Origin of the sequence: Cedecea sp. P7760, assembly GCF_013386425.1 — a bacterium.
GTDB classification, from domain to species: domain Bacteria; phylum Pseudomonadota; class Gammaproteobacteria; order Enterobacterales; family Enterobacteriaceae; genus Cedecea; species Cedecea selenatireducens.
This window is the reverse complement of sequence record NZ_JACARU010000025.1, coordinates 1-57,671: the sequence shown is the minus strand read 5'-3', so window position 1 is coordinate 57,671 and position 57,671 is coordinate 1. Positions and strand designations below refer to the sequence as shown.

The following is a 57,671-nucleotide window of genomic DNA, read 5'->3' as shown; positions in this document are numbered from 1 at the left end:
GCAGGACCAGAATCCCTACGCCCATCATGATGTGCTGACGAGAAGCAGGCGCTTTCTGTTTTGCTGCCTTTTTACGTCCACGCGCCGGACGAGGATCTGCGGCCATGCCGTCATCACCTTCGTACTCTTCCTCGACTTCTTCTTCACGCTCGCGGCGTGAACGAGAAGGACGACGTTCGTCCGCATCAAGATCGACGTCATCGACGTTGATCTGCGGTTCTTTGTCGAACTCGTCAGGTTTGCGGGAACGCCCAGGACGACGATCGCTTGGATCGGGTTTCAGCTCGTCTTCTGGTTTAAACTCATCCATTTAACACCCCACTCAAAGGCGCATGCTCATGTCCGCATTACGCCCGAAGTTAAATACTGTAAAAATTCTAGTTGTTAAGCCTGCTGGCAATCAGCAATGGCTGATAGAACGACATCGTGCGGTACTCCACCGCGCACTTCACTCTTCCCTATTGCCAGCGGCAGAATCAAACGCAGCTCGCCGGCTAATACTTTTTTGTCACGCATCATGTGGGGCATATACGCGTCAGGGGACATTTCCTGTGGCCCGTTAACCGGTAATCCGGCTCGTGCCAGCAGCGCGATCACACGCTGAACTTCTGCCTCACTGAATTGACCCAGGCGCTGAGCGGTTCGCGCCGCCATCACCATCCCGGCAGCCACGGCTTCACCGTGCAACCAGTTGCCATAGCCCATTTCGGCTTCAATAGCATGGCCAAACGTATGACCCAGATTCAGTAAAGCACGTAAGCCACTTTCTCGCTCGTCCGCAGCAACAACTTCGGCTTTCAACTCACAACAACGGCGGATACAGTACGCCATTGCCTGACCGTCCAGCTTCAGCAATGCGTCGATATTCTCTTCAAGCCAGTCAAAAAACTCACCGTCGAGAATAATGCCGTATTTAATGACTTCTGCCAGGCCCGAAGCCAGCTCCCGCGCAGGCAAAGTTGACAGGCAATCAAGATCAACCACCACCGAAGCGGGCTGATAGAACGCGCCAATCATGTTTTTGCCGAGGGGATGGTTGACGGCCGTTTTGCCGCCTACGGAGGAGTCCACCTGCGAAAGCAGCGTGGTGGGAACCTGGATAAAACGAACCCCGCGCTGATAGCTCGCTGCGGCAAAACCGGTCAAATCGCCCACAACACCGCCGCCTAAAGCAATCAGCGTAGTATCACGACCGTGAGGTTTTTCCAGCAGCGCCGTAAAGACGGTATCGAGCACCGCGAGGCTTTTAAACTGTTCGCCATCCGGAAGAATGACGGTATCGACCTTAACGCCTGCCTGTTCCAGAAGACCACGAACCCTGTCCAGATAGAGAGGCGCAAGAGTTTCATTGGTGACCAGCATAGTCTGGTCGCCAGCTTTCAGCGGCCAAAAGGAAGCCGGGTCATTGAATAACCCGGCGGCAATGGTAATAGGGTAACTACGTTCCCCAAGAGTGACTTTCAGCCTCTCCATTACGCGGAGCCCACCTTATGTTGCTTTGCCCGCAGGCGTTTCTTGATTAAGCCAGAATCAGTTGCTTTCCAGCATATGAATAATCTGGTTTGCAACCACTTTGGCGCTTTGATCGTCGGTGCGAATCGTTACATCAGCAATCTCTTCGTACAGCGGATTGCGTTCGTGCGCCAGCGCTTCCAGAACTTCACGAGGTGGAGTCTCAACCTGCAGCAGCGGACGTTTTTTATCGCGCTGAGTACGTGCAAGCTGTTTCTCAATGGTGGTCTCAAGATAAACCACTACGCCACGGGCGGAAAGACGATTGCGGGTTTCACGAGACTTCACAGAGCCGCCGCCGGTAGCCAGCACGATGCCCTGTTTTTCAGTGAGTTCGTTGATAATTTTTTCTTCGCGATCGCGGAAGCCTTCTTCGCCTTCAACGTCGAATACCCAGCCCACATCAGCTCCGGTACGTTTCTCAATCTCTTGATCAGAATCGAAAAATTCCATATTGAGTTGCTGAGCTAACTGACGCCCAATAGTGCTTTTGCCGGCACCCATAGGCCCAACCAGAAAGATATTGCGTTTCTCTGCCATTTTTTCGGTACTACTAAGACAATTCGTTGATAGTAAACCCGCCCGATAACAACCTGCTGCGGCGGGACATGAACTGAAACCTCATAAGCGTGAGTTCGAGAATCAGACTAAAAATTATCTCAATACTCAAGGGGGTTTGGCAACCGAATAAATCACCTGGCGCCTGGCTCGGGACGAAAAGCCTGTTCCAGCTTTCCCGGCCACAGGTTCTCAATACCCTGCCTCCCGAAACGGTACACCTTGTAAGCTAATTCCTCTCTGCCGTCAAACACCTGGGCACTGTTTGGCAGAAAAATCCGCAGGCAGAAGTGGAAATCGGCTAGGGCAATGCGATCAGCCTTGGGGTGATAAACACAACTAATTCCCGACGTTGGCGTTTTTTCCCGTCGTACCGGAACAATTGGCCGATAAGTGGAATATTTCCCAGCACAGGGACGCTATCCAGGGTTCGGTTGTTCTGCTGCTGAAAGATCCCGCCTAACGCCAGCGTCTCGCCGTCTTTCACTTCTACCTGCGTTTCAATCTCCTGCTTATCAATGGCTAATGCCTCGCCATCCGCATGTTGGATGCTGCGCCCCGGCATGTTCTGGCTAATGCGCAGCTGTAGGCGAATCGTGCCGTGGTGGCTGATTGTGGGCGTCACCTCCATGCCTAGCACGGCTTCTTTAAACTCCACCGAGGTCGCTTCATTTTTGCCGTTGGACACCTGATATGGAATTTCAGTCCCCTGCTTGATGCTGGCAGCCTGCTGATGCGCCACCAGCAGGCGTGGGCTGGCGATAATGTCCAGTTGCTGTTGCTGCTCAAGCGCACTAAGCTCCAGTTCAAGCATGCGGCCATTGATGCGGCCGATATTAAACCCCAACGTTGTGGTCGCGGCATTTACCGCGAGCTGGCTTGAAACCGTTGTTGCCTGATGCAACCTCGCTTCTGCCTCTCCCGCCGGAGCGCTCCACTTCACGCCAAGCTCTCGCAGCTTCTCCTGGTTGATAGTGACAATATGGGCAGACAGCTCAACCTGCCCCATAGAGACATCCATATCTGCAACCCATGACGCAATGCGCTTTTGCGCTTGCTTGTTATCGCGTACTACCAGGCGATTTGTGCGCTTATCCACGGTGATACTGCCCCTGGGCCCGAGCAGCTTCTCTTCATTCGCTTTTATCCCTGCGGCGAGATCGGCTACCTCAGCATAGCGTGGCGTATAGACCGCCTGAATCAAAGGTTGCTCAAGCACGCTTTGCTTACGCGCGGCCTCCCGCTGAGCGCGGAGCTTCGCCGGGTCCTGCTTCTGCCGAATTTGAAGAATGTTTCCCGTCGTTGATGAAGTCAGGCTCGACAACCTGAGCACCTGCTGAAAAGCCAGCTCCCACGGGACATTAACCAAACGCAGAGAGAGGTTTCCCGTCACCTCAGGGGCGATCATTACGTTAAAACTTTGCAGCTCGGCCAGCGTTTGCAGAACCTGCACGACCGGCGTTTCATCCAGCGTCAGAGTGACGTTGTTTTTCGGCCAGCTCGTCAGCGGTACGAGCATCAGTGCGCCTGCCACGATATGTCTTATCATCGGATCCTCCCTGTATCTTCCAGTGGTAATAGCTCCCTTCACAGTCCCCCCGAAGAGAAACCCGCATATGTTGCTCAAGCAGGGCCGCTACTTGTACATCCGGCGCAATCCATTGCCCTTCCTTTACTCTTTGCCATTGCTTACCGGAGAGTTTCATCAGCGCAATGCTGTTTTCTGGTCCTGGCCGATAAAACATACCGCGCAGCTGCCAGCCATCCAGGCGCTTCAGCAACGATTCGCAGGGCGATGGCGGTAACAGGAAGGGATTACGCGGCCCCGCCTGCAGCGGCAGGCTGAGTACAGCCAGCAGTATCCAGCTAGCGATTTTCATCGGTAAACTCCAGCGTCAGTAGCAGCCGAACTTGCTCCCCGGCACTGCTCAAAACAAAGGTCGGTATCTTCAGGCCCGAGTAGTCCGCCAGTTGCCGAAAGAACAATGGCACTTTGGGCCACGGCAACAGCATTTCCAGCACGGCACGGCGCGGGTCAGGCTGCCATTTCACAAGCCTTCCGCCACCAAGTTTTACCGCCGCCATCGCGGAAAAAATCGTCGAGGGAGTAACATCAGGCAGCGGCTCAACCTTCGGTACGGCAGCAATCTTCTGCTGCAGCGAGAGCACTTGCTGCCAGTGCTGCTGATTTTGCCGTTCTAGTTCGAGTAGCTGCTGCTGGCGAGGCTGAATCAGCAGCCACCAGCACGACCATGCCATGACAAGCAGGAAAACCGTTGCGCACAGAATACGGAACCCGACATGCACGCTCATAAGGCGCTCAATGTTATTCAGCACGCTCACCGCCTTTGGGTATTAAGGTGAAGGTAAAGACAAGCCCCTTATGTTTTTCATCACGCAGCTCGCCGGGCTTGACCTTAAAGGCTCCGGGTAAAGCACCCAACGCGGCTTCGAGCTTCCCCAGCTCGCGAGCATCTCCCGCAACGCCAGATACGCTAGCGTTTTCGTTCTGCCAGCTAACGCTTTGCAGCCAGCTGTTTTCGGGCAACTGAAAGGCAAGCTCATTCAGCACGCTTTCCCAACGTGAAATACTGGTCTTACGCGCCACTTCAGCCCGTAGAACCGCCAGCCGCTGCTGGTTGTCTTTCAGCTCAGTTTGCTTACGCAATAACAGTGCCTTCAGGACGGGCTGCTGTGCCTCGAGCGTGATAGCCTGGGCCTGCTGTAGCCGAGTTTTCATGGCCAGCGGCGTGGCCCAAAGCTGCGCCAGGGCAGCAACTAGCAGCATGCCGAACAGCACGATGCCGGCCCAGAGTTTTAGCCGATAGTGGCGCCTGGAGGCTCGCCATGGCAGGAGATTTATCAGCGGTGTCATTAGCGGTCGGGTCCCAGAGCCAGCCCCAATGCGAGGGTGTAAAGGCCCCCATGCCGCGGCAGCGGCGGCTGATGGCGAACGATGGGCTGCCAGGCATTAAGCCGTTCAGCCTCAGCGGGCACGGCACTATCTCCATCCGCGTGGCTAAACGCGATTTCACCGGCACTCGCCCCCAGCTGCAGGCAAAGCGCGGGAAAGTCGGCCACCTGCAGCTTAGCCAGCCAGCCGGAGCGCTCGCGATTGTTCACGGCAGCCCAAAGCCAGTAACCCTGTTCTTCATGAACTAAAAAGCGACAATCAGCGGAGTAACAACTCTGGGGCAAAGCGCCAAGAATTTTGTCCGTCGGCGTTATCGTCCGGGGAAAGAGTTTAACGCTGGCAAGGTTTGCCAGCAGCGCGCCGATGTCTTCCTGTTTTGCCGCCGTCACGTAAAGCGACTCCCCCTCGTCCAGGTAGTCATAGCAAAGCTGTTCCGCGGGCATCTGCAGCTGGCGGGCCGCTGCCCCAGCGATATACTTTTCCTGTGCTGACTCCTGTAGCCGGCGGGCTGGCCGGGGGACCTGGCGCTGCAAAGTGCGCTGAGCCGGAAAGCCAACCCGCAGGTGATGACGCACGGGGATTTCTTTACGCCACGCAGCAAGCGCCTCGCGCAGCGTGGCGGGTTCGGGTAACATGCCGCCCGCAAGTCCCTGCTTCGGGAAGGGTAAAAACCACCAATGCCGCAATTGCCACCCTTGCCGGTGCCACTGCACCGCAGCGGCGCGTACGCCCTCCGCCTGGATATCCAGGCCAATCCTCCAACCAGGAAACATCATGGTTTCGATCTCCTTATCCGGATGATGAACAGCCCTGATCCCGAAACAGTAACGGGTATATCAAAGCTTCTGGCTTGCCTTTATACTACCGCGCGGTTGTTTAGAAACTGCCCAATTGAAACCTAATGGGAAATTTAAGGTGAAGTTCGTAAAGTACTTATTAATCCTTGCAGTCTGTTGCGTTCTGCTGGGAGCCGGCTCGATTTACGGCTTATACAAATACATTGAGCCCCAGCTTCCGGACGTTGCGACCCTAAGAGACGTGCGGCTGCAGATTCCAATGCAGGTTTACAGCGCTGACGGCGAGCTCATTGCTCAGTACGGCGAGAAACGCCGTATTCCGCTGACCCTGAACCAAATTCCGCCGGTGATGGTAAAAGCGTTTATCGCGACCGAAGACAGCCGATTTTACGAGCACCACGGCGTTGACCCAGTGGGTATCTTCCGTGCAGCAAGCGTGGCGCTGTTCTCTGGCCATGCTTCTCAGGGTGCAAGCACCATTACACAGCAGCTGGCACGTAACTTCTTCCTGAGCCCGGAACGCACCCTGATGCGTAAAATCAAGGAGGCTTTCCTTGCCGTACGCATCGAGCAGATGCTGAGCAAAGATGAAATCCTTGAGCTTTACCTGAACAAAATCTACCTCGGCTACCGCGCCTATGGCGTCGGCGCTGCCGCCCAGGTCTATTTTGGTAAAACGGTCGATCAGCTGACCCTGAGCGAGATTGCGGTGATTGCCGGGCTGCCTAAAGCCCCGTCAACCTTTAACCCGCTCTATTCCATGGACCGTTCAACCTCACGCCGCAACGTGGTGCTGTCGCGTATGCTGAGCGAAGGCTATATCAGCCAGAGCCAGTATGACGAAGCGCGCAGTCAGCCTATCGACGCCAGCTACCACACGCCTGAAATCGCCTTCTCCGCGCCTTATCTGTCAGAGCTGGTGCGCCAGGACATGGTCAGCCGCTACGGCGACAAAGCCTACGAAGACGGCTACAAGGTCTACACCACCCTCAGCCGCAAGATTCAGCAGGGTGCGCAAGACGCCGTTCGCAATAACGTCATGGCCTACGATATGCGCCACGGCTACCGCGGCCCGTCAAACGTGCTGTGGAAAGTGGGCGAAAGTGCCTGGAATGAGAAAAAAATCGTCGACTCGCTGAAAAACCTGCCGGTTTATGGCCCGCTGCTCCCGGCAGTGGTCACTCGCGCAGCGTCTGAAGAGGCGACGGCGATGCTGGCAGACGGCAGCTCCGTTTCGCTTGGCATGCCCGGCATGCGTTGGGCTCGCCCATATCGCTCAGATACCGCCCAAGGCGCTACGCCACGCAAGGTGACCGACGTGGTTCAGGCAGGCCAGCAGATTTGGGTTCGAAAAGTGGATGATGCATGGTGGCTTGGCCAGGTGCCTGACGTGAACTCCGCGCTGGTCTCGCTCAATCCACACGACGGTGCCGTCCTGGCCTTGGTTGGTGGCTTCGACTTTAACCAAAGCAAATTTAACCGTGCCACCCAGGCGCTGCGTCAGGTAGGTTCAAACATCAAACCTTTCCTGTACACCGCGGCAATGGATAAAGGCCTGACGCTGGCAAGCATCCTTAACGACGTGCCTATTTCGCGTTGGGATGCCGGGGCAGGCTCCGACTGGCGGCCGAAAAACTCACCGGCACAATATGCCGGGCCAATTCGCCTGCGCCAGGGCCTTGGTGAGTCCAAGAACGTTGTGATGGTACGAGCGATGCGAGCGATGGGCGTGGATTACGCCGCTGAGTATCTGCAGCGCTTTGGTTTCCCGGCCGCGAACATAGTTCATACCGAATCACTGGCTTTGGGCTCCGCGTCATTTACGCCAATGCAGGTGGCGCGCGGCTACTCGGTTATGGCTAACGGCGGCTTCCTGGTCGACCCTTACTACATCACCAAAATCGTTGACGACACCGGCAACACAGTGTTCGAAGTGAAACCTAAAGTCGCCTGCGCAAGCTGCGATATTCCGGTTATCTACGGCGACACGGCGAAATCAACGGTGCTGGAAAATCAGGACGTAGAAGACGTGGCGGTCTCGCAGGCGCCACAAAACAGCAGCGTTCCAATGCCGCAGCTTGAACAGGCTAACAGCTCTCTGGTTGCTAAGGCGCAGGCTGAGGAATACGCCCCGCACGTGATCAACACGCCGCTGTCGTTCCTGATCAAAAGCGCGCTGAACAGCAACATTTACGGTGAACCGGGCTGGCAGGGAACCGGCTGGCGTGCGGGTCGGGATTTGAAACGTCGTGATATCGGCGGCAAAACCGGGACCACCAACAGTTCTAAAGACGCATGGTTCTCCGGCTATGGCCCCGGCGTCGTAACGTCAGTCTGGATTGGCTTTGACGATCACCGTCGTGACCTTGGCCGCACCACCGCATCTGGCGCAATCAAAGACCAGATCTCCGGCTACGAAGGCGGCGCGAAGAGCGCTCAGCCAGCCTGGGATGATTTCATGAAAATTGCGCTGGCAGGGGTACCGGAAGAGACATTGACGCCGCCACCGGGCATCGTCACCGTGAATATCGACCGCAGTACAGGCCAGTTGGCCAACGGCGGCAACAGTCGTGAAGAGTACTTCATTGAAGGCACGCAGCCTACACAGCAGGCTGTACATGAGGTCGGCACCACGATTATCGATAACGGGGAAACGCACGAGCTGTTCTAGTCCTGTGCAAAATAGTAAAGGGCCGCATCGCGGCCCTTTGAAACTAACGGCAAAGTCCATTGTTCTCAAAAATTTCCACTCCGGCCTAATAAAAACAATGGATTATATTCTCTGATTTACCCCAAACAGTCGAAAACCACGTTTTTCGGCTGTTTGTCATCAATATGAAAGGGCCGCATAAAGCGGCCCTTTTTAATTCTTTTGCAGTTTGGCTTACAGCCTGCCCTGCTGTCTTAACCATTCCCGAACAAGGAAGAGCGCACTGACGTTACGCGCCTCGCTGAAATCATCTTCATTCAGCAAATCCATCATCTTGTCCAGCGACCATCGCTCCTGCGGCAGCTCTTCCGGCTCGTCCCCTTCCAACGACTCGGGATACAGATCCTCTGCAATCACGATGTTCATTTTGCTGGAAAAATAGGACGGGGCCATCGTCAGTTTTTTCAAAAACGTGAGCTGGTTTGCCCCAAAGCCAACCTCTTCCTTCAGCTCGCGGTTGGCGGCCTCGAACACGGTTTCACCGGGGTCAATCAGCCCTTTGGAGAAGCCCAGTTCATAGGATTCTGTGCCGACGGCGTATTCACGGATTAGGATCAGGTGGTTATCAACAATAGGGACAATCATCACCGCCTCGCGGGAAGAAGGTTTCATCCGTTCATAGACGCGACGAACGCCATTGCTGAACTCCAGGTCCACCGTTTCGACATTAAACAACCGCGAACGCGCCACGGTTTCGACATGTAAAATCGTTGGTTTTTTTAGTGATTTGCTCATGTGGCCGGGATCAACAGTGAAAGAGGTAACTTATTGTGCGGCATGCCGCACATATCGTGCAACGAGCATTGGCTATTATTTACATTTTTGTAACGTATGTTTTTCCAAAACACGTAATGCGCCCCCCTGTCAAGACGGGTAGTATTGAATAGGAATTTACTTGTATTTCAGTCGAAGTCGCTTTGCTAACATTGTGTTACTGCAGGTTGGTCGCCCTAAAAAAAGCTCAAGTTTGTGCCTTTACCTGCCGATAATGACTTCTGATCTCTAAAATTTTTGAAAGGCCGACCTTTTGCCGAGCTTGATGAAAAAGACGATTGTTTGATGGGGAAAGCATGAGCACCTTATTATTTCTGTTAGCTGCTATGCTGGCCTGCACGCTGATTGCCGGATGGCTAATTTGGCGAAGCCTGCGGCTGCGAGCCCGGGTTTCGCACGATCGTTCATTCTCCGGTTCAACAACGCGCAAGCTGACTCCGGAAGAACGCGTAGCCGTCGAAAATTATCTCGAGCGCTATTCCCGCTCTCAGGAGCTGATCGGCCCGTCTGGCGCAAGTAATCCGCTGCCCAAGCTGACGCTGACGGCGCAAAGCAATACGGTTATTTCTCTGACCCGGTCGATAACCCGCTACGGCCTCTCTGCCGATGACGCCAATAAATGGCGCTATTACCTCGATTCTGTTGAAGTCCATCTGCCGCCGTTCTGGGAACAGTTCATCACCAACGATAACGACGTGGAGCTTATCCGCACGAGCAGCATCCCGCTGGTGATTTCGCTCAACGGCAATACCCTACAAAACGATACGCTGGACACGCAGCAGTACGCCATCGAGGGTTATTCCGGCACCCAGGCGTCGATCCGTGGTGAAGAAAGTGAACAGATAGAGCTGCTGAATATCCGCCAGGAAACGCAGGAAGAATATTCCCTGAGCCGCCCGGACGGCGTGCGCGAAGCGGCGCTTATCTGCATCGCGTTTATCATGCTCTTCCTGAGCCTGGTTACGCCTCCGGTGTTTCTGCCATGGCTTCTTGGCGGTGCCGTCCTGCTGATTGCCGCCGGGCTGTGGGGGCTTTTTGCGCCGCCGGCAAAAACGGCATTGCGCGAAATCCACTGCCTGCGCGGCACGCCTAAGCGCTGGGGGCTGTTCGGCGAATCAAACCAGGAGCAGATGAACAATATCTCGCTCGGCATTATCGACCTGATTTATCCGCCGCACTGGCAGCCGTTTGTGACCCAGGACCTGGGCCAGAAAACCGACATTGATATCTATCTCGACCGCCATGTGGTGCGTCAGGGCCGCTTCCTTTCGCTGCATGACGAAGTGCGTAACTTCCCGCTTCAGCACTGGGTGCGTAACCTGTTAATTTCCGCCGGTGCGCTGCTGGTCCTGCTGATGATGACTATTTGGGTTCCGCTGGAAATGCCCATCAAACTTAGCGCCTCGTGGCTAAAAGGGGCTCAGTCCATCGAGGCGAGCAGCGTACAGGACCTCGCAAAGTACAAGCTGCAGGTGGGCGATACTCTAAGAGTGAAGGGAACAGGGATGTGTAATATTCACACCCCCGGCAGCTATAACGCTCGCCAAAGCTTCCCGTTCACGCCGTTCGACTGCTCACAAATAATCTGGAATACCGCGCGCCCTCTGCCGCTGCCGGAGTCTGAAATCATGGACAAAGCGGTAGCCCTGACCAGGGCAGTCAGCGGGCAACTGCATCCTCAGGGGGGTGAGGGCGACAGTAAAGTGAACCCGCAGCTGGCCGATGCCATCCAGAAATCAGGCATGGTTTTGCTGGATGATTTTGCCGGGATTGTGAAAAAAACTCAGGCGCTGTGTACCGCAGAAGAAGAGTGCGTTCGCCTTAAAAATGCCCTGGTGAACCTGGGCAATACCAAAGACTGGGATTCGCTCATCAAACGTGCCGATTCAGGAAAACTGACCGGGGTAAATGTCCTGCTACGGCCGGTTAGCGCAGAGTCGCTGGATAACCTCGTGGCCACCTCCACCGCACCTTTCTTTATTCGTGAAACCGCGCGCGCTGCACAGTCGCTGAACAGCCCAGCCCCCGGCGGCTATGTCATTATCAATGATGAAGGCGGCGATCTCGTGGATCAGCCGCTGCCGCCAATGTCGCTGTATGACTTCCCGGCTCAGGAGCAGTGGACCGAATTCCAGCGGCTGGCAGAAATGCTGCTGCAAACGCCGTTCCACGCCGAAGGGATCATTACCGGTATTTATACCGACGCCAACGGAACCCAGCACGTCACGCTGCACCGAATCTCCGATACGCATAGCCTGTGGAGCTACATCAGCATTTCTCTGATGCTCATTGCGATGCTGGTCTGTGCTGCGATAAACGGCGTTCTGGCCGTCATCCGCTATCGTCGTGCCAGCACGAGGCTGGCCGAAATTCAGCGTTACTACGACAGCTGCCTCAATCCCACGCTGACCCCGCCTTCACCGCTGAGGTAGCCGTTACGGGTAAACTTTGCGTACCGGGTTGTGCTACCCTGGTACGCTATTTTTCCCTCAATCGAGACTAAAGCTATGTCTGGTGCTATCGCCTGGCAGGACGTTGACACCCTGCTGCTGGATATGGACGGGACCCTGTTGGACCTGGCCTTTGATAACCATTTCTGGAAAAAGCTGGTACCGGAAACCATTAGCCTCCAGCGCGGCATTCCGCTGCAGGAAGCACATCAACTGATTTCTCGCGAATACCACGCCGTGCAGCATACGCTAAACTGGTACTGTCTCGATTACTGGAGCGAGCGCCTCGGGCTGGATATCTGTGCGATGACCACCGAGCAGGGGCCAAAAGCCGCGCTACGTGAAGATACTGTGCCGTTTCTTGAGGCAGCAAAAGCCAGCGGCAAGCGCCGTATTCTGCTCACCAACGCGCACCCGCACAATCTGGCGGTGAAGCTTGAACATACGGGTTTGGGTAAGCACCTTGATTTATTGCTTTCTACCCACACATTTGGTTATCCGAAAGAAGATCAGCGTTTATGGCAGGCGGTAGCCGGACATACCGGGTTCAACGCGGCCAGAACGGTATTTATCGACGACAGCGAAGCGATTCTTGATGCCGCAGCGAAGTTTGGCATTCGCTACTGCTTCGGCGTCCTCAACCCGGATTCAGGCGAAGCGGAAAAAACGTTTGAGCGCCACCCTGGCCTTAGCGATTACCGCCGCCTGATCCCGTCGCTTTCCGTTTAAGGAGGCGTAATGAAAGAAAAAGCAGCCGAAGGCGTACGCCTGGATAAATGGCTGTGGGCCGCACGCTTTTACAAAACCCGGGCCATGGCGCGGGAAATGATTGAAGGCGGAAAAGTGCACTACAACGGCCAGCGTAGCAAACCCAGTAAGCTGGTTGAGCTGAACGCGGTTCTCACGCTACGTCAGGGCAATGACGAACGCACCGTTAACGTACTCGCGATTACCGGGCAGCGCAGGCCGGCCACGGAAGCCACTCAGCTTTATGAAGAAACGGCGGAAAGTATCGCCAAGCGGGAAAAAGTGGCGCTGGCACGCAAAATGAACGCGCTAACCATGCCCCACCCCGATCGCCGCCCGGATAAAAAAGAGCGGCGAGATTTGATGAAATTTAAACACGGTGGCGAAGCGTAAATCCGCCTACCAGCAAGAGAGATGACGATGACTCAACACGACCAACTACACCGCTATCTGTTTGAAAACTACGCCGTTCGCGGCGAGCTGGTGACGGTTTCTGAAACCTGGCAGCAGATCATGGAAAATCATGACTACCCGCAGCCGGTCAAAAATATCCTCGGCGAGCTGCTGGTTGCCACCAGCCTGCTGACCGCCACGCTGAAGTTTGACGGCGACATCACCGTTCAGCTTCAGGGCGATGGCCCGATGACGTTGGCCGTGATCAACGGGAACAACAAACAGCAAATGCGCGGCGTAGCTCGCGTCCAGGGTGAGATTCCGGCTGATGCGGCGTTAAAAGACCTGGTCGGCAACGGCTATCTGGTTATCACCATCAGCCCAAGCGAAGGCGAGCGCTATCAGGGCGTGGTCGGGCTGGAGGGGGATACCCTGGCCGCCTGCCTGGAAGATTACTTCATGCGTTCCGAGCAGTTGCCAACTCGCCTGTTTATTCGTACCGGTGAAGTGGAAGGTAAAGCGGCGGCAGGCGGCATGCTGCTGCAGGTTCTCCCGGCGCAAAACGCCGAGACCGACGACTTCAACCATCTGGCCACGCTGACCGAAACTATAAAGGCAGAAGAGCTGCTGACGCTGCCGGCGAACGATGTGTTATGGCGCCTTTACCACGAAGAAGAAGTCACGCTGTACGATCCGCAGGACGTAGAGTTCAAGTGCACCTGCTCCCGCGAACGCTGTGCCGATGCGCTGCGCACGCTGCCGGATGAAGAAATCGACAGCATTCTGGCGGAAGACAACGAAATCGACATGAACTGTGATTACTGCGGCAGCCACTATGTATTTGATTCAATGGACATAGCGGCAATCCGCAACAATGCCTCTCCGGCAGATCCACAGGTTCACTAATTAGCTGAAACGCCTCCTAATCGGAGGCGTTTTTTTTAGCGATAATAATCGACTTTGATCCGCTGTCCCTGAACCATCACGTCCTGCCATACCTTAGGTGCGGCCGTGAGCTTGCCTTCGGAAGCCGCCTGCTTTAACGCGGCCATCATCTGGTTTTTATCCAGATCCCGGGCTTGCCCGATATCCTTCCAGCTGTCGCCCATTTTTCCGTAAACCTTGCAGTAGTTCATTTCCGGCTGGCACAGCAGCCATTCATCCTGACCATCGCCGTTCAGATCCATCCCGACCAGCAGGCATTTATCCTCATCGTCCAGGCACTCCCGAGCCTGATAGCTTTCGTCTTTTACCATCGCCTGCCACCACGAGTTTTCCGGCACGCGATTTTTATCTGCCAGCACGATGCGCTGACGCAGCGACTCAACGGTAAGCTTCATCGTCGCAGCCCCGCCCGATTTTCTGTCACTAAGCAGCATTTCGAGCTGCTTTTTACGTTCCGGGCTGGCAACAAATGCCGGATCTTTTTGCAGTTCTCGCATCGCGTCATAGCCACGTCTACCGGACGATTGCAGCATCGTCAGACTCATCTTTTCTGGCTTCAGAACACCGCTATGATAACGCGCCATCTGGTTATTCACGCTGATGCGGTAAGGGTCTAAAAGTGGGGAATTGACGGCAACTAGCAGGATCAAAGCCAGTAAAAGCACCGCACGATTGATACATCCCGGCTGTAAAATGGCCTTCCGACGCTGACGAATTAACGTTACCGCGTAGCCGAAGGCCCAGACCAGCACCGTCAGAGTGATAAGCGCGGCATAAACACGCGATGGCGTCCAGCCGTACGACGAAACACGCAGCCACAGCGCATAGCTCGCCAGCAGGGCGTAAACAGGAGACAGCAGCAACGTCAGCTTAATCGCCCCGTCCAGCAAGGCTGGATAAGGCCGGGTTTCTCTTTCCGGATGCCAGGCCACCGCGGCGGCGACCATCACCATCAACGTGAGGGTGTTGAGCAACGCATTGCAGGACACATGCTGTGAAATAGACCCGAGGCCAACCACCGGCAGCGTCGCCAAAAACATCAGCGAGATCAGCGACAGCAGCGGCAAAAGGCCGGTCGCAAAGACGCTGAAGAAGTGTTTTACCGCGTTAATCGCCCGCGTCTGGTCACGACAAAGCGTCACGGCGAGCGCCGCCGCCGTACAGGTCGCAATCCAGGCAAAGGCCGAAGAACTAAAGAACAGCGTGTCGAAGAAGGTGATATCCACCAGCTTGAATAACCCGGCCCACAGCGCCAGCACGCCCCAGAAAAAGAGCACCAGCAGCCCGGTCAGCAGCAGCGTAATGCCGTTACGCCAGAGCTGACCGTAAAATGCCTGCCAGCCTCCCCAGCCACCGCTCGAACGCAGACGTCCCTGCAGCCACGGCAAGGCTAAAAAGAGCATCGCAGCCAGCGAGCACTGGTACCCCAGCACAATATCGTGGCGATCCCAACTCTCCAATCCCTGAGTCGTCCAGTTAACCCAGCCGCTCATCAGCGCCACCACCGGCAGCGGGATAAGCGCCAGCCCCCAGAACCGTAGGCCATTAAAACGTACAGCGATAAGCGCCAGCGTCGTTGCGAACACCACGGAGAGAGAACGAAGGTACAGGGCCTGGCTATCTCCCTGCAGCCAGATGCCGCTGCCTCGATTTCCCTCGGTGAGGTACAGCACCACGCCTAAAAGAAACCCCACCAGCAAAATGCCCCAGCGGGTTGCCTTTGGTAACGGTTCGGACACGAACATGGTAGTCATCCCTTATTAGCTGATTTTTGACTGAGTGTAACGGCAGGCTGCGACCTGCAAATGACGGTCTTGTTTCATCGCGTTGCGTATGAGAGCGCGTTCATTCACAAAGTTCTCCGTTTTTATCCTAATTGTTAACATATTCGCCATATTTTCCCCGAGAGCCCGTGAATTCCTGCCATACTCTGCCCCCGCTGCGGCATCCCCTAAGCATTTCCCCTGTAAATTTAAGCAGGCGAGTAAATTTATGATAGTGGTCGCGGTTACCCCCCCTAAACAACCCTACAATATCAGGCAGTATAAATTGGCTAAGGAGCAGTGAAATGCGAGTTAAAGGCATAACCCCGCAAGATCTCAAGGCTTATGGCATTCATGACGTCAGCGAAGTCGTCTATAACCCCGATTACGATACCCTCTACCGCGAAGAGCTCGACCCAAAACTGGAAGGTTTTGAGCGCGGCGTGGTCACCACCTTAGGTGCCGTTTCCGTTGATACCGGCATCTTCACCGGCCGCTCTCCAAAAGATAAATACATCGTTCGCGATGACACCACCCGCGACACGCTGTGGTGGTCAGACAACGGAAAAGGCAAAAACGACAATAAACCGCTTTCTGAAGAAACCTGGCACGATCTGAAAGGCCTGGTCACGCAGCAGCTTTCCGGCAAGCGCCTGTTTATCATCGACGCCTTCTGCGGCGCCAACGCTGATACTCGCCTTTCTGTACGCTTTATTACCGAAGTTGCCTGGCAGGCTCATTTCGTTAAGAACATGTTTATTCGCCCCACGGACGAAGAGTTGGAAACCTTTGAGCCTGATTTTGTGGTGATGAACGGCGCTAAATGTACCAACCCGAACTGGAAAGAACAGGGCCTGAATTCCGAAAACTTCGTGGCGTTTAACCTGACCGAACGCATGCAGCTTATCGGCGGCACCTGGTACGGCGGCGAGATGAAAAAAGGCATGTTCTCCATCATGAACTACCTGCTGCCGCTGAAAGGCATCGCTTCCATGCACTGCTCGGCAAACGTCGGTGAAAAAGGTGATGTGGCGGTGTTCTTCGGCCTGTCAGGCACCGGTAAAACAACGCTTTCCACCGACCCGAAACGCCGCCTGATTGGCGACGATGAGCACGGCTGGGACGACGACGGCGTGTTCAACTTCGAAGGCGGCTGCTATGCCAAAACCATTCGCCTGTCGGAAGAAGCAGAGCCGGATATTTATCACGCCATCCGCCGCGATGCGCTGCTGGAAAACGTCACCGTCCGTGCCGACGGCACTATCGACTTTGATGATGCGTCCAAAACGGAAAACACCCGCGTTTCCTACCCGATTTACCATATCGACAACATCGTTAAGCCGGTGTCGAAGGCGGGACACGCCACCAAAGTTATCTTCCTGACCGCCGACGCTTTCGGCGTGCTGCCGCCGGTTTCACGCCTCACCGCAAACCAGACGCAGTATCACTTCCTGTCTGGCTTTACCGCTAAACTTGCGGGCACCGAGCGCGGCGTGACCGAGCCAACGCCAACCTTCTCCGCCTGCTTTGGCGCGGCGTTCCTGTCGCTGCACCCAACGCAGTATGCAGAAGTGCTGGTGAAGCGTATGCAGGCTTCCGGGGCGCAGGCTTACCTGGTGAATACCGGCTGGAACGGCACCGGGAAACGCATCTCGATTAAAGATACTCGCGCGATCATCGACGCTATTCTCGACGGCTCGCTGGACGACGCAGAAACCTTTACCCTGCCGATGTTTAACCTCGCGATCCCAACTTCGCTCGCGGGCGTTGATCCCCAGATTCTGGATCCGCGTAACACCTACGCCTCTCCGGAGCAGTGGCAGGAAAAAGCTGAACAGCTGGCGAAGCTGTTTATGGAAAACTTCGAGAAGTACACCGACACCCCAGCAGGTGCGGCACTGGTAGCAGCCGGTCCTAAGCTGTAATCCAGAAAACTAAGGCGAAAAAAAACGAACCTCTCGGGGTTCGTTTTTTATTGAGCTGACGACAACTCAGCTTTCTCTATGGGCCACAACCCGGGCTATCGGCAACGGTAGCCAGGCTCTGATACGCAGCCCGCCGCGCTCGCTTTTCCCGAGATCGAGCATTCCGTTATGATTGTCGATGATTCGCTGCACGATAGCTAAGCCCAGCCCGGTGCCGCTCGTACTGCGGGCGCTGTCGCCACGCACAAACGGCTGGAACAGATGCTGGAGCTGATCGGGCTCAATGCCCGGGCCATCGTCCTCCACCTGGAACCAGGCGCGGTTTAGCTCACTGCCGCTGCTGACTTTGATCCAGCCATTACCGTAGCGCGCCGCGTTCACCACCATATTCGCCACCGCACGCTTGATAGAGAGCGGGTGAATATTGAGGCGGATCTCGCCGTCCTGCAGGTCAGTGTCGATTTCACGCTCGTAGCCGCTTTCGGCAGCAATCACTTCGCCGAGCACGCTGTTAAGATCTGCCATTTCCAGCGGCATCTCCTGCCCGGTGCGCAGATAGTCGATAAACTGCTCGATAATCGCATTACACTCTTCGATATCTTTGTTGATCGACTCGGCCAGATAGCCGTCTTCCTGCCCCATCATTTCGGTTGCCAGACGAATACGCGTCAGCGGCGTACGCAAGTCATGACTGACGCCCGCCATCAGCAGCGTGCGGTCGTCGGCCAGCTGTTTTACGCCCGCGGCCATGTGGTTAAACGCCCGCGTCACCGACCGCACTTCCGAAGCACCATATTCGCGCAGTGGAGGGGGAATAATTCCTTTACCGACCTGTAGCGCGGCGTGCTCCAGGTCGACCAGCGGTCGGTTTTGTATTCGAATAAAGAGCCACGCGCCGCCTATCGCCAGCAGCATTATTGCCAGCGTGTAGCGGAACAGCGGGGAGAAATCGCCCTGATGAATTTCGGTCAGCGGCACGCGCACCCAGATGTTCGGCGACAGCCAGGTCTTCAGCCACACTACCGGCGAGCTTTTATTCACCTCAACGCGCACTTCGGTCGGACCGCCGAGCTGCTGCGCCATTTGCTGGCTCAGAAACTCGTAGTGCTGTGCCCAGCGCAGACCCGCGTCTTCCGCCGCCTCGTTGGAGTAAAGCGAAATACCCAGCTCGCGGTAAATTTCGCGACGAAACGCCGGCGGCACCACAAGTTGGGTGCCGTCTTCGAGCTGCAGTTTGTCGGTCATCAGCATTCTGACTTCGTACGCCAGCACCTTATTAAACTGCTGCAGGCTCGGCAAAATCGCGAAGTTCAGAACGACAAGATAGGTCGTCACCAGGCTGACGAACAGCAAGGTGACGATCAGCAACAGCGTACGGGCAAACGAGCTTCTTGGTGAGAAGCGAACTCGCCTCATGCCTTAGAGCCGTCCGGGACAAAGACGTAGCCCAGGCCCCAAACGGTCTGGATATAACGCGGATGCGCCGGGTCCTCTTCCACCATGCGGCGCAGGCGGGAGATCTGTACGTCGATGGAACGCTCCATCGCGGAGTATTCACGGCCACGGGCCAGGTTCATCAGCTTATCGCGGGAAAGCGGCTCGCGCGGGTGGCTTACCAGCGCTTTCAGTACCGCAAACTCGCCGCTGGTTAACGGCATTGGCTCGTCTTCGCGGAACATTTCGCGGGTGCCGAGGTTCAGCTTGAACTTGCCGAACGCGATAACCGCTTCTTCCTGAGAAGGCGCACCCGGCAGTTCGTTGGCCTGGCGACGCAGTACGGCACGAATACGGGCCAGCAGCTCACGCGGGTTAAACGGCTTAGGAATATAGTCATCCGCGCCGATTTCCAGACCGACAATACGGTCAACTTCTTCACCCTTCGCGGTCACCATGATGATCGGCATTGGGTTGCTCTGGCTGCGCAGACGACGGCAAATAGAGAGACCATCCTCGCCCGGCAGCATAAGGTCCAGCACCATCAGGTGGAAGGATTCACGGGTCAGGAGACGATCCATTTGTTCGGCGTTAGCGACGCTGCGAACCTGGAAGCCCTGCTCGGTGAGATAACGCTCTAACAGCGCGCGCAGGCGCATGTCGTCATCGACCACCAGAATTTTATAGTTCTCTTGCATCGTTTGTACTCCCAAAGGCTCGAACAGTTGAGTGTGTATTCTTAAAAAACTGCGCTAATACAACCAGTCAATTCTGGTATACATTCTAGTCGAAATTGTTACAAAGCATATTAAACAGTCGGTTATCAACGTTTTAAATCAAAATTTGGTGACTTGCTTCCCAAAATGCACCGGTTGCATTCTTCATTGAGCATCGGTTTAAATCACACTCTGGTTTTACAGGCTGCAGGGCAAAAAGATGAAAACGCCGTTAATCACCCGTGAAGGCTACGAAAAGCTCAAAAAAGAGCTGGATTACCTGTGGCGTGAAGAACGCCCTGAGGTGACCAAAAAAGTGACCTGGGCCGCCAGCCTTGGCGATCGTAGCGAAAACGCCGACTACCAGTACAACAAAAAACGCCTGCGTGAAATTGACCGCCGGGTTCGCTACATCACTAAATCGCTGGAACGGCTGAAAATTGTCGATTACTCGCCGCAGCAGGAAGGCAAAGTCTTCTTTGGCGCGTGGGTCGAAATAGAAAACGACGACGGCGACCTGCTGCGTTTTCGCATCGTCGGCTACGACGAGATCTTTGGCCGCAAGGACTACATTTCTATCGACTCGCCGATGGCGCGAGCGCTGCTCAAAAAAGAGGTGGGCGATTTAGCCGTGGTGCAAACTCCAGCGGGAGAAGCACAGTGGTACGTCAATGAAATTGAGTATCCTAAACCTGAATAATTCGCACAGAACTGTCTGAAACCCAATATCCGGGGGTCGGTGGCTGGCATTTTCGTGCCCCGATCCGTATAACTGTTTGCTGAATTTTCCGTACTACACAGATGAAAAGCCATGATGAATGATTCGCTTTGCCGCATTATTGCGGGTGAGCTTCAGGCCAGAAACGAACAGGTAGAAGCTGCCGTTCGCCTGCTGGATGAAGGGAATACCGTGCCGTTTATCGCACGTTATCGTAAGGAAGTCACCGGCGGTCTGGATGACACGCAACTGCGTCAACTGGAGACTCGTCTTAGCTACCTGCGCGAGCTGGAAGAACGCCGCCAGACCATCCTCAAATCCATTGCAGACCAGGGCAAACTGAGCGACGAGCTTGCCGGTGCCATCAACGGCACGCTGAGCAAAACCGAGCTCGAAGACCTTTACCTGCCGTATAAACCCAAGCGCCGTACCCGCGGGCAAATCGCTATCGAAGCAGGCCTTGAGCCGCTGGCTGATTTGCTGTGGAACGAGCCTTCACACGACCCGGAGCAGGAAGCTGCCCGCTTCGTGGACGCCGACAAAGGCGTGGTCGACACCAAAGCCGCGCTGGACGGCGCACGCTACATCCTGATGGAGCGTTTCGCTGAAGACGCCGCGCTGCTGGCCAAAGTCCGCGATTACCTGTGGAAAAATGCGCATCTGGTCTCGGCCGTTGTCAGCGGCAAAGAGGAAGAAGGCGCGAAATTCCGCGACTATTTTGCCCACCACGAAGCGATTGCCACCATTCCTTCCCACCGCGCGCTGGCGATGTTCCGCGGGCGCAACGAAGGCATATTACAGCTGTCGCTGAATGCCGACCCGCAGTTCGATGAGCCACCGCGCGAGAGCTATTGCGAACAGCTGATTATCAACCATCTCAATCTGCGCCTGAACAACGCCCCAGCCGATAGCTGGCGCAAGGCCGTGGTGAGCTGGACCTGGCGCATCAAGGTGCTGATGCATCTTGAAACCGAGCTGATGGGCACCGTGCGCGAACGCGCGGAAGACGAAGCGATTAACGTCTTCGCCCGTAACCTTCATGACCTGCTGATGGCGGCCCCGGCCGGCCTGCGTGCCACGATGGGACTCGATCCAGGCCTGCGTACCGGCGTGAAGGTCGCGGTGGTTGACGCCACCGGCAAGCTGGTTGCCACCGATACCATTTATCCGCATACCGGCCAGGCGGCAAAAGCCGCCGTCGCCGTGGCTGCACTTTGCGAGAAGCACAACGTCGAGCTGGTCGCTATCGGTAACGGTACCGCATCCCGCGAAACCGAGCGCTTCTTCCTGGATGTGCAAAAACAGTTCCCGAAAGTCACCGCACAGAAAGTTATCGTCAGCGAGGCGGGCGCGTCCGTCTACTCTGCTTCCGAACTGGCAGCGCTGGAGTTCCCTGACCTGGACGTTTCTATCCGCGGGGCCGTCTCCATCGCCCGCCGCCTGCAGGATCCGCTGGCCGAGCTGGTGAAAATCGACCCGAAATCTATCGGCGTGGGCCAGTATCAGCACGACGTCAGCCAGACTCAGCTGGCCAGGAAACTGGACGCCGTAGTCGAAGACTGCGTAAACGCCGTTGGCGTGGATCTGAACACGGCTTCCGTGCCGCTGCTAACCCGCGTTGCCGGCCTGACCCGCATGATGGCGCAGAATATCGTCACCTGGCGCGACGAAAACGGCCGCTTCCAGAACCGCCAGCAGCTGCTGAAAGTTAGCCGCCTGGGGCCAAAAGCCTTCGAGCAGTGCGCGGGCTTCCTGCGTATTAACCACGGCGATAACCCTCTGGATGCCTCTACCGTTCACCCGGAAGCCTATCCGGTAGTCGAACGCATCCTGGCCGCAACCCAGCAGGCGCTGCAGAATCTAATGGGCAACAGCAGCGAGCTGCGCGACCTCAAAGCCAGCCAGTTCACCGATGAGCGTTTCGGGCTTCCTACCGTGACGGACATTATTAAAGAGCTGGAAAAGCCGGGCCGCGACCCGCGCCCTGAGTTTAAAACCGCACAGTTTGCCGAAGGCGTGGAAACCATGAACGACCTGACGCCGGGCATGGTGCTGGAAGGCGCAGTGACCAACGTCACCAACTTCGGTGCGTTTGTGGATATTGGCGTTCATCAGGACGGGCTGGTTCACATCTCGTCGCTGTCCGACAAGTTCATCGACGATCCGCACAAAGTGGTGAAAGCGGGCGATATCGTGAAGGTCAAAGTGCTCGAGGTTGACCTGCAGCGCAAACGCATCGCCTTAACCATGCGCCTCGACGAACAGCCGGGCGAGAGCGGCAGCCGTCGCGGTAACGGCGGTAACGCCCCTCGCGAGCAAAAAGGCAGACCGGCAGCGCAGCAAAAACCACGCGGGCGTGACAACGCCAGCGGTGGAAATAGCGCCATGATGGATGCCCTGGCTGCGGCAATGGGCAAAAAGCGTTAATTGTCTTTCCTCTCCCTTCGGGGAGAGGATTTATTTTTCACCGCCCCGCCAGAAGCAGAAAAATAACTTAATTTTGATTTAAATCAATTTTCAATATTTATCCTACTAAGAAACCAGTAATTATCACTCCTGTAACATCGTTAATAGTAAAATAACACTCTCGCTTCTTCACGATTAAATTATCACTATAATTTTCAGTCAATTAATCAAAACATCTCGCAACCCCATAAATAATCCACGCGCCCTAAATGCCCCTTAAATAATAATTTCAGTAAAATTTTGAAAGAAAAATAAATATTGTCGACGTTAACCATTCTCATTATCATTGTGTTGAACGATATTTCTTCTCTTTCTTCCGATGCCGTAATCAGCTTTTATCGTGCGCATAGCTCGCGGATAAAGCCTTCATTCAGTCAGCGTCAATGCAGAGCCCAGCTCTAAGTAGGTCCTATGCAATTCATACCGAATAGCGCGTGGAAAATTACCGGTTTCGCCAATGAAATCAGCCCGGCTTATCGCCAGAAATTATTGTCGCTCGGCATGCTGCCGGGATCTTCATTTAACGTAGTTCGCGTGGCGCCTCTGGGCGATCCTATTCATATCGAAACTCGCCGCGTAAGCCTGGTGCTGCGCAAAAAAGATCTCGCGCTGGTGAATATCGAAGCTGTCGTTTAACGACGGGTGAGCGTACGCGCTTTTTGCAAACTCAACGAAGTCCACGAACAAAATGAAAAACTTAACCATAGGTTTAATCGGCAACCCCAACTCGGGCAAAACCACGCTTTTTAATCAGCTGACGGGTGCCCGCCAGCGCGTGGGAAACTGGGCTGGCGTCACCGTAGAACGCAAAGAAGGTCAGTTTTCCACGCTTGAGCACCAGGTAACGCTAGTTGATTTGCCCGGCACCTATTCGCTCACCACCATTTCGTCGCAGACTTCGCTCGATGAGCAAATTGCCTGTCATTACATCCTCAGCGGCGACGCCGACCTGCTTATTAACGTGGTGGATGCTTCAAACCTTGAGCGCAACCTCTACCTGACGCTGCAGCTGCTCGAACTGGGCATTCCGTGCGTGGTCGCGCTTAATATGCTGGATATCGCCGAGAAGCAGGCCATTCGCATCGACATCGACGCGCTCGCCGCCCGTCTTGGCTGCCCGGTCGTGCCGCTGGTGTCCACCCGCGGGCGCGGCATTGAAAGCCTGAAGCTCGCCATTGACCGCAAACAGCCCAACCAAAAAAGCGAACTGGTCCACTATCCGCAGGTTTTACTGCAAGAGGCGGAAAGCCTGGCCGCGGACATGCCGCAGGAAATGCCGGTTGAACAACGCCGCTGGCTGGCGCTGCAGATGCTGGAAGGTGATATCTACAGCCTCGCTTATGCGGGCAATGCCACAGACAAACTTGACGCTGCCCGCGCGCGCCTCGCAGAAACCGTTGACGATCCTGCCCTGCTGATTGCCGATGCGCGTTACCAGAGCATCGCTTCAGTCTGCGACGCGGTCAGCAACAGCATGACCGCCGAGCCGAACCACCTGACGGTAGCGATGGATAAAATCATTCTCAACCGCTACCTCGGCCTGCCGATCTTTATGCTGGTGATGTACCTGATGTTCCTGCTGGCGATTAACATCGGCGGGGCGCTGCAGCCTATTTTTGACGCCGGCTCGGTGGCGATATTTATTCACGGCATTCAGTGGCTTGGCTATACGCTGCATTTCCCGGACTGGCTGACCATCTTCCTGGCCCAGGGCATCGGCGGCGGGATCAACACCGTGCTGCCTCTGGTGCCACAAATCGGCATGATGTACCTGTTCTTGTCGTTCCTCGAAGACTCCGGCTACATGGCTCGGGCGGCTTTCGTGATGGACCGCCTGATGCAGTCGCTGGGGCTGCCGGGTAAATCGTTTGTGCCGCTGATCGTTGGCTTCGGCTGCAACGTACCTTCGGTGATGGGCGCCCGTACCCTTGACGCTCCGCGCGAAAGGCTGATGACCATCATGATGGCGCCGTTTATGTCCTGCGGCGCACGCCTGGCAATTTTCGCGGTATTTGCCGCCGCATTTTTTGGTCAGCAAGGCGCGCTGGTGGTGTTCTCGCTCTACATCCTCGGCATCGTAATGGCCATTCTTACCGGCCTGATGCTGAAGCACACAATTATGCGCGGCGAAGCTTCACCGTTCGTGATGGAGCTGCCGGTTTACCACGTCCCTCACCTCAAAAGCCTGCTGTTACAGACCTGGCAGCGCCTGAAAGGCTTCGTGCTTCGCGCCGGTAAAGTCATCGTGATTGTGAGTATTTTCATCGGCGCACTGAACAGCTTCTCCTTTAGCGGCAAGCCGGTGGATAACATAAATGACTCCGCCCTTGCCTCCGTCAGCCGGGTGTTGACCCCCCTGCTTAAGCCGATTGGCGTCCACGACGACAACTGGCAGGCCACCGTTGGGCTGTTTACCGGCGCGATGGCAAAAGAAGTGGTCGTCGGTACGCTGAATACCCTTTATACCGCCGAAGATATCCACAACGAGGAGTTTGATGCCGCCAGCTTTAACCTGCTTGATGAGCTGGGTGCCGCCGCCGATGAAACCTGGCAGGGGCTGAAAAACACCTTTAGCCTGAGCGTGCTGGCGAACCCGATTGAGGCCAGTAAAGGCGACGGCGAAATGTCCTCCGGGCCGATGGGCGTCATGAGCAGCAAGTTTGGTAGCGAAGCCGCCGCCTACAGCTATCTCATTTTCGTCCTGCTCTATATTCCGTGCATCTCGGTGATGGGCGCGATTGCCCGCGAATCAAGCCGGGGCTGGATGACATTCTCGGTACTTTGGGGGCTGAACATCGCCTACTCGCTCTCTACGCTGTATTACCAAAGCGTCACCTTCAGCGAACATCCAAGGTTCAGCCTGATCTGTATTATAGCGGTCGTGTTGTTCAACGTCCTGCTGCTGGGCGGCCTGCGCCGGGCCCGCAGCCGCGTTGATGTCTCACTGCTGGCTACCAGAAAAACGCCGTCATCCTGCTGTCAAAGCAGCGCCGGCGACTGTCACTAAGGAGCGATTATGGCAAGCCTGATTGATATCCGTAACGCCCTGGCGCTTCAGGGCCGCCTGGAAGCGAAACAGATAAGCCAGCAGCTTGCTACGCCCCTGCCGTTGGTGGCCGCGATGCTCGATCGCCTGGAAGCCATGGGCAAAGCAATGCGCATCAGTGAAGACCCGAGCAGTTGCCTGACGGGGAGTTGTAAAAGCTGCCCTGAGGGGAAAAAGTGCGCCCGGGAACTTTGGGCTCTGAGGTAGGAGAGAAGGCGGGCCATCCCCGCCTTTTTTATCGCCCGTCTTTTATGTAAGACGCTGTTCCCACTCCAGCACCGCCTGGCAAAACTCCGCCGGATGCGAGATAAAGGGCGCGTGTGCGGCCTTGTCGAAAATAAGTGAACTGGAGTGCGGCCACAGGACATCAAGCAGGGGAACCACTTTGCGTGGAACCAGCCCGTCCAGCCGGCCATACAGCCGCAAATGAGGTACAACTGATTCTGCAAGACTCGCACGCAGGTCGGCGGTTCTCAGGATCTCAAGACCGCCGTTGAGCACATCCACATCCGGCATTGGCTGTTCCAGAACAATAGATTTAAGCAGGCGAGCATCCTGGCGCGCCGTTTCCGTGCCCAGGGTTTGCAGCGCCAAAAAGCGCTCAACGGTGCGCTGAAAGTCTTCGCTTAGCTGCCGCTGGAACCCGGCCAGCACGTCCGGTTTAATGCCCGGCCATCCTTCTGCGGCGGCAAAACACGGCGAAGAGGCTACCGTCACCAGCGCCTTTACGCGATCGGGCCTGGCAAGCGCTATCTGGCTAGCCACCAGCCCGCCAAGACTCCAGCCTAACCAGATGGCCCGCTCAGGAGCCTTAGCCAGCACAATGTCAGCCATTTGCTCTAACGTCAGTGAACCAAAACCTTTGCTCCGGCCGTATCCCGGCAGGTCGACCAGGTGCAGCCGAAAATGCGAGCCAAGTTCGGCTTCTATGTTGTGCCATACCCCGGCATTCAGCCCCCATCCGTGCAGCAGCACAAGATCGTTATTCCCTTCACCTTTTGTTTGCCACCACAGGTCGCTCATCGGTTACCGTTCTCATTTTCATCAGCAAGGAGAACGCTATGCTAACAATCCCTGGCCGCTGTTGGCTATGCCAGTTACCGCTTGCCTGCCCAGGCTGGGGGGTTTGCTCATGCTGCACCGCTTCGCTCGTTCAGCCACAGGCCTGCTGCCCACAGTGCGGTTTGCCGGCCCTGAGCGGGAGTTTGCCCTGCGGTCGCTGCCTGCAACGAATGCCCGAGTGGGACGCAATAACCTACGTGACCGACTATCTGCCGCCGCTAAGCACAGTGATTCATCACCTGAAATTTACCGGTACGCCCTCGCTCGCCCCGGCTTTGGCACGCCTGCTGCTGCTGCGCATTTTAGCATCCAGGCGAAAGGGACGTATTCAACTGCCCGATAGCGTGCTGAGCGTGCCTTTACATCACGCCAGAGCGTGGCGGCGGGGCTACAACCAAAGCGCACTTATTGCTACCCCACTGGCTCGCTGGCTGGGTTGCGATTATTTCCCTTTTGCCATCAAACGCATACGTTCTTCACCGGCGCAGCACACGCTAACGGCCAAAGAGCGAAAGAGGAATTTGAAAGGCATCTTTAGGGTTGAAATCCCGGTGGCGGGTCGCCATATGGCTATTGTGGATGATGTCGTGACGACGGGTAGTACTGTTGCGGAGATAGCGCGATTGCTGAAAAAGCAGGGCGCGGCGACTGTCCAGGTATGGTGCCTGTGTCGAACCTTGTAGACCCTCGACGATGGGCGTATTATAACCGACTAAAATAGTCAACTATTGAGCAATCGTTATGATCCGTATTTCCGATGCTGCACAATCCCACTTTGCCAAACTGCTGGCAAATCAGGAAGAAGGGACGCAAATCCGCGTATTCGTAATCAATCCTGGCACCCCGAATGCGGAGTGTGGTGTGTCTTATTGTCCGCCGGATGCGGTTGAAGCGACCGACACGGCGCTGCCGTTTGAGCAGTTAACCGCCTATGTCGATGAGCTGAGCGCCCCTTACCTCGAAGACGCCGAAATCGACTTCGTTACCGATCAGCTCGGTTCTCAGCTGACGCTGAAAGCGCCTAATGCGAAAATGCGTAAAGTGTCTGACGATGCACCGCTGATGGAGCGCGTTGAGTACATGCTGCAGGCCACCGTTAACCCACAGCTGGCTGGCCACGGCGGCCGCGTCACGCTGATGGAAATTACCGACGAAGGCTATGCCATCCTGCAGTTTGGCGGCGGCTGTAACGGCTGTTCTATGGTCGACGTAACGCTGAAAGAAGGGATCGAGAAACAGCTTCTGGCTGAGTTCCCTGAGCTGAAAGGCGTTCGTGATCTGACCGAACACCAGCGCGGTGAGCACTCTTACTATTAGTTTGACCCTCACCCTCTCCCTGGAAGGGAGAGGGGATAGATCGCGAAACTTGAGACGTACCTACGCTTTCTTACGCCGCTTATCCAAATCCTTCAGCAGCCTGTTCACTCGTTCATCGGCAAACATCGACTCCAGCGAGCGGGTTAGCTTCCGACGCCAGTTTTTATACTGATCGCTGGTCCCTGGAATATTCACCGGCTCGGCCATATCAAGCCAGTCCTCCGGCTGCAGCCCCAGTAACGCGCTATGGCTGTCGGCAATGTAACGCTGCATGCCACGGTTGAGGGTGTCGGTCATCGTCATTAATGCTGCTTTATGCCCTGCCCGCTTCGGCAAGCAGCCGTACTTATGCAACCCCTCCAGCAAGCCCTGTTTAGCTCGCTCACGGTCTTCATACAGCCCCGCCAGCACCTCTTCATCCGGATAGAGACCCAGCGTTTTACCCAGCGTTAAATCTCCGCTGTTCCAGTAACCGCGAAGCGTTGGCAGGTCGTGCGTCGTGGCGACCGCCATCGACTGCCTCGGCCATGAAGCCGGCGCCTTAAACTGCTTCTCCCCGTCGTGCTCGAAGTACAGCACTTTGTAAGAGTAAACGCCGCTGTCGCGAAGCTTGCCGACGATTTCAACCGGCACCGTGCCAAGGTCTTCACCTATCACCATGCAGCGGTGACGCTGGCTCTCAAGCGCAAGGATAGACAGCAAATCGTCGACCGGATACTGGACGTAAGCGCCCTTATCCGCCGTTTCGCCGTAAGGGATCCACCACAGCCGCAGCATCGACATCACGTGGTCGATACGCAGCGCGCCGCAGTGGGTCATGTTGGCGCGCAGCAGCTCGATAAAAGGCTGATAGGCCCGAGCGACCATGACATGGGGATCCATTGGCGGCAGGCCCCAGTTTTGCCCCAGCGGGCCAAGAATATCCGGCGGGGCACCGACAGAAGCCTTCAGGCAGTAAAGTTCACGGTCGCACCAGGTTTCAGATCCGCCTTCCGCCACGCCCACCGCGAGATCGCGATAGAGGCCAATCGGCATCTCGTCATGCTGGCTGGCATCCCAGCACGCCTTAAACTGACGCCAGGCGAGATACTGCAACCAAAGCCAGAAGTTAACCTCATCGCGATGCACCTCGCAGAACTTTTTGACCTCCGGGCTGTGGGCATCACGATAGCCCTCAGGCCACACCGGCCAGCCCCAGCGGCCAGCATCTTCGCTAACCTGACTGGCATGTAGCGCATCATAGGCGGCCTGGTAGAAAAGTCCTTCACCGCCTTCAGCGATGAAGCGGTCAAACTCGATAACCTGCTCATCATTGCTTTTACGCAGCGAGAATTGCTGCCACGCCAGACGCAGTGCCGCAATTTTAAGGGCCGTGACGGCGGAGTAATCCACCCATTCGGCATCTCTCGCGGCTTTTAGCCGTTGCTGGACGGCGGATTTTTTCCACCACGCCTGCGCCGCTTTACTGCTCTGAAAATCCTCTAACGCATTAACGTCGATGTAGATGATATTCAGCCAGCGGCGAGACGAGGGGCTGTACGGGCTGGCGCTCTCCGGGTTTGCAGGATAAAGCGAATGAATCGGGTTGAGGCCGATAAATGCCCCGCCACGCTTTGCCACATCCGCCAGCATCTGCTTCAGGTCACCAAAATCGCCGATGCCCCAGTTCGCCTCAGAACGCAGCGTATACAGCTGCACGCACGCGCCCCACAGTTTTTTGCCCTGCAGCAAGGCAGCGGGCTCATAGCATCGCGGCGGCGCGACGATAATGCGGCTAGCCCAGCTTTGCTTTTGCTGGGTCACCACCAGAGAGTGATATCCCTCCGGCAGCTTACCCGGCAGCGCCAGCTTCTTGCCGCCGGAGGCATGCCCGTGATGGACATATCCTTCTTCGGTAGTCAGCTGCCAGCTAAACTCCCCTTCGCCTTCCAGCACCAGCTGCATCCGCTGCCCGGCAGTGAAAACCTGCACAACGGGCACCGGCGTGGGTAACTGCTTCGGCGCAACGGTGCGGTTCATGGCCTCCAGCAGACGCAGCTTTGTCTCGGCAGGAATATCCTGCGGTTTGCCGTGGGCGTTGATGTAGTTCGGGCTGATACCGGCCGCCAGCGCGGCGCTATCAAGACGTTTACGTTCCATGGCGCTCCCTTAGCGTTTTGCCTGCCAGATACGTTGCTGGTAATCGCGAATTGAACGGTCGGAGCTGAACATGCCGCAGCGGGCGCTGTTCAGAATGGCCGCGCGCGTCCACGCCTCCTGGTCGAGATAAAGCTTGTCGGCGAGCTTCTGCGCTTCGGCGTAGGCGGTAAAGTCCGCCATCACCAGATAAGGGTCGCCGCCCTCTTTGCCGATGCTGTGCAGCATCTGGTCAAAGGCGTGTTTATCGCCCTCGCTGTATTTCCCCTGCTCCAGCTCTTTGAGGATCGCATCCAGCACTTTATCTTTTTTGCGCCATTTCACCGGGTCATAGCCTTTGGCTTTCAGGGCTTTAACCTGCTCGACGGTGTGGCCAAAAATAAAGATATTCTCTTCACCCACTTTCTCGGCGATTTCAACGTTGGCGCCGTCAAGCGTGCCCACCGTCAGCGCACCGTTCAGCGCCAGCTTCATATTGCCCGTGCCGGAAGCTTCTTTGCCCGCGGTCGAAATCTGCTCGGAGATATCGGCCGCCGGGATCATGATTTCCGCCGCAGACACGCAGTAGTCCGGCAGGAAAACGACCTTCAGCTTGTCGCCCACCAGCGGATCGTTATTGATCGCCTCGGCCACCTTGTTGATCGCAAAGATAATATTTTTTGCCAGGTAATAACCCGGAGCTGCCTTCGCGCCAAACAGGTAAACGCGCGGCACGCGGTCTGCTTCCGGGTTTTCGCGGATCTCTTTGTACTGAGCCAGGATATGCAGCAGGTTGAGATGCTGGCGCTTGTACTCATGCAAACGCTTGATTTGCACATCGAACAACGCATCCGGGCTAATCACAATCCCGGTACGAGCCTTCACAAAGGCCGCCAGCTTCACCTTGTTCTGGTATTTGATTTCGCGCCAGGTCTGGCGGAATTTGGCGTTATCGGCGTGCTTCTCCAACCCTTCCAGTACGTCGAGATTGTTCGCCCACTCTTTCTTCAGCGTCTTGTCGAACAGCCCGGCAAGCGCCGGGTTGCACTGCTTGATCCAGCGGCGTGGCGTAATGCCGTTCGTAACGTTGTGGAATTTGTTCGGCCACAGCTGGTGGTATTCCGGGAACAGATCTTTGACCACCAGCTCAGAGTGCAGTGCGGCAACGCCGTTAACCGCAAAGCCCCCCACCACGCACAGGTTTGCCATACGCACCTGTTTGTTATGCACCACGGCGAGCTTCGCCCAAACGGCTTCATCACCCGGCCACGTTTTGTCGACCAGCACCTTAAAGCGCTTGTTGATTTCATTGATGATTTGCATATGGCGCGGCAAGAGCGCCTTAACCAGCTTCTCGTCCCAGCACTCTAAGGCTTCCGGCATCAGGGTGTGGTTGGTGTAGGCGAAGGTGTGGCTGGTTATCGCCCAGGCGTCATCCCAGCTAAGCTGATGCTCGTCAATCAGCACGCGAAGCAGCTCCGGGATTGCGATAGTTGGGTGAGTATCGTTGAGCTGGATAACTTCGTAATCCGGCAGCTCGGCGAGCTTGCGGCCCGCCAGATGATGACGGCGCAGTATGTCCGCCACCGAGCAGGCACACTGGAAATATTGCTGCATCAGGCGCAGCTTTTTGCCGTTCAGATGGTTGTCGTTCGGGTAAAGCACCTTGGTCAGCTTCTCGGCGTCGATGCCCTGCTGTTCTGCCTTAAGGAATTCACCGTCGTTAAATTTCGTCAGATCGAACGGGTGAGCATGTTTTGCCTGCCACAGGCGCAGCGGCTGCGCCACGCCGTTGCGGTAGCCCAGCACCGGTAAATCCCACGCTTCGCCCTGGAAAATAAAGGCCGGTTCCCAGCGCTGATTTTTCCCGCTTTTAACCACTTTGCCGCCGACCCCAACCTGCACGTCCAGCGCGCCGTTGTGGCGGAACCAGGGGTAGCTGCCGCGCTGCCAGTCATCCGGGGCTTCCATCTGCTTGCCGTCCTTAAAGGACTGGCGGAACAGGCCGTACTGATAATTCAGGCCATAGCCAATAGCCGACTGCCCGACCGTAGCCATCGAGTCCAGGAAGCAGGCCGCCAGGCGCCCTAACCCGCCGTTTCCTAAAGCCGGATCCGTCTCTTCTTCCAGCAAATCCGTGAGGTTAATCTGGTAACCCTTCAGCACGTCGCTCACCTCGGAGAACCAGCCGAAGTTAAGCAGGTTATTCCCGGTCAGGCGGCCAATCAGAAACTCCATCGAGATGTAGTTAACATGACGCTGTTTATTCTCAGGTTTTGCTACCGGCTGAGCCGCTAATAGCTCTGCCAGCGCGCCGCTAACCGCGTGCCACCACTGATGCTGGGTCATTTCACTGGCATCATTAAGGCCGTAACGCTGCCACTGGCGCGTCAGAGCGGACTGGAACTGTTCTTTACTGAAGATCGGCTGTGACATAGGAAATCGGTCCTGTAATGTTCGAAAATCATTACCCGTTAGTGTGCCGGGCAGCCTGGGTGACTTCCTCATCCCGGCGCGGATTAGGCGGGGAGGAGTAGCGAGGATGAGCGAAAAATGTGATCTCTGCCACTCTGTGCGGCGATGTAACAGGTTTCAGTCTTGCCGGCGCAAGGAGTGAGCAATCGTCTTCATGAAAAAAATGGAACTGTGACAGGGTGCAACTTACCGAGCACGGAAAGTTCAACAACCTTGCAATAAGCGACATTCTGGCCGACCTTATCCGTAAGCATTAATTACGAAGCGTAAAAAAAATCGCATCCTTGAACTTTTCCCTCCATGATTCCTTCTGCAACGCGGTAATTCCGCCCTGCGGCGCGGATGATGCCGGGGAAATTTATACACAGTGAAGTGATCAACTATGTTAATCCCATCCAAATTAAGTCGCCCTGTTCGGCTGGAAAACACTGTGGTTCGCGATCGCCTGTTGGTGAAGCTTTCGACCGCCGCCAACTACCGCTTAGCGCTGATCGCCAGCCCTGCCGGTTATGGTAAAACGACGCTGGTCTCACAGTGGGCGGCCGGGCGAAAAGAGCTGGGCTGGTACTCGCTCGACGAAGGCGATAACCAGCAGGAGCGCTTTGCCAGCTACCTGATTGCCGCCGTGCAGCACGCTACCGGCGGGCACTGTATAAGTAGCGAAATCATGGCGCAAAAACGGCAATATGCCAGCCTGTCCTCGCTTTTTTCCCAACTTTTCATCGAGCTGGCGGGATGGGATAAACCGCTGTATCTGGTGATTGATGATTACCACCTGATTGCCAACCCGGTGATTCATGAAGCGATGCGCTTTTTCATTCGCCACCAGCCGGAAAACCTGACGCTGGTGATCCTGTCGCGCAACCTGCCGCAGCTTGGTATCGCCAACCTCCGCGTTCGCGACCAACTGCTGGAAATCGGCAGCCAGCAGCTCGCCTTCACGCACCAGGAAACCAAACAATTCTTTGATAACCGCCTGGCAACGCCTATCGAGCAAGCGGACAGCAGCCGCCTTTGTGATGACGTTGCTGGCTGGGTCACCGCCCTGCAGCTGATTGCCCTGTCCGCTCGCCAGAGCAATACGCCGGCCCAGCATTCCGCACGCCGGCTGTCGGGGATTAACGCCAGCCATCTTTCAGACTATCTGGTGGATGAGGTGCTGAATAACGTTGATGCCGACACCCGCAACTTCCTGTTAAAAAGCTCTATCCTGCGCTCGATGAATGACGCGCTGATAGTCCAGGTGACCGGCGAAGAAAATGGCCAGATGCGTCTCGAAGAGACCGAGCGCCAGGGCCTGTTCCTGCAGCGCATGGACGACTCCGGCGAATGGTTCTGCTTCCATCCTCTGTTTGGCAGCTTCCTGCGCCAGCGCTGCCAGTGGGAGCTGGCCGCAGAGCTGCCGGATATTCATCGCGCCGCGGCCAAAAGCTGGATGGAACAAGGCTTCCCCAGCGAGGCGATCCACCACGCGCTGGCGGCGGGCGATGCCAATATGCTGCGCGATATTCTGCTGGGCCACGCATGGGCGCTGTTTAACCATAGCGAACTGACGCTGCTGGAAGAGTCGCTCAAGGCGCTGCCGTGGGAAAGCCTGCTGGAAAACCCCAAACTTGTGCTGCTGCAGGCCTGGCTGATGCAAAGTCAGCACCGCTACAGCGAAGTAAACACCCTGCTGGCGAGAGCCGAGCAGGAAATGAATTTAGTTATCGACGACACGCTGCACGGCGAATTCAACGCCCTGCGGGCCCAGGTCGCCATCAACGCGGGTGACCCGGCAGAAGCCGAACGTCTGGCAATGGTGGCGCTGGAAATGCTGCCGCTGGCCAATTTTTACAGCCGCATCGTCGCCACCTCGGTTCACGGCGAGGTGCTGCACTGCAAGGGAGATCTCACTAAATCGCTCTCCGTTATGCAGCAAACAGAGCAGATGGCACGCCGCCACGATGTCTGGCATTACGCTTTATGGAGCCTGATTCAGCAAAGCGAGATTCTGCTGGCTCAGGGGTTCCTGCAGGCCGCCTGGGAAACGCAGGAAAAAGCTTTTGTGCTGATCCGCGAACAGCACCTCGAACAGCTGCCGCTGCATGAGTTCCTGCAGCGCATCCGCGCTCAACTGCTCTGGGCATGGGCACGGCTGGATGAAGCCGAAGCGGCAGCACGCAGCGGAATGGAGGTGCTTTCCAGCTTCCAGCCACAGCAACAGCTGCAGTGCCTGGCGCTGCTGGTGCAGTGTTCTCTGGCGCGTGGTGACCTGGATAATGCCCGGAATCACCTTAACCGCCTTGAAAATTTGCTTGGGAACGGTCCCTGGCACAGCGACTGGGTCTCTAACGCCGATAAGGTGCGGGTGATTTACTGGCAAATGACCGGGGACAAGAAGTCGGCGGCCAACTGGCTGCGCCTGACGCCAAAGCCTGAATTTGCCAATAACCACTTCCTGCAAAGCCAGTGGCGTAACATCGCCCGTGTGCAAATCCTGCTGGGCGAGTACGAGCCGGCAGAAATGGTGCTGGAAGAGCTAAACGAAAATGCCCGCAGCCTGCGCCTGATGAGCGACCTCAACCGCAACCTACTGCTGCTAAACCAGCTTTACTGGCAGGCAGGGCGTAAAAGTGACGCTCAGCGAGTGCTGCTGGAAGCGCTGTCGCTGGCAAACCGCACGGGGTTCATCAGCCACTTCGTGATTGAAGGGGAAGCCATGGCGCAGCAGCTGCGCCAGCTCATTCAGCTCAACACGCTGCCGGAGCTGGACCAGCATCGCGCTCAGCGCATCCTGCGCGAGATAAACCAGCATCATCGCCACAAGTTTGCTCACTTTGACGAAAGCTTTGTGAACCGCTTGCTTAACCACCCGGAAGTACCGGAGCTTATCCGCACCAGCCCGCTGACGCAGCGAGAGTGGCAGGTACTGGGGCTGATTTACTCAGGCTACAGCAACGAGCAGATCGCCGGGGAGCTGGACGTCGCGGCAACGACCATCAAAACGCATATCCGAAATCTGTATCAGAAGCTCGGCGTGGCGCATCGTCAGGACGCGGTACAGCATGCGCAGAAATTGCTGAAGATGATGGGGTATGGGGTTTAGCTGGAAAGATTCTGGAGACGAGTTCTAACCCTCACCCCGCCCTCTCACTTTTAGGGAGAGGATTCGGGTGAGGGGAAAGCCCAAAACAATATTACCGGTTCAAAGCTATTTAAGACGCCAGTGACAACCCTGACTTAGCCGCCTGCTTTACCAGCCACTGCGACACCCGAGTCTGCTGCTCTTCATTCAGCCACATACCCAGCTTGGTGCGGCGCCAGAGCGCGTCTTCCGCGCATTTTACCCACTCGTGCTCGACCAGGTAGCGCAGCTCGGCTTCGTAAAACTCATGGCCAAACTCTTCGCCCAAATCGCTCAGGCTTTTGGCATCGCCCAGCACCAGATCGCTGTTGCTGCCGTAGGTGCGCGCCAGGCGGCGGGCAAGGCTTTCGGTCAGGAAACCGTGACGGCGGCGCAGTTTTGCCGCGTAGTCATCGCGATCGCCGCCGATATCACCGCCGGGCAGACGGCTCTCTTTAGTCCAGGCCGGGCCGATATTCGGGTAGTAACGCTCAAGCTTATCCAGCGCGTGCTCGGCCAGCTTACGGTAGGTGGTCAGCTTGCCGCCGAAGACCGACAGCAGCGGAGCCTGGCCGTTTTCGTCATGGATATCCAGGGTGTAATCGCGGGTTACGGCCTGCGGAGAATCCGACTCGTCGTCACACAGCGGGCGCACGCCAGAATAGGTCCAGACGATATCGTCTTTGGTTAGCGTCTTTTTGAAGTGAGCGTTGTAAACGTTCAGCAGATAGCTCACTTCTTTATCGTCAATTTGCACCGCTTTCGGGTCGCCGTGGTACTCCACGTCCGTGGTGCCGATGATGGAGAACTCATCCATCCACGGGATTACAAACACGATTCGTTTGTCTTCGTTTTGCAGGATGTAGGCCTGCTTCTGGGTATGCACGCGTGGCACCACAATGTGGCTGCCTTTGATCAGGCGGATACCGTAAGGCGACGGCAACTGCAGGCCTTCGTCAAAGAAGGTTTTCACCCACGGCCCGGTAGCGTTCACCAGGCCTTTCGCACGCCAGGTGAAGGTTTCGCCGGAATCAATGTCCTGCGCTTCAACCACCCACATGCCGTTTTCACGAGTCGCTTTAATAGCGCGGGTACGGGTTTTCACCTCACCGCCTTTGCGGGTCACCATCTGGGCATTGGCCAGCACCAGGCGAGCGTCATCCACCCAGCAGTCGGAATATTCGAAACCGCGCACGATTTCAGGCTTCAGCACGGAGTCTGCGCCAAAACGCAGGCTGGCAGAAGCCGGGAGGCTGGTGCGTTTGCCCAGATGGTCGTACATAAACAGGCCGGTACGGATCATCCACGCCGGGCGAAGATGCGGGCGGTGCGGCAAACGAAAGCGCATCGGGAAGGCAATATGTGGTGCCATTTTCAGCAGCACTTCACGCTCGGCCAGGGCTTCACTGACCAGTCGAAACTCGTAATGTTCCAGATAGCGCAGGCCGCCGTGAATCAGCTTGGAGCTGGCGGAGGAAGTGGCACAGGCCAGATCCTGTCCCTCCAGCATTAACACGGATAACCCGCGGCCAGCGGCATCCGCCGCAATACCGGCGCCGTTGATTCCACCGCCAATAACAATCAGATCTTTGGTTTCCATGTTGCCCTCACGCACTTTCGTTAAAGCTCAAAAATGTTCGATATCGCTCATAATAGCAAGTGTTCGTCCGCTTTGGTAACGAAATAAAAACATTTCTACGTGATATGGATAACATATTGGCGTTAATATCAGCGCCAGCGGGGCGCTATGCCTTAACATGCCCCTTGTTTCCTTTCTTTCTCGACGAGTAAAACCATGGATCAATTTGAATGTATTGGTGTGGAAGAAGCACACCAGAAACTCCAGCAGCAGCAGGCGGTATTAGTGGACATCCGCGATCCGCAGAGCTTTGCCATGGGACACACGCCGGGGGCTTACCACCTCACCAACGACACGCTGGTGAATTTTATGCAGCAAACCGACTTCGACACGCCGGTGATGGTGATGTGCTACCACGGCAACAGCAGCAAAGGCGCCGCTCAATATCTGCTGCAGCAGGGCTATGACCAGGTCTATAGCATCGACGGTGGCTTTGACGCCTGGCACCGTCACTTCCCGGCCGAAGTCGCTCACGGCGCGTAAAGTTCAGCCGTTTTCGCTCCCTGCGGGTATACTGCTTGCCCTAATAAAAGCTTTACCCTGGATAATTTGAGTCGTAGGAAGGCGGCAAGTGAGCTCACGCTCAGGAGCTTACATAAAGTAAGTGACTGAGGTGACAAATCTGCCGGGAGCAGATTTGAACGCTGCCAGCAGCGGCCCTGAAAGGGTGAGGCTCATGGATGAGCCGAATAGCTGAGTGAAGACGGTGCCCCTACGGCTCGAAGTATGACGGGTAAATAGACGAAGTTGGTTAAACTTTCATGATCATGATTACCTCTTTCGCCAACCCGCGCGTTGCGCAGGCTTTTGTCGATTACATGGCAACTCAGGGCGTTATTCTTACTATTCAGCAGCATACTCAAAGCGATGTCTGGCTGGCGGATGAAAGCCAGGTGCAGACTGTGCGCGCAGAGCTGGAAAGGTTTGTCGCAAATCCTGGCGACCCGCGCTATCAGGCCGCCAGCTGGAGCACCGGCCACAGCGGCGTAAGCTTCAGCTATAAACGCTATCCGTTCTTCGCCACCATCAAAGAGCGTGCCGGTCCGCTAACCCTCCTCGTTATCGGCCTGTGTATCGCGCTTTTTGTGCTGCTGAATATCGTAGGCTTCGGCCCGGTGATTTCCGTACTTGGCTGGCCGCTCGTACCCGAGCAGCGCTTTGAGTTCTGGCGCTATTTCACGCATGGACTACTGCATTTCTCCTTGATGCATATCCTCTTTAACCTACTATGGTGGTGGTATTTAGGCGGTGCGCTGGAAAAACGCCTCGGCACCGGCAAGCTGCTGACGCTGACGCTTATCTCCACCCTGCTGAGCGGCTTTATGCAGGCGAAATTTACCGGCCCGCTGTTTGGCGGCCTGTCGGGGACGGTGTTTGCGCTGATGGGCTATGTCTGGCTGCGCGGAGAGCGGGATCCCGACAGCGGGCTACAGATGCAGCGTGGCCTGCTGGCCTTTGCCGTCATCTGGCTGGTTATTGAGGTCTTTACTCAGTCAGCCGTTATTCCAGCCCACCTGACCGGCATGCTGGTCGGGCTGGCGATGGCGCTGGTAGATACCCTGAATGCGCGAAAACGAACATAAAAATGCTGGAGTAGCTAGTGAAGCAGACACAACGTCATGACGCGATTATTGAGCTGGTTAAGCAGCAGGGATACGTCAGTACCGAAGAGTTGGTGGAACAGTTTGCCGTCAGCCCGCAAACCATCCGCCGTGATTTAAACGACCTGGCCGACCAGAATATGATTCTGCGTCATCACGGTGGCGCCGCTCTGCCGTCCAGCTCGGTCAACACTCCGTGGCACGACCGAAAGGCAACACAGACCGCCGAGAAAGAGCGCATTGCGCAGAAGGTGGCCAGCCAGATCCCGAACGGCGCCACGCTGTTTATCGACATCGGTACCACGCCGGAAGCGGTGGCGCATGCGCTGCTTAACCACAGCAATCTGCGCATCGTGACCAACAACCTCAACGTGGCTAACACGCTGATGGTGAAAGAAGACTTCCGTATTATTCTGGCCGGGGGCGAACTGCGCAGCCGCGATGGCGGTATCATCGGCGAGGCCACGCTGGACTTTATTTCCCAGTTCCGCCTCGACTTCGGCATTCTCGGCATCAGCGGCATCGACAGCGACGGCTCACTGCTGGAGTTTGACTACCACGAGGTTCGCACCAAGCGCGCGATTATCGAAAACTCCCGCAGCGTGCTGTTAGTAGTCGATCACTCGAAGTTTGGCCGTAATGCGATGGTGAATCTGGGCAGTATTAGCCTGGTGGATACCGTATATACGGACGTGATGCCTCCTGCGGGGGTGATGCAGGTGATTAAAGAGAATAACGTGCAGCTGGAGCTGTGCTGAGGTTTGTACGCTCAGTGAGGAAGCTTTACGTTCAAATCTTCCCCTCACCCCGGCCCTCTCCCCAAAGGGGCGAGGGAGAAAAAATGCTATGGGAAACATTGTTTATCCCCTCTCCCACGCGGGGGAGAGGGTTAGGGTGAGGGGGAAACCTACAATCTCACCGGCTTAATATGCCAAATCTCATCGGCGTACTCCTGAATCGTCCTGTCAGACGAGAAATACCCCATATTGGCAATATTGTGCATGGCGTGAATCGTCCACTCCTCCGGCTGCTGATAAAGCTCATCAACCCGATCCTGGCAATCCACATAGCTACGGTAGTCCGCCAGCACCTGATAGTGATCACCAAAGTTAATCAGCGAATCCACTAAATCCCGATAACGCCCCGGCTCTCCGGCACTGAACGCGCCGGTTGCGATTTGGGTCAGCACCTGACGCAGCTCTTCATCCTTCTCGTAATACTCTCGAGGGTTATAGCCCTTGCGGCGCAGCTCCTCGACCTCTTCCGCCGTATTACCGAAGATGAAGATATTGTCCTTACCGACGTGATCGAGCATTTCAACGTTCGCACCGTCCAGCGTGCCGATAGTCAGCGCCCCGTTCAGAGCAAACTTCATGTTGCTGGTGCCGGAGGCCTCGGTACCCGCCAGCGAGATTTGCTCAGAGAGATCCGCCGCCGGAATAATCAGCTGGGCAAGGCTGACGCTGTAGTTGGGGATAAACACCACTTTCAGCTTATCTTTCACCTGCGGATCGTTGTTAATGACCTCCGCGACGTCGTTGATAAGATGAATGATGTGCTTCGCCATGTAGTAGGCAGACGCCGCTTTGCCCGCAAAAATGTTCACGCGCGGCACCCATTCAGCCTCCGGATTGGCCTTGATGCGGTTATAGCGGGTTATCACGTGCAGCACGTTCATTAGCTGGCGCTTGTACTCGTGAATACGTTTGATCTGCACGTCGAACAGCGCATCCGGGCTAACCACCACGTTGAGCTGCTGCCCGATATACGTCGCCAGCCGTTTTTTGTTGCTGAGCTTGGCCTTGCGCACCGCCTGATGCACCGTCGGGTAATCAATATGCTGCTTCAGGTCGTTCAGCTGGCTCAGGTCCGTACGCCACGTCTGGCCGATGTTCTCGTCCAGCACTTCGGACAGCGCAGGGTTGGCGAGCGCCAGCCAGCGGCGAGGCGTCACGCCGTTCGTTTTGTTGCTAAAGCGCATCGGGAAGATGCTGGCGAAGTCGGCAAACAGCGACTGCACCATCAGATTGGAGTGCAGCTCGGAAACGCCGTTCACCTTATGGCTGACCACCACCGCAAGCCAGGCCATGCGCACGCGCCTGCCGTTGGACTCATCGATGATAGACGCTCTGCCCAGCAGCCCGGTGTCGTTCGGGTACTGCTCCTGCAGCGTCTTCATGAAGTAGTCGTTAATCTCAAAGATTATCTGCAAATGGCGCGGCAGGATCTTGCCGAGCATATCTACCGGCCAGGTTTCCAGCGCCTCGCTCATCAGCGTGTGGTTGGTGTATGAGAACACCTGGCAGGTGACCTCAAACGCCTCTTCCCACTCAAACTTATGCTCGTCAATCAGCAGCCGCATCAGCTCCGGAATCGACAGCACCGGGTGCGTGTCGTTCAGGTGAATCGCCGTTTTCTCTGCCAGATTGGCGTAGGTTTTATGCAGCTGATAGTGGCGGCTAAGGATGTCCTGCATGGTTGATGAAACCAGGAAGTATTCCTGACGCAGACGCAGCTCGCGCCCCGAATAGGTTGAGTCATCTGGATAAAGCACGCGGGACACGTTCTCGGAATGGTTTTTGTCCTCCACCGCCGCGAAGTAGTCGCCCTGATTAAACTTACCGAGATTGATCTCGCTACTCGCCTGGGCGTTCCACAGCCTTAGTGTGTTAGTCGCGTCGGTGTCATAGCCCGGGATAATCTGGTCATAGGCCACCGCAAGAATCTCTTCGGTCTCGACCCAGCGGGCTTTTTTCCCCTCCTGCTGAATTCGTCCGCCAAAACGCACCTTATAGCGCGTGTTATGGCGCTTAAACTCCCATGGGTTACCGTATTCGAGCCAGTAGTCCGGCGACTCTTTCTGACGGCCATCAACAATGTTCTGCTTAAACATGCCGTAATCGTAGCGAATGCCGTAGCCGCGCCCCGGCAGCCCCAGGGTCGCCAGCGAATCGAGGAAACAGGCGGCGAGACGGCCAAGACCGCCGTTGCCAAGGCCGGGGTCGTTCTCCTCGTCAATCAACTCTTCCAGATCAAGTCCCATCTCTTCGAGGGCGTTTTTCACATCTTCATAAATACCGAGAGAAAGCAGCGCGTTCGACAGCGTGCGCCCGATAAGAAACTCCATCGACAGATAGTAAACCTGGCGAACTTCCTGCGAGAGCTGGGCACGGTTGGAACGCAGCCAGCGTTCAACCAGCCTGTCTCGCACGGCAAATAGCGTGGCGTTAAGCCATTCGTGTTTATTGGCGATGGCAGGGTCTTTCCCCACCGTAAACATCAGCTTATAGGCAATCGAGTGTTTCAGCGCCTCGACGCTTAGCGTGGGTGATGCATAGGAAAAGGGTGCATTCATATCAGTGATTCCTGGTGTATGGGTAATTACAACAAGCGTTGATAAAGGTCGCGGTATGACTGCGCCGCTACCTGCCAGCTAAAATCCATATTCATCGCCTGCCGCTGCACAAAACGCCACAGTGACGGACGGGACCACAGCACGAAAGCACGCCGGATCGCGCGGAGCAGCGACCAGGCATTACTGTCTTCAAAAACAAAACCGGTTGCCACACCGTCAGCCAGGTTCTCCAGCGAAGTATCCGACACGGTGTCGGCCAGGCCACCGGTTCGCCGCACCAGCGGCAAGGTGCCATATTTCAGGCCGTAGAGCTGGGTTAAGCCGCAGGGCTCAAAGCGGCTCGGGACTAAAATCACATCGGCACCGCCCATGATGCGGTGGGAAAATGCCTCGTGATAGCCAATCTGGACGCCGACCTGGCCGGGATGCTCGGCCGCCGCCGCCAGGAATCCTTCCTGCAGCACAGAGTCCCCAGCCCCCAGCAGCGCCAGCTGGCCGCCCTGCTCCAGTAATCCGGGCAGCGCCTCAAGCACCAGGTCCAGCCCTTTTTGGCTGGTTAACCGGCTGACCACGGCGAACAGCGGGACTTTGTCATTCACCTTCAGCCCCATCGCCACCTGCAGCTGACGTTTGTTTTCAGCTTTCTCTTCCAGCGAGTCGCGGGTGTAGCGCGAGGCCAGCAGCAGGTCGCTTTCCGGATTCCAAATCTTGCCGTCGACGCCGTTTAAAATGCCAGACAGCTTCCCTTCACGCTGGCGCTGGCGCAGAAGCCCTTCCATGCCGTAGGCAAAGTGCGGATCGGTTATCTCACGCGCATAGGTAGGGCTGACGGCGGTAATATGATCGGCGTAAAAAAGCCCGGCCTTCAGGTACGAAATCTGGCCGTGGAACTCCAGCCCGTTCATGTCGTAGAACCACCACGGCAGATCGATTTCACTTAAGTGATGTGCATAGAACATGCCCTGATAGGCAAGGTTATGCACGGTAAATACCGACTTCGCAGGGCGCCCACGCGCCGCCAGATAAGCCGGTGCCAGCCCGGCATGCCAGTCATGGGCATGCACGATATCGGGATGCCAGAAGGGATCCAGCCCACAGGCCATTTCCGCGCCGACCCAGCCAAGCAGCGCAAAGCGCAGCACGTTGTCCTGATAAGCAAACTGATTGGTGTCGTGGTACGGGCTTCCGGGGCGCTCATAGAGATGCGGGGCATCAATCAGGTAAACGCCAACGCCGTTATAGTGGCCGTAGAGCAGGCGCATGTCGCCCGCGAACGTCTGTCGATGGGCAACTACCTGAATATCTTCGATTCCCCGCCGAACGTCGGGAAAAGCGGGCAGCAGGACGCGCGTATCGACGCCGCCGGCAATCTGCGCCGCCGGCAAAGCGCCCAGCACATCCGCAAGGCCGCCTGTCTTCAGTAGAGGAAACATCTCGGAACAGACATGTAAGACCTGCATTATCGCTCCCATTTGGAAAGTCGCGGCGCCGGTCTGGATCATCAGGCAGCGCCAAACGATAAAATAACCGCGCACGGCATGGCCGTGCGCAGGCCAATCTTCTTCGCGCTAGCCCTGCAGCTTCGCCAGCATCTCGCGCGTGACCAGTACAATGCCCTCTTCAGAGCGGTAAAAACGGCGAGCGTCCTCTTCTGCATTTTCGCCTACCACCATCCCTTCCGGGATCATGCAAGCGCGGTCGATGATGCAGCGACGCAGTCGACAGGAGCGTCCGACGATGACGTCGGGCAGCAGAACGGACGAGTCGATATTGCAAAAAGAGTTGATGCGCACGCGCGGAAACAGCACCGACTGCACGACCACCGAGCCAGAGATGATGCAGCCGCCGGACACCAGCGAGTTCAGCGTCATGCCGTGGCTGCCGGAGCGATCCTGGACGAACTTGGCGGGCGGCAGCGGCTCCATATGGGTACGGATCGGCCAGGCCTGGTCATACATATCCAGCTCGGGCATCACCGAAGCCAGATCGAGGTTCGCTTTCCAGTAGGCTTCCAGCGTTCCGACGTCGCGCCAGTAGGGCTCGGCGTTAGGATCGGACTGCACGCAGGAGAGCGGGAACGGGTGGGCGTAAGCTTCGCCCGCCAGGGTGATTTTCGGAATGATATCTTTGCCAAAGTCATGGCTGGAGTTTTCATCCCGATCGTCTTCTTCCAGCAGCCTGAACAAGTAATCGGCGTCAAAGATGTAGATCCCCATGCTTGCCAGAGACCTGCTGCTGTCGTTTGGCATGGTTGGCGGGTTTTCCGGCTTCTCCACGAAAGCGATAATTTTTTCGTCAACGTCCACCGCCATAACGCCAAACGCCGAAGCTTCATGCACCGGCACCGGCATACAGGCGACGGTACAGCGCGCGCCTTTCTCGACGTGGTCGATAAGCATGCGCGAGTAGTCCTGCTTGTAGATGTGGTCCCCGGCGAGGATCACCACGTACTCGGCGTTATAGCGGCGGATAATATCGAGGTTCTGGGTCACGGCATCGGCCGTTCCGCGATACCAGTTTTCACCGTGTACGCGCTGCTGGGCGGGCAGCAAATCAACAAACTCGTTCATCTCTTCGCTAAAGAAAGACCAGCCGCGCTGGATATGCTGCACCAGGGTGTGTGATTGATACTGAGTAATCACCCCAATGCGGCGAATGCCGGAGTTGATGCAGTTGGATAGCGCAAAATCAATAATGCGGAACTTGCCGCCAAAGTGGACCGCAGGCTTGGCGCGCGTCGACGTGAGATCCTTCAGTCGAGTCCCGCGGCCACCCGCCAGAATTAACGCAACGGATTTGATGGGCAGCTGGCGGGCCAGCATCAGCGGATCGTTTTTCTCAAACCTGACCATAACGAACTCCTTTTTCATGACTTGTGGAACACGCAGACTCCGTGCGCGGGACCATGCCATACAACCATCACGACCGGGTTGTCCTCTCCGGCAAACGGAGGAACGGCGTGCCATTCCCCCTCAGGTAGAACGATGTCCGCAACTTCTTCGGTCGCGTTAATAGCGATAAGCCAGCGATCGGACAGCTGGATTTGCAGGCGGTGGACCCCGTTTTGCCACTCATCGGCGCTCAGGGGCTGCGCCTCTTTATTCAGCCAGAGAACGTTGTCGTCGCCCTCTTCCCACCAGCGGTTGGCGGTCAGCGCCGGGATAGCCTGCCGCAGGTGAAGGAGCGCCGCCGTAAAGGTGGTTAACCCGTCGTTTCCCTGCTCCCAGTCAAGCCAGGTCAGCACGTTGTCCTGGCAGTAGGCGTTATTGTTGCCGTGCTGGCTATGCCCGTGCTCATCCCCGGCCAGCAGCATCGGCGTTCCCTGCGAGAGCAGCAGCGTGGTGAGCAGCGCATGCACGCTGTCCCGACGCCGTTCCTTGGTAATCAGGTTGGCTTCAAGCCCTTCAAAACCATAGTTATTACTAAAGTTGCTGTTGGTGCCGTCGCGATTATCTTCGCCGTTGGCTTCGTTATGTTTCTGGTTAAAACTTACGCAATCCCGCAGCGTAAAACCATCATGAGCGGTAATTAAATTAATGCTGGTGGAGGGTAACCTTTCGCCATGGCGATAAACGTCGCTCGAGCCGGCAAAGCGGCAGGCGAACCCGCCCAAAGAGAGATCCTGCTGGAGCCAGAAGCGACGCATCCCGTCCCTGAAATGATCGTTCCATTCGGCGAACAGCGGTGGGAAATTGCCGACCTGGTAACCCCCCTGACCGATATCCCAGGGCTCGGCGATAAGCTTCACCTGCGACAGGTGAGGATCGTTTTTGATCGCCTCAAACAGCGGCGCATCCTGCCGAAATTCCGGCGTGCGCCCCATCACCGAGGCCAGATCAAAACGGAAACCGTCCACGTGGAAGCTGTCTACCCAGTAACGCATACAGTCCGTCATCTGGGCCACCACGCCCGGCGTGCTGAGGTTCAGGGTATTTCCGCAGCCGGTCCAGTTCTGGTAATCGCCGTTGTCCATTAACCAATAATAGCTACGGTTGTCGATTCCGCTCAGCGACAGGGTTGGGCCGTCCTTGTCCAGCTCCGCGCTGTGGTTCAGGACAATGTCGAGGATCACTTCAATCCCGGCCTTGTGCAGCGCTTTGATGGCGCCTCTTAGCTCGTTGGCCGCGTTGTGGGGGTTCTGGTCTATCGCGTAGTAACTTTCAACGGCATAGAAAGCGCGAGGGTTGTAGCCCCAGTAGTTACTCAGCCCCAACTGCGAAATGCGGGGCTCGGTAACGAAGTGCGCCACGGGCAGCAGCTCAAGCGCCGTGATCCCCAGCCGTTTGAAGTAATCAGTCATCACCGGGTGCCCCAGCGCCGCATAAGTCCCGCGCTGCTCTTCCGGGATGCCGGGATGAAGCAGCGTCAGCCCGCGAACGTGGGCTTCATAGATAACCGTGTTGCCCCACGGCGTTCGAAGCGGCCGATCGTCTTCCCAGTCAAATTTTTCCCTGACCACCACGCACTTGGCCATGTGCGGGGCACTGTCCTCGAGGTTGGGTTCATCATAGCCGCAGTGAAAATGCGGATGATCTTCGGCCCCGCCCACCACCACGCGAGCGCAGGGATCGAGCAGCAGCTTCGCAGGATTAAAGCGATGGCCATTTTCAGGCTCCCACGGCCCGTGAACCCGGTAGCCGTAGAGCAGCCCCGGTTTACCTTCCGGCAGATAGCCATGCCAGATGTCTCCCGAGCGCGAGGGCATGTCGTAGCGCTTTTCGTGTCCGTGTTCATCAAACAGGCACAGCTCGACCTTTTCGGCATGCACCGAATAAAGGGTGAAGTTAACGCCCTTACCGTCGTAATACGCCCCAAAGGGAGCCGGGCTACCTTGAGCCAGCTGCGTCATGCATCGCCCTCCCGAATCAGCCAGAGGGTAGACAGCGGCGGCAGCGTGATAGAGAGCGAATGATCGCGACCGTGGCTTGGCACCGCCTCGCTGCGCACCGTGCCGCTGTTGCCGGCGTTACTGCCGTGATAATGCATCGAGTCGGTATTCAGCTCTTCACGCCAGCGCCCCGGCTGGTTGATGCCGAAGCGGTAATGGTAGCGAGGTATCGGCGTAAAGTTGCTGGCAACGATGACCTCGTTGCCCTCGGCGTCACGGCGCACGAAAATAAAGACCGAATTCGCCTTGTCCTCCACCACCAGCCATTCAAAGCCGTAGTCGTCAAAATCCATTTGATGCAGCGCCGCGTGTCGCCGGTAGGTATGGTTCAGATCGCGTACAAGGCGCTGCACGCCGTGGTGCCAGTTATCCCCGCCCTGCAGGAGATGCCAGTCAAGGCTGCTGTCGTGGTTCCATTCGCGCCCCTGGGCAAACTCGTTGCCCATAAACAGCAGCTTTTTGCCCGGAAATGCCCACATCCAGCCGTAGTAAGCGCGCAGGTTAGCGAACCTCTGCCAGGCATCTCCCGGCATGCGGTCGAGAATCGATTTTTTGCCGTGCACGACTTCATCGTGCGAAAGCGGCAGGACAAAGTTTTCGGTGCCGTTGTACAGCATCCCGAAGGTCATTTTGTCGTGGTGATACTGGCGGTAAACCGGGTCCAGCTTCATGTAGTCGAGCGTGTCGTGCATCCAGCCCAGGTTCCACTTAAACCAGAACCCCAGCCCTCCCATGCTCGGCGGGCGAGAGACGCCGGCAAAATCGGTGGACTCTTCCGCCATCGTCACCGCGCCCGGCGTTTGCTCCCCGATGATGCGGTTGGTATTGCGCAGAAATTCAATCGCTTCCAGATTTTCGCGGCCGCCGTACTCGTTCGGAACCCACTCGCCTTTTTCCCGGCTGTAGTCGCGGTAAATCATCGAGGCGACGGCATCCACGCGCAGGCCGTCAATGCCAAAACGTTCAATCCAGTAGAGCGCGTTGCCCACCAGATAGTTACAGACTTCACGGCGGCCATAGTTGTAAATCAGCGTGTTCCAGTCCTGGTGATAGCCCTCACGCGGGTCGCCATGTTCATACAACGAGGTGCCGTCGAACTTAGCCAGCCCCGCGTCATCCGTCGGGAAATGGCCCGGCACCCAGTCCAGCAAAACATTAAGCCCGGCTTCGTGGGCCGTTTGCAGGAAGTAGAGGAAGTCGTCGCGCGTGCCAAAACGGCGCGTCGGGGCGTAAAGCCCCTGCGGCTGATAGCCCCAGCTGCCGTCAAACGGATGCTCGTTGACCGGCAGCAGTTCGAGATGGGTGAATCCCATTTCTTTGACGTAGGGGATCAGCTGCTCCGCCAGCTCGCGGTAGCTGAGCCAGAAGTTATTGTCGGTATGGCGACGCCAGGAGCCGAGATGAACCTCATAGATTGAGATGGGCTGGTCAAAGCCGTTGGCTTTCTGCCGCTCGGGGCTGAGCGTGGTTTTCTCCGGCAGGCCGCAGATAAGAGAAGCCGTTTCGGGGCGCATTTGCGCTTCAAAAGCGTACGGGTCGGCCTTAATACGCAGGTGCCCATCGGCATCCAGCAGCTCGAATTTATACAGCTGTCCGTTGTGCGCGCCGGGGATAAACAGCTCCCAAATGCCGCTTTCTTTGCGCAGCCGCATCGGGTGTCGGCGGCCGTCCCAGTAGTTAAACTGACCCACGACGGAGACTCTTCGGGCGTTCGGTGCCCAAATAGAGAAGCGCGTTCCGGTCACGCCGTCCATCGTGTCAGCATGCGCACCCAGCATTTCATAGGGGCGTAGATGCGTGCCTTCGGAAAGCAGCCAGCTGTCCAGCTCCTGAATCAGCGGGCCAAAACGATAGGGATCGTCAATCAGGTTTTCCTGACCGTGCCAGACAACGGCAAGCTGGTAGCGAAAGGCATTTTTACGGCGAGGAATCAGCCCACAAAAGAAACCCCGGGAATCGAGGCACTCGAGCTGGCCCACTTTTCGCCCGGTTTTTGGTTCGATAACCCAGACTTCAGTGGCGTCAGGCAGCAGCGCACGGACTTCAAGCCCGGCGTCCGTTTGGTGCATCCCCAGCAGGGAAAACGGATCGGCAAAATGACCCGCAATTAGCGCATTGATCACGTCTCTTTCCGGCAGAACAGACATGGCATTTTCCTTTTTTATGTGTCACCAACAACCTGCGCTACGCCGCCGCGCGGGTACGACACTTATCATTGACCTGACGAACGGCGCTTAACTCCTGTCAGCCGGTTCGCCCAATACTCGCCAAAACGCAGACGCGTGATGACTTAAGCATAGCCAACGCTTTCCTGGCTCCTCGTGAAATAAATTAATGACTTTCGTTGTACCTTAAATTGCAGGCAAAAAAAGAGAGGCCATAAGGCCCCTCAGTTAAATAAGTGTAATTATGCGAGCGACCGCAGCATTCTGCGCAGCGGCTCGGCGGCGCCCCACAGCAGCTGGTCACCGACGGTGAACGCAGAGAGGTACTCCGGCCCCATGTTCAGCTTACGCAGGCGGCCAACGGGCGTTGACAGCGTGCCGGTTACCGCAGCAGGCGTCAGCTCACGCATGGTAATCTCACGATCGTTTGGCACCACTTTCGCCCACGGATTGTGCGCGGCCAGCAGCTCTTCCACGGTTGGGATAGAAACGTCTTTCTTCAGCTTGATGGTAAACGCCTGGCTGTGGCAGCGCAGCGCGCCTACGCGCACGCACAGGCCGTCAACCGGGATAGCGGTTGAAGTCGCAAGAATTTTGTTGGTCTCTGCCTGGCCTTTCCACTCTTCACGGCTCTGGCCGTTATCGAGCTGCTTGTCGATCCACGGGATCAGACTGCCGGCCAGCGGCACGCCGAAGTTATCCACCGGCAGCTTACCGCTGCGGCCAAGTTCGGTAACCTTGCGCTCGATATCCAGAATAGCGGAAGCCGGGTTTGCCAGCTCGGTAGAGACTTCGCCATAAAGCTGGCCCATTTGGTTCAGCAGTTCACGCATATGACGCGCGCCGCCGCCGGAGGCCGCCTGGTAAGTCGCCACGGAAACCCAGTCAACGAGGTCGTGGGCAAACAGGCCGCCAAGGGACATCAGCATTAAGCTTACGGTGCAGTTGCCGCCAACAAAGGTTTTGACGCCTTTGTTCAGGCCTTCCTGAATGACGTGCTGGTTGACCGGGTCGAGGATAATAATCGCGTCATCTTTCATGCGTAGAGAAGAAGCTGCGTCAATCCAGTAACCTTGCCAGCCGCTTTCACGGAGCTTTGGATAGATTTCGTTGGTATAATCGCCGCCCTGGCAGGTCACTATGATATCCAGCGCCTTCAGCGCTTCCAGATCAAATGCGTCCTGCAGTGTACCGCCGGTGGTGCCGGCAAACGTAGGGGCTGCCTGCCCAAGCTGGGAAGTGGAGAAGAAAACCGGACGAATGGCGTCAAAATCGCGCTCTTCCACCATGCGTTGCATGAGCACAGAGCCGACCATACCGCGCCAGCCAATAAAACCAACATTTTTCATAGCGACTTAATCCTGCAGAGATGATTGCGTGTGTAAGCGCTGGCAGTGAGCCAGAACATCACTCCACCTTACAAAATGCAGCCAAAGTCGCAAGTGAAATTAATCAATGATATCCGCCGTGTCAGAAACAAAGCTTATTAATAGAAACTACTTGCCAGATTTTGGGGAAAACAGATGACTGAAATCATATCCGCCGCGGTGCTCCTGATCCTGATTATGGACCCGCTGGGCAACTTGCCAATCTTTATGTCGGTGCTGAAACACACGGAGCCAAAGCGTCGCCGGGCCATTATGATCCGCGAACTGCTTATTGCTCTGCTGCTGATGCTTATCTTCCTGTTTGCCGGGGAAAAAATTCTTGGTTTCCTGAATTTGCGGGCCGAAACCGTGTCGATTTCAGGCGGCATTATTCTGTTCCTTATCGCCATTAAGATGATTTTCCCAGGCCAGGAAGGCAGTTCTTCCGGTTTACCCGCCGGGGAAGAGCCGTTTATCGTGCCGCTGGCGATCCCGCTGGTTGCCGGCCCTTCACTGCTCGCCACGCTGATGCTGCTGTCTCACCAGTACCCAAACCAAATGAGCCATTTAGTCGCCGCGCTGATGCTGGCCTGGGGCGGTACCGTCGCCATTCTGCTGCAATCTTCCCTGTTCCTGCGCCTGCTGGGTGAGAAAGGGGTTAACGCCCTTGAGCGCCTGATGGGGCTGGTGCTGGTGATGATTTCCACCCAGATGTTCCTGGATGGGATCAGAACGTGGATGCGTGGGTAAGACCAACCCTCACCCTAACCCTCTCCCTAAAAGGGAGAGGGGACGAATCGAGTCCTGCTCCTAACCCCCTATTTCCCCCTCACGAACACATATACCGATACGGCCCCGGCTGGCACGCTCGCAGCAAGAGATGAAGATTTTCCTGCTTCAGCGTATACATGCCGCCAAATAACGGATCGACAATCAGCCACCCCGGCACGCCGAAGAAGATGATGTTGCCAAAGAGATACCAGTTGCTAAAACGGGTTTCCAGCGGTAGCGACAGGGAGTAATACCCTTCATGTTTTAGCCTCAACGTGTAGTTTTTCTTCCCGAAGTAGCTGCCGTCCGTCTTTTTAAGCGTCACGGACTGGGGGGTAATGCCCTGTGCGGCAATCTCTCCCTTGCCATCAAAAATCGTAAAAGCAGCGCGCTTTGGCGTACTGTCGATATACACCGTGGCGTCATTATTGCTAACCAGCGTCGCGCAGCCGGTTAACAGCGGCAATAACAGTAAGAAGAGTAATTTTTTCATGCGGCGCTCCTTTTTTAATAGGGAATAAGAGCGTCACGGGAAGAGCGAAGCTTAACCCGTAAAAGCAAAACACCCGGCAATTGCCGGGTGTTTTTAGCGGGAGCGGAAGAGAGAGATTAAGACAGCAGGCTGAACGCAATCATCCCGACAATCGCCCCGGTGGTGCCGAGGATGGTTTCCATCATCGTCCAGGTCTTCAGCGTTTGTGCTTCGGTCGCGCCGGTAAATTTACCGAACAGCCAGAAGCCCGCGTCGTTCACGTGGCTCACCACGATAGAACCCCCCGCGATACAGATAGACAGAGCCGCCATCTGCGCGCCGTTATAGTTCAGCTGCTCGATAACCGGCATCACCAGACCAACGGCGGTCAGGCAGGCCACGGTAGCGGAACCCTGAATGATACGTACCGCAGCGGCCAGCACGAAGCAGGTAATCGCGATAGGCAGGCCCATGCCGGTCAACGCTTCACCCAGAGCCGGACCCACGCCGGAGTCAACCAGCACCTGTTTGAACACGCCCCCGGCACCGATAACCAGCAGGATAATACCCGCAGGCTGCAGCGCCTGGCCGCATACCGCCATCACTTTTTCTTTGTCCATACCCTGACGATAAGCCAGGCCATAAATAGCCACCAGGCAGGCCACCAGAATCGCGGTGAACGGGTGACCGATGAATTCCAGCCATTCATACAGCGTAGAACCTGGCGCGGTAAAACGAGCGGCGATGGTTTTCAGGCCAACCAGCACCAGCGGCAGCAGGATCAGAGACAGGCTGAAGCCAAAGGATGGCAGCTTGCCTTCGCCCAGATGCGGCTCGGAGATATCGTCCGGGATTTCCAGCGAAACAAATTTGCTGATGAAGTTCCCGAACAGCGGGCCGGCGATAATCATGCCGGGGATCGCGGCGCACAGGCCAATCAGGATCATCCAGCCGAAGTCAGCGTGCATCTGTGATGCCAGCAGCATTGGCGCAGGCCCTGGCAGCAGGAACGCGGCAGCAGCGGCTACGCCCGCAAACAGAGGGATAACCAGCTTCACCAGATTGGTTCCGGTATGGCGCGCCATCGAAAACGCGACGCTTATCAGCAGCACGATGGCTACTTCAAAGAACAGCGGCAGCGCACAAATCAGGCCAGCCAGGCCAATGGCGTAATGCGCGCGGCTGTGGCCGAAGGACTTCAGCATCTTGACGGCAATCTGATCCACCGCGCCGGTTTCATGCAGAATTTTGCCGAACATAGCGCCGAGGGCGACCACAATCGCCAGGAAGCCCAGCGTACCGCCCATGCCTTTCTGCATGGTGTCGGCGATTTTGTCGAGCGGCATGCCGGAGAACAGCCCGGCACCAATAGAAACCACCATCAAAGCAACGAAGGCGTGCATACGCGCCTTCATCACTAAAAACAGCAGGAGCAGCACGGAGCCGACCGCGGTTAAAACAAGCGTTAATGTACTCACTCTGCGCTGCCTTGGTTGATTAATGCGAGGGTGCTGGCGACAACGCCGTCCAGCGGCTGGTCGATATCCACGATCAGCACGTCTTTTTCATCCGCCTGCGGCTCTTGCAGGGTTTCGAATTGGGTTACCAGCATCTGGGTTTTGAAGAAGTGACCTTTACGCGCTTTCAGGCGGCTTTCAATCACCCCGAAGTCACCTTTCATATAGATAAAGGAGAGGTTCGGGTTGCCGTCGCGCAGCAGGTCGCGATAGTGCTTTTTCAGCGCCGAGCAGACGATCAGCGAAACCTTGTTGGTGCGCTGCATCGCAAACGCGGCGTCATTTAACGCCTTCAGCCACGGGGTACGGTCGTCGTCGTTCAGCGGCTCGCCGGAGGCCATTTTCAGGATGTTGCTGCGGGGATGCAGGAAGTCGCCGTCGAGAAACGCGGCGTTCAACTGGTGGGCAACTTCGCTGGCAACGGCGGATTTGCCGCTGCCGGAGACGCCCATCAGGACGTAAATGTGGTGGTCGTGATTAGTAGTACTCATGATGGCTCCGACTCTGACACAAAGCAATGCGCCTGGTTTGTTACGGGTAACTGTTACCGATAACATTTTCCGGTCTGGCTGAGCAATAAGCAATAACCATTAGCTTGCAAAGTGTATAAGTGTGAGCTGTATCAAATAAAATTTTCGGCTTAGATCGAGCCGCCGGGCGACAGCGTAAAGCCTAAATCGAGCATTTTTGGGGTAATGATCTCACCGCGAATTCGCGCCAGCAGACGCTCTGCCCCGATACGCCCCATGCGCTCTCGCGGGGTGAGCACGCTCGCCAGCCGCGGCTCCATCACCTGCCCGATGTCATGGCCGTGGAAACCGGCAATCGCCATATCTTCCGGAATGCGCAGGCCCTGGCGCTGGCATTCAAACGCCGCACCAATCGCTAAGTCATCGTTGGTGCAGAAGATACTGTCGAGCTGTGGATATTCCCGTTTCGCCTGACGCAGCAGCTCAATACCGGTGGAATAAGAAGAGGAGTTTTCAATCATCACGCTGTACGGCGTCAGCCCGGCGTCGAGCATCGCCTGCTCGTAACCTTTTTGCTTGATGAGGGTACGTTCGTCGAGGCGCGCGCCAAGATAGGCAACGTGCTTATGCCCACGGGAAATAATGTTGGCCGTCATTTGGCGAGCCGCTTCGAAGTTATCAAAGCCCACGGCGATATCCAGGCAAGGAGAGACGCTGTCCATCAGCTCCACCACCGGAATACCGGCAACTTCAATCATTTTCAGCGTTCTGGGCGTGTGGTTGCGCTCGGTCAAAATCAGCCCGTCGATGTTCCAGGACAGCATGGATTCCAGACGCTCCTGCTCCAGCTCCGGCTTATAGCCGTAGTGGGCGAGCATGGTCTGGTAGCCGTGGGCATCGATGACGTTTTCAATGCCGCGCAGCACTTCGGCGAACACCTGGTTGGTCAGCGAAGGAAGCAGGACGCCGATGGCCCGGCTGGTTGAATTAGAAAGAATATCCGGCGCACGGTTCGGGATATAGCCCAGTTCATCTAACGCGGCGGCAATTTTAACCTGCAGCGCGGCAGATACCTGGTCAGGATTACGTAAGAAACGGCTGACCGTCATTTTGGTCACCCCAACGCGATCCGCAACATCCTGTAGTACCGGTCTTTTCTTTTTCATCGTCCTGCTTGGCTTATGAAGTTTCGACAGCCGAGTTTAGCACGGACAAAAGAAAACCCGCCCCTTTTTCAGGGGCGGGTTGTGACGGGTAACGTTATACCGGAGGCAGATCGAACAGCAGGATCTCGCTCGCTTCGCTGGCATGAACGGAAATCGCTTGTTCATCCCAGACCGCGATCGCATCGCTGGTTTTTGCCTGCGTGCCGTTAATAGACACGTCGCCTTTCACTACCTGGATCCAGACGCGGCGGTCGGCCGGAATCTGATACACAGACTGCTCGTCTTTAGCCAGCGCCCAGCGGGACAGCTCCATATCCTGATAAACCTTCAGCGAGCCGTCGCGTGCATCCGGAGAAAGCACCAGTTGGCGCCCCTGAGGAGCATCAAACCGACGCTGATCGTAACGCGGCGTAATCCCGGTTTTTTCTGGAATAATCCAAATCTGGTACAGGCGCAGTGGTTCGGTCTGGCTGGCGTTGTACTCGGAGTGACGGATCCCGGTTCCGGCGCTCATAATCTGGAATTCACCCGCGGGGACACGCTCTTTGTTGCCCATGCTGTCCTGGTGCTCAACCGCGCCTTCCAGCACGTAGGTCAGGATTTCCATGTCTTTATGCGGATGAGTACCAAAGCCCTGGCCCGCATCGATAACGTCTTCGTTAATGACCCGCAGCGCCGAGAAGCCCATAAAATTGGCGTCATAATAGTCGGCAAAAGAGAAGGTATGCCAGCTGTCCAGCCAGCCGTGGTTCGCATGGCCGCGGTCCTGTGCTTTTCTTAAGTAGATCATGTTATGTCCTCCGCAATTCGTTTGATGGGACAAGTGTGGACCCATTTAGCGGAGGATCATAGAGGGTGAAAATTGACTCCTCTGTTCAAAAAAAATGAACGAGTTAGAGGAGTCAAAATACTCTCAGGAGAGGCTTACTGTCGCAGGAGAAGGCTGTTCGAAACCGCGCTCCAGGATTTCCAGGTTGGTGAGAGCTTCAATTTCTCTGACGTAATTAGGCTTGCCGCCGATCAGCGTGTCGTACAGTGCATCGTAGACGCGGCCATAGTCGCCCACTTCCGGCTTCCACTCCTCGCGCACCGTTTCACCGGCTTCGTTAACGTACTCCAACGTGGCTACGCTGCTGTCCGCGCCAAACCCTGGCTCACCCGGCATGATGTAGGCTTTGAGGCTGGTTTCCTGCTGGTCGATGCCGTACTTCACGAACGAGCCTTTGGTGCCGTGCACGATAAATTTCGGGTAATCGATTTTCACCAGGTGGCTGGTTTTCACGATCGCTTTGAGATCGCCAAAGAACAGCTGGGCTTCAAAAGTATCGTCCGGGTTGGCTTTATTGCGCAGGCTGCGGATGTCATAGGCGACGTGTTCCGGGCGGCCAAACAGGGAGATGATTTGGTCCATGGTGTGCACGCCCAGGCCGTAGAAAGCGCCGTCCGCCGGTTGGCCCGGATTCGCGGGCGCATCAGGGCGATACATATCGAAGTGACTTTCAATTTCCACGATCTTGCCGAGCTTGCCGCTCTCGATGGCTTTTTTCATCGTCAGGAAGCAGGAATCAAAGCGGCGATTCTGGTAAGGCGTGACCACCAGCCCCTTCTCGCTCGCCAGAGCAAACAGCTCTCGCGCTTCGGCAAGCGTTGGGGTAAACGGTTTTTCCACCAGCACGTTTTTACCCGCTTCGAGCGCCTTTTTCGCGTACTCAAAATGGCTGTCGACGTGGGTACAAATCACCACCAGCTTGACCTGCGGGTCGTTGAGGATGTCATCAAGCTGGCTGGTAAAGTGGATCCCGGCGTACTGCGGCTGCTGTTCCAGCTCCGGCTTTTCGCTACGGCGGAAGATGTGGGCCACGTTGAGCTTGTCTTTACGGAAGAGTACGAACGGAAGGTGATAGCGGGTGGTACTTTTACCAAAGCCGATGAAGGCACAGTGCAGAGTCATTTCATTATCCTTTTTGATTTGAGCTGCCTGTACCTTACTGCATTTTCCAGCCACGTTTTATTAAAACCGGACAAAGGTTTGCCCAAATTAGTTGGAGTTGTAGCAAGGCGGCAAGGGAAGGCATCCCGATGAGCTTACTTGGGTAAGTGATTCGGGTAACTGAGCGCAGCCAACGCAGCTACGGCTTCAAATAAGAAGACCAAAAGTTTGCCCAAATTAGTTGGAGTTGTAGCAAGGCGGCAAGGGAAGGCATCCCGATGAGCTTACTTGGGTAAGTGATTCGGGTAACTGAGCGCAGCCAACGCAGCTACGGCTTCAAATAAGAAGACCAAAAGTTTGCCCAAATTAGTTGGAGTTGTAGCAAGG

At 56.3% G+C, this 57,671-nt stretch carries 46 protein-coding genes (1 of these 46 running past the window's edge); 18 read left to right on the top strand and 28 right to left on the bottom strand.

Translation table 11 applies throughout. The features are described 5' to 3' along the window. From damX to HX778_RS11075, 8 genes are all read right to left on the bottom strand, one after another. Positions 1–310: the 5' portion of a cell division protein DamX gene (gene damX / locus HX778_RS11110; RefSeq protein WP_176982002.1), read on the bottom strand. The gene continues 977 nt to the left of window position 1, outside the view; 310 of the gene's 1,287 nt are visible here — the first part of the coding sequence; the start codon lies at positions 308–310; the stop codon falls past the left edge of the window. Positions 311–384: 74 nt separating this feature from the next. After that, positions 385–1,473, bottom strand: coding sequence for a 3-dehydroquinate synthase (gene aroB / locus HX778_RS11105; RefSeq protein ID WP_038478086.1), 1,089 nt, complete (start codon positions 1,471–1,473; stop codon positions 385–387). A gap of 57 nt (positions 1,474–1,530) precedes the next feature. After that, positions 1,531–2,052: a shikimate kinase AroK gene (aroK, locus tag HX778_RS11100; protein ID WP_016538517.1), complete on the bottom strand. Its 522-nt coding sequence runs from the start codon at positions 2,050–2,052 to the stop codon at positions 1,531–1,533. Positions 2,053–2,371: 319 nt separating this feature from the next. After that, complete coding sequence (gene pilQ / locus HX778_RS11095) at positions 2,372–3,619, bottom strand: type IV pilus secretin PilQ (RefSeq protein WP_176982001.1); 1,248 nt, start codon at positions 3,617–3,619, stop codon at positions 2,372–2,374. Then, positions 3,534–3,950 (bottom strand): HofP DNA utilization family protein, encoded by a 417-nt coding sequence (locus HX778_RS11090; protein WP_176982000.1) that lies wholly within the window; start codon positions 3,948–3,950, stop codon positions 3,534–3,536. The genes pilQ and HX778_RS11090 overlap by 86 nt, the downstream gene beginning before the upstream one ends. Beyond that, a complete protein-coding gene (locus tag HX778_RS11085; protein WP_176981999.1) occupies positions 3,937–4,407 on the bottom strand; it encodes a hypothetical protein in 471 nt (156 codons plus the stop codon). Before HX778_RS11085 ends, HX778_RS11090 begins: the two co-directional genes overlap by 14 nt. After that, positions 4,397–4,945 carry a PilN domain-containing protein gene (locus HX778_RS11080; protein ID WP_176981998.1) on the bottom strand — a complete coding sequence of 183 codons (549 nt, stop codon included), beginning with the start codon at positions 4,943–4,945 and terminating at the stop codon, positions 4,397–4,399. Before HX778_RS11080 ends, HX778_RS11085 begins: the two co-directional genes overlap by 11 nt. After that, positions 4,945–5,760 carry a pilus assembly protein gene (locus HX778_RS11075; RefSeq protein WP_176981997.1) on the bottom strand — a complete coding sequence of 272 codons (816 nt, stop codon included), beginning with the start codon at positions 5,758–5,760 and terminating at the stop codon, positions 4,945–4,947. The genes HX778_RS11080 and HX778_RS11075 overlap by 1 nt, the downstream gene beginning before the upstream one ends. Before the next feature lie 139 nt (positions 5,761–5,899). Between HX778_RS11075 and mrcA the strand changes: the two genes are divergently transcribed. Continuing rightward, a complete protein-coding gene (gene mrcA / locus HX778_RS11070) occupies positions 5,900–8,452 on the top strand; it encodes a peptidoglycan glycosyltransferase/peptidoglycan DD-transpeptidase MrcA (RefSeq protein ID WP_176981996.1) in 2,553 nt (850 codons plus the stop codon). A 213-nt stretch (positions 8,453–8,665) separates the two neighbouring features. Here mrcA and nudE read toward each other — a convergent pair whose 3' ends face one another. After that, the gene (gene nudE, locus HX778_RS11065) at positions 8,666–9,226 is read right to left on the bottom strand and encodes an ADP compounds hydrolase NudE (protein ID WP_038478068.1); all 561 of its coding nucleotides are present in this window, start codon (positions 9,224–9,226) and stop codon (positions 8,666–8,668) included. Positions 9,227–9,561: 335 nt separating this feature from the next. Here nudE and HX778_RS11060 point away from each other — a divergent pair, with 335 nt between their 5' ends. From HX778_RS11060 to hslO, 4 genes are all read left to right on the top strand, one after another. Continuing rightward, the gene (locus HX778_RS11060; RefSeq protein WP_038478065.1) at positions 9,562–11,697 is read left to right on the top strand and encodes an intracellular growth attenuator family protein; all 2,136 of its coding nucleotides are present in this window, start codon (positions 9,562–9,564) and stop codon (positions 11,695–11,697) included. A 75-nt stretch (positions 11,698–11,772) separates the two neighbouring features. Next, positions 11,773–12,444, top strand: coding sequence for a GMP/IMP nucleotidase (gene yrfG, locus HX778_RS11055; RefSeq protein ID WP_038478062.1), 672 nt, complete (start codon positions 11,773–11,775; stop codon positions 12,442–12,444). A 9-nt stretch (positions 12,445–12,453) separates the two neighbouring features. Beyond that, a complete protein-coding gene (gene hslR / locus HX778_RS11050; protein ID WP_038478059.1) occupies positions 12,454–12,855 on the top strand; it encodes a ribosome-associated heat shock protein Hsp15 in 402 nt (133 codons plus the stop codon). A 27-nt stretch (positions 12,856–12,882) separates the two neighbouring features. Further along, entirely contained in the window at positions 12,883–13,761 is an 879-nt protein-coding gene (gene hslO, locus HX778_RS11045; protein ID WP_081948229.1) for an Hsp33 family molecular chaperone HslO, read from the top strand. A gap of 35 nt (positions 13,762–13,796) precedes the next feature. Here the strand turns inward: hslO and HX778_RS11040 are convergent, their stop codons facing one another. Continuing rightward, entirely contained in the window at positions 13,797–15,545 is a 1,749-nt protein-coding gene (locus HX778_RS11040) for a DUF4153 domain-containing protein (RefSeq protein WP_176981995.1), read from the bottom strand. 323 nt (positions 15,546–15,868) lie between these two features. Here HX778_RS11040 and pckA point away from each other — a divergent pair, with 323 nt between their 5' ends. Continuing rightward, complete coding sequence (gene pckA, locus HX778_RS11035) at positions 15,869–17,488, top strand: phosphoenolpyruvate carboxykinase (ATP) (protein ID WP_038478047.1); 1,620 nt, start codon at positions 15,869–15,871, stop codon at positions 17,486–17,488. Between the two features lie 66 nt (positions 17,489–17,554). Here pckA and envZ read toward each other — a convergent pair whose 3' ends face one another. Both envZ and ompR read right to left on the bottom strand, forming a co-directional pair. Then, a complete protein-coding gene (envZ, locus tag HX778_RS11030; RefSeq protein WP_176981994.1) occupies positions 17,555–18,904 on the bottom strand; it encodes a two-component system sensor histidine kinase EnvZ in 1,350 nt (449 codons plus the stop codon). After that, positions 18,901–19,620 carry a two-component system response regulator OmpR gene (gene ompR / locus HX778_RS11025; RefSeq protein ID WP_001157751.1) on the bottom strand — a complete coding sequence of 240 codons (720 nt, stop codon included), beginning with the start codon at positions 19,618–19,620 and terminating at the stop codon, positions 18,901–18,903. The genes envZ and ompR overlap by 4 nt, the downstream gene beginning before the upstream one ends. A 238-nt stretch (positions 19,621–19,858) precedes the next feature. Between ompR and greB the strand changes: the two genes are divergently transcribed. From greB to feoC, 5 genes are all read left to right on the top strand, one after another. Further along, on the top strand, positions 19,859–20,338 hold the full coding sequence (gene greB / locus HX778_RS11020) for a transcription elongation factor GreB (protein ID WP_038478036.1): 480 nt from the start codon (positions 19,859–19,861) through the stop codon (positions 20,336–20,338). A 111-nt stretch (positions 20,339–20,449) separates the two neighbouring features. After that, entirely contained in the window at positions 20,450–22,783 is a 2,334-nt protein-coding gene (locus HX778_RS11015) for a Tex family protein (RefSeq protein WP_176981993.1), read from the top strand. A gap of 450 nt (positions 22,784–23,233) precedes the next feature. Then, positions 23,234–23,458 carry a ferrous iron transporter A gene (gene feoA, locus HX778_RS11010; protein WP_038478030.1) on the top strand — a complete coding sequence of 75 codons (225 nt, stop codon included), beginning with the start codon at positions 23,234–23,236 and terminating at the stop codon, positions 23,456–23,458. Positions 23,459–23,510: 52 nt separating this feature from the next. Then, complete coding sequence (feoB, locus tag HX778_RS11005) at positions 23,511–25,829, top strand: Fe(2+) transporter permease subunit FeoB (RefSeq protein ID WP_176981992.1); 2,319 nt, start codon at positions 23,511–23,513, stop codon at positions 25,827–25,829. A gap of 9 nt (positions 25,830–25,838) precedes the next feature. Then, entirely contained in the window at positions 25,839–26,075 is a 237-nt protein-coding gene (gene feoC, locus HX778_RS11000) for a [Fe-S]-dependent transcriptional repressor FeoC (protein WP_038478024.1), read from the top strand. A 42-nt stretch (positions 26,076–26,117) separates the two neighbouring features. Here feoC and bioH read toward each other — a convergent pair whose 3' ends face one another. Further along, a complete protein-coding gene (bioH, locus tag HX778_RS10995) occupies positions 26,118–26,891 on the bottom strand; it encodes a pimeloyl-ACP methyl ester esterase BioH (protein WP_176981991.1) in 774 nt (257 codons plus the stop codon). Positions 26,892–26,929: 38 nt separating this feature from the next. Between bioH and gntX the strand changes: the two genes are divergently transcribed. Beyond that, complete coding sequence (gntX, locus tag HX778_RS10990) at positions 26,930–27,613, top strand: DNA utilization protein GntX (RefSeq protein ID WP_038478016.1); 684 nt, start codon at positions 26,930–26,932, stop codon at positions 27,611–27,613. Between the two features lie 58 nt (positions 27,614–27,671). After that, on the top strand, positions 27,672–28,247 hold the full coding sequence (gene nfuA, locus HX778_RS10985; protein ID WP_008457887.1) for a Fe-S biogenesis protein NfuA: 576 nt from the start codon (positions 27,672–27,674) through the stop codon (positions 28,245–28,247). A gap of 60 nt (positions 28,248–28,307) precedes the next feature. Here nfuA and malQ read toward each other — a convergent pair whose 3' ends face one another. Together malQ and malP are read right to left on the bottom strand one after the other, a co-directional pair. Then, positions 28,308–30,386 carry a 4-alpha-glucanotransferase gene (gene malQ, locus HX778_RS10980; protein WP_176981990.1) on the bottom strand — a complete coding sequence of 693 codons (2,079 nt, stop codon included), beginning with the start codon at positions 30,384–30,386 and terminating at the stop codon, positions 28,308–28,310. Positions 30,387–30,395: 9 nt separating this feature from the next. Beyond that, positions 30,396–32,798 (bottom strand): maltodextrin phosphorylase, encoded by a 2,403-nt coding sequence (malP, locus tag HX778_RS10975; RefSeq protein ID WP_176981989.1) that lies wholly within the window; start codon positions 32,796–32,798, stop codon positions 30,396–30,398. A gap of 421 nt (positions 32,799–33,219) precedes the next feature. Here malP and malT point away from each other — a divergent pair, with 421 nt between their 5' ends. Beyond that, positions 33,220–35,925, top strand: a complete 2,706-nt coding sequence (malT, locus tag HX778_RS10970; RefSeq protein ID WP_038478006.1) for an HTH-type transcriptional regulator MalT — start codon at positions 33,220–33,222, stop codon at positions 35,923–35,925. A 109-nt stretch (positions 35,926–36,034) separates the two neighbouring features. Here malT and glpD read toward each other — a convergent pair whose 3' ends face one another. Further along, complete coding sequence (gene glpD / locus HX778_RS10965; RefSeq protein ID WP_176981988.1) at positions 36,035–37,543, bottom strand: glycerol-3-phosphate dehydrogenase; 1,509 nt, start codon at positions 37,541–37,543, stop codon at positions 36,035–36,037. A 195-nt stretch (positions 37,544–37,738) separates the two neighbouring features. On the opposite strand from glpD, the gene glpE reads away from it, so the two are divergent. From glpE to HX778_RS10950, 3 genes are all read left to right on the top strand, one after another. Beyond that, positions 37,739–38,065, top strand: coding sequence for a thiosulfate sulfurtransferase GlpE (glpE, locus tag HX778_RS10960; protein ID WP_008457894.1), 327 nt, complete (start codon positions 37,739–37,741; stop codon positions 38,063–38,065). Positions 38,066–38,343: 278 nt separating this feature from the next. Then, entirely contained in the window at positions 38,344–39,165 is an 822-nt protein-coding gene (gene glpG, locus HX778_RS10955) for a rhomboid family intramembrane serine protease GlpG (protein ID WP_038478000.1), read from the top strand. Positions 39,166–39,182: 17 nt separating this feature from the next. Beyond that, positions 39,183–39,941 (top strand): DeoR/GlpR family transcriptional regulator, encoded by a 759-nt coding sequence (locus tag HX778_RS10950; RefSeq protein WP_038477997.1) that lies wholly within the window; start codon positions 39,183–39,185, stop codon positions 39,939–39,941. Positions 39,942–40,090: 149 nt separating this feature from the next. Here the strand turns inward: HX778_RS10950 and glgP are convergent, their stop codons facing one another. From glgP to asd, 6 genes are all read right to left on the bottom strand, one after another. Then, positions 40,091–42,538 (bottom strand): glycogen phosphorylase, encoded by a 2,448-nt coding sequence (gene glgP / locus HX778_RS10945; RefSeq protein WP_038477994.1) that lies wholly within the window; start codon positions 42,536–42,538, stop codon positions 40,091–40,093. A 26-nt stretch (positions 42,539–42,564) separates the two neighbouring features. Further along, positions 42,565–43,998, bottom strand: a complete 1,434-nt coding sequence (gene glgA / locus HX778_RS10940) for a glycogen synthase GlgA (protein ID WP_038477991.1) — start codon at positions 43,996–43,998, stop codon at positions 42,565–42,567. A gap of 108 nt (positions 43,999–44,106) precedes the next feature. Continuing rightward, on the bottom strand, positions 44,107–45,390 hold the full coding sequence (gene glgC, locus HX778_RS10935; protein ID WP_038477988.1) for a glucose-1-phosphate adenylyltransferase: 1,284 nt from the start codon (positions 45,388–45,390) through the stop codon (positions 44,107–44,109). A gap of 14 nt (positions 45,391–45,404) precedes the next feature. After that, positions 45,405–47,387, bottom strand: a complete 1,983-nt coding sequence (gene glgX, locus HX778_RS10930) for a glycogen debranching protein GlgX (protein WP_176981987.1) — start codon at positions 47,385–47,387, stop codon at positions 45,405–45,407. Then, positions 47,384–49,573, bottom strand: a complete 2,190-nt coding sequence (gene glgB / locus HX778_RS10925; protein ID WP_176981986.1) for a 1,4-alpha-glucan branching enzyme — start codon at positions 49,571–49,573, stop codon at positions 47,384–47,386. The genes glgX and glgB overlap by 4 nt, the downstream gene beginning before the upstream one ends. A 260-nt stretch (positions 49,574–49,833) precedes the next feature. Next, positions 49,834–50,940, bottom strand: a complete 1,107-nt coding sequence (asd, locus tag HX778_RS10920; RefSeq protein ID WP_038477982.1) for an aspartate-semialdehyde dehydrogenase — start codon at positions 50,938–50,940, stop codon at positions 49,834–49,836. 174 nt (positions 50,941–51,114) lie between these two features. Between asd and HX778_RS10915 the strand changes: the two genes are divergently transcribed. Then, positions 51,115–51,708: a YhgN family NAAT transporter gene (locus HX778_RS10915; RefSeq protein WP_176981985.1), complete on the top strand. Its 594-nt coding sequence runs from the start codon at positions 51,115–51,117 to the stop codon at positions 51,706–51,708. A 79-nt stretch (positions 51,709–51,787) separates the two neighbouring features. Here the strand turns inward: HX778_RS10915 and HX778_RS10910 are convergent, their stop codons facing one another. From HX778_RS10910 to HX778_RS10885, 6 genes are all read right to left on the bottom strand, one after another. Beyond that, a complete protein-coding gene (locus HX778_RS10910) occupies positions 51,788–52,222 on the bottom strand; it encodes a hypothetical protein (RefSeq protein WP_176981984.1) in 435 nt (144 codons plus the stop codon). A 116-nt stretch (positions 52,223–52,338) separates the two neighbouring features. Beyond that, complete coding sequence (gene gntU / locus HX778_RS10905; protein ID WP_038477973.1) at positions 52,339–53,679, bottom strand: gluconate transporter; 1,341 nt, start codon at positions 53,677–53,679, stop codon at positions 52,339–52,341. Next, positions 53,676–54,209 (bottom strand): gluconokinase, encoded by a 534-nt coding sequence (gene gntK / locus HX778_RS10900; protein WP_038477970.1) that lies wholly within the window; start codon positions 54,207–54,209, stop codon positions 53,676–53,678. The genes gntU and gntK overlap by 4 nt, the downstream gene beginning before the upstream one ends. A 149-nt stretch (positions 54,210–54,358) precedes the next feature. Further along, on the bottom strand, positions 54,359–55,354 hold the full coding sequence (gene gntR / locus HX778_RS10895; protein ID WP_038477967.1) for a gluconate operon transcriptional repressor GntR: 996 nt from the start codon (positions 55,352–55,354) through the stop codon (positions 54,359–54,361). A gap of 94 nt (positions 55,355–55,448) precedes the next feature. Continuing rightward, complete coding sequence (locus HX778_RS10890; RefSeq protein ID WP_039298485.1) at positions 55,449–56,144, bottom strand: pirin family protein; 696 nt, start codon at positions 56,142–56,144, stop codon at positions 55,449–55,451. A 123-nt stretch (positions 56,145–56,267) separates the two neighbouring features. After that, entirely contained in the window at positions 56,268–57,305 is a 1,038-nt protein-coding gene (locus HX778_RS10885) for an oxidoreductase (RefSeq protein WP_176981983.1), read from the bottom strand. Positions 57,306–57,671: the final 366 nt, after the last annotated feature.

What these genes read in the sequence shown, in the direction of transcription:
- HX778_RS11075 (WP_176981997.1), bottom strand. Translation starts at nt 5,760, where the DNA reads ATGATGTTTCCTGGTTGGAGGATTGGCCTGGATATCCAGGCGGAGGGC.
- glpE (WP_008457894.1), top strand. Translation starts at nt 37,739, where the DNA reads ATGGATCAATTTGAATGTATTGGTGTGGAAGAAGCACACCAGAAACTC.
- glgC (WP_038477988.1), bottom strand. Translation starts at nt 45,390, where the DNA reads ATGGTCAGGTTTGAGAAAAACGATCCGCTGATGCTGGCCCGCCAGCTG.
- yrfG (WP_038478062.1), top strand. Translation starts at nt 11,773, where the DNA reads ATGTCTGGTGCTATCGCCTGGCAGGACGTTGACACCCTGCTGCTGGAT.
- glgX (WP_176981987.1), bottom strand. Translation starts at nt 47,387, where the DNA reads ATGACGCAGCTGGCTCAAGGTAGCCCGGCTCCCTTTGGGGCGTATTAC.
- nudE (WP_038478068.1), bottom strand. Translation starts at nt 9,226, where the DNA reads ATGAGCAAATCACTAAAAAAACCAACGATTTTACATGTCGAAACCGTG.
- hslO (WP_081948229.1), top strand. Translation starts at nt 12,883, where the DNA reads ATGACTCAACACGACCAACTACACCGCTATCTGTTTGAAAACTACGCC.
- aroK (WP_016538517.1), bottom strand. Translation starts at nt 2,052, where the DNA reads ATGGCAGAGAAACGCAATATCTTTCTGGTTGGGCCTATGGGTGCCGGC.
- glgP (WP_038477994.1), bottom strand. Translation starts at nt 42,538, where the DNA reads ATGAATGCACCCTTTTCCTATGCATCACCCACGCTAAGCGTCGAGGCG.
- nfuA (WP_008457887.1), top strand. Translation starts at nt 27,672, where the DNA reads ATGATCCGTATTTCCGATGCTGCACAATCCCACTTTGCCAAACTGCTG.
- bioH (WP_176981991.1), bottom strand. Translation starts at nt 26,891, where the DNA reads ATGAGCGACCTGTGGTGGCAAACAAAAGGTGAAGGGAATAACGATCTT.
- glgA (WP_038477991.1), bottom strand. Translation starts at nt 43,998, where the DNA reads ATGCAGGTCTTACATGTCTGTTCCGAGATGTTTCCTCTACTGAAGACA.
- malP (WP_176981989.1), bottom strand. Translation starts at nt 32,798, where the DNA reads ATGTCACAGCCGATCTTCAGTAAAGAACAGTTCCAGTCCGCTCTGACG.
- malQ (WP_176981990.1), bottom strand. Translation starts at nt 30,386, where the DNA reads ATGGAACGTAAACGTCTTGATAGCGCCGCGCTGGCGGCCGGTATCAGC.
- HX778_RS11080 (WP_176981998.1), bottom strand. Translation starts at nt 4,945, where the DNA reads ATGACACCGCTGATAAATCTCCTGCCATGGCGAGCCTCCAGGCGCCAC.
- greB (WP_038478036.1), top strand. Translation starts at nt 19,859, where the DNA reads ATGAAAACGCCGTTAATCACCCGTGAAGGCTACGAAAAGCTCAAAAAA.
- gntK (WP_038477970.1), bottom strand. Translation starts at nt 54,209, where the DNA reads ATGAGTACTACTAATCACGACCACCACATTTACGTCCTGATGGGCGTC.
- glpG (WP_038478000.1), top strand. Translation starts at nt 38,344, where the DNA reads ATGATCATGATTACCTCTTTCGCCAACCCGCGCGTTGCGCAGGCTTTT.
- pilQ (WP_176982001.1), bottom strand. Translation starts at nt 3,619, where the DNA reads ATGATAAGACATATCGTGGCAGGCGCACTGATGCTCGTACCGCTGACG.
- HX778_RS11060 (WP_038478065.1), top strand. Translation starts at nt 9,562, where the DNA reads ATGAGCACCTTATTATTTCTGTTAGCTGCTATGCTGGCCTGCACGCTG.
- HX778_RS10885 (WP_176981983.1), bottom strand. Translation starts at nt 57,305, where the DNA reads ATGACTCTGCACTGTGCCTTCATCGGCTTTGGTAAAAGTACCACCCGC.
- ompR (WP_001157751.1), bottom strand. Translation starts at nt 19,620, where the DNA reads ATGCAAGAGAACTATAAAATTCTGGTGGTCGATGACGACATGCGCCTG.
- HX778_RS10890 (WP_039298485.1), bottom strand. Translation starts at nt 56,144, where the DNA reads ATGATCTACTTAAGAAAAGCACAGGACCGCGGCCATGCGAACCACGGC.
- HX778_RS11090 (WP_176982000.1), bottom strand. Translation starts at nt 3,950, where the DNA reads ATGAAAATCGCTAGCTGGATACTGCTGGCTGTACTCAGCCTGCCGCTG.
- glpD (WP_176981988.1), bottom strand. Translation starts at nt 37,543, where the DNA reads ATGGAAACCAAAGATCTGATTGTTATTGGCGGTGGAATCAACGGCGCC.
- gntX (WP_038478016.1), top strand. Translation starts at nt 26,930, where the DNA reads ATGCTAACAATCCCTGGCCGCTGTTGGCTATGCCAGTTACCGCTTGCC.
- envZ (WP_176981994.1), bottom strand. Translation starts at nt 18,904, where the DNA reads ATGAGGCGAGTTCGCTTCTCACCAAGAAGCTCGTTTGCCCGTACGCTG.
- HX778_RS10915 (WP_176981985.1), top strand. Translation starts at nt 51,115, where the DNA reads ATGACTGAAATCATATCCGCCGCGGTGCTCCTGATCCTGATTATGGAC.
- pckA (WP_038478047.1), top strand. Translation starts at nt 15,869, where the DNA reads ATGCGAGTTAAAGGCATAACCCCGCAAGATCTCAAGGCTTATGGCATT.
- glgB (WP_176981986.1), bottom strand. Translation starts at nt 49,573, where the DNA reads ATGTCTGTTCTGCCGGAAAGAGACGTGATCAATGCGCTAATTGCGGGT.
- feoC (WP_038478024.1), top strand. Translation starts at nt 25,839, where the DNA reads ATGGCAAGCCTGATTGATATCCGTAACGCCCTGGCGCTTCAGGGCCGC.
- gntR (WP_038477967.1), bottom strand. Translation starts at nt 55,354, where the DNA reads ATGAAAAAGAAAAGACCGGTACTACAGGATGTTGCGGATCGCGTTGGG.
- hslR (WP_038478059.1), top strand. Translation starts at nt 12,454, where the DNA reads ATGAAAGAAAAAGCAGCCGAAGGCGTACGCCTGGATAAATGGCTGTGG.
- asd (WP_038477982.1), bottom strand. Translation starts at nt 50,940, where the DNA reads ATGAAAAATGTTGGTTTTATTGGCTGGCGCGGTATGGTCGGCTCTGTG.
- HX778_RS10910 (WP_176981984.1), bottom strand. Translation starts at nt 52,222, where the DNA reads ATGAAAAAATTACTCTTCTTACTGTTATTGCCGCTGTTAACCGGCTGC.
- HX778_RS11015 (WP_176981993.1), top strand. Translation starts at nt 20,450, where the DNA reads ATGATGAATGATTCGCTTTGCCGCATTATTGCGGGTGAGCTTCAGGCC.
- HX778_RS11040 (WP_176981995.1), bottom strand. Translation starts at nt 15,545, where the DNA reads ATGTTCGTGTCCGAACCGTTACCAAAGGCAACCCGCTGGGGCATTTTG.
- malT (WP_038478006.1), top strand. Translation starts at nt 33,220, where the DNA reads ATGTTAATCCCATCCAAATTAAGTCGCCCTGTTCGGCTGGAAAACACT.
- aroB (WP_038478086.1), bottom strand. Translation starts at nt 1,473, where the DNA reads ATGGAGAGGCTGAAAGTCACTCTTGGGGAACGTAGTTACCCTATTACC.
- feoA (WP_038478030.1), top strand. Translation starts at nt 23,234, where the DNA reads ATGCAATTCATACCGAATAGCGCGTGGAAAATTACCGGTTTCGCCAAT.
- feoB (WP_176981992.1), top strand. Translation starts at nt 23,511, where the DNA reads ATGAAAAACTTAACCATAGGTTTAATCGGCAACCCCAACTCGGGCAAA.